Genomic DNA, 42,078 nt, shown 5'->3' on the forward strand with positions numbered 1-42,078 from the left:
AGCTTCACCCCGACCCGCTCCAGCTCGGCCGTCAGGTCCTCCAGGACGTCGCCGACCGCGTCGGCGTGGAGTTCGTCGAGGTAGTAGATGGCGTTGCGGGCCTCGTCGGCGGGCTCGGGGCGGACGACGCGGAGTTCGTCGGTCTGCCACACCAGGTCGATGTTCTCGGCGAGGCGGGTGTCGGTGCGGCGGCGGTCGGACTCGATGACCGGGGTGTCCAGGAGCGCGGCGATGCGCCGGAGCTTGTTGAGGACGGAACGGCGCGCGGCCTCGGTGGGGTGTGCCGTGAACACCGGGCGGACGTTGAGGTTCTGCACGGTCTGGCGCAGGTGCTCGGGGTCGGCGTCCTTGAGCCGGTCGGCGGTGCGGGCCAGCAGACCGCCCTCGGCGGCCCGGCGGGCGCGCAGCTCGCGGCCGCGGTGCACCTGCTCGGTGACGTTGGCGAGGTGGAAGTAGGTGGAGAAGGCGCGGACCAGCTTGGCGGCGGTCTCCAGTTCGGTGCCGCGCAGCAGGTCGGCGGCGGCCTCGCCGTCCTCGCGGGTCAGGCGGCGGACCTTCTCGACGAGGTCCAGCAGCTCGGGGCCCTCCTGGCGGACGAGGGTCTCGCCGAGGAGGTCACCCAGCCGGCGGATGTCGGCGCGCAGCTCACTGCTGGTCGTGGTGGTCTGGTCGTCGGCACTGCTCACAGGTGCGGCTCCTTGCAGTGTTGAAGCTCGTCTGGAGGGAACCCGTCCGTCAGCCGGGCGGCAGGCGGTGCCTGTCCGCATACGGGCCGGACATCCGGGAAGGAAACAGAGCGGACCGCGCTGTCCGACCGATTCCAAGGATAGGTGTCCATGAGGACGCGCAGGCTCTGGGGCTCTTGCCGCGAGACGCCTCGCTGCCATACTTACGTCGCCGTAGGTTACGGAACCGTAGGGAAGACCCTCTATCGTCCCGTCCGGTCGCCGCGGATCGGCATCTCTCTCAACCCTCGACCCCACAGGGGACGCGCATGACCTCGTCTAGTTCCGATGTGATCGAAGACGCCCAGAAGCCGGCCGACTCCGCTCTTGTGTCCGCCACTCTGGGCGGCGAGAAGAAGGGCTCGATCGAGCAGCTCACCCTGCTGCTGTTCATCGTGGTGCCCTTCCTCGCGCTGCTGGCGGCGGTGCCGCTGGCGTGGGGCTGGGGCGTGAGCTGGCTCGACCTGGGCCTGCTGGTGTTCTTCTACTACCTGGGCTGTCACGGCGTGACCATCGGTTACCACCGTTATTTCACCCACGGCTCGTTCAAGGCGAAGCGGCCCCTGCGGATCGCGCTGGCGGTCGCCGGCTCGATGGCGGTGGAGGGCCCGCTGGTGCGCTGGGTGGCCGACCACCGCAAGCACCACAAGTTCTCCGACGCGGAGGGCGACCCGCACTCGCCCTGGCGGTACGGCGAGACCGTACCGGCGCTGGTCAAGGGCCTGTGGTGGGCGCACATCGCCTGGATGTTCGACGAGGAGCAGACCTCGCAGGAGAAGTACGCGCCGGACCTGATCAAGGACCCGGCGATCCGGGCGGTCTCCCGGCAGTTCGTCTTCTGGACGATGCTGTCGCTGGCGCTGCCGCCGCTGATCGGCGGTCTGGTGACGATGTCCTGGTGGGGCGCGTTCACCGCGTTCTTCTGGGGTTCACTCGTCCGGGTGGCGCTGCTGCACCATGTGACGTGGTCGATCAACTCGATCTGCCACGCGGTGGGCAAGCGGCCGTTCAAGTCGCGGGACCGGTCGGGCAACGTGTGGTGGCTGGCGGTGCTGTCCTGCGGCGAGTCCTGGCACAACCTGCACCACGCCGACCCGACCTCGGCGCGGCACGGGGTGGAGCGCGGACAGCTGGACTCGTCGGCGCGGATCATTCGCTGGTGCGAGCAGCTGGGCTGGGCGTACGACGTGCGCTGGCCGTCACGCTCGCGTATCGATTCGCGCCGTAACACCGGGGAAGGCGGCTCTCGACAAGGGGCGGAGGCCGCGAAGGCGGCATGATTGACGCCGTGGCGACCGACTCCAGCACCCCCAGTCCCGACAAGCAGCGGCGGGCGCGTCGCACCCGTATGACCGGGGCGGAGCGCCGCCAGCAGCTGTTGGAGATCGGTCGCACCCTCTTCGCGGCTAAGGGTTTCGAGGGCACCTCGGTCGAGGAGATCGCGGCGAAGGCCGGGGTCTCCAAGCCGGTGGTGTACGAGCACTTCGGCGGCAAGGAGGGGCTGTACGCGGTCGTGGTGGACCGCGAGATGCGGCGCCTGCTGGACATGGTGACCAGCTCCCTCACCGCCGGCCACCCCCGCGAACTGTGCGAACAGGCGGCCTTCGCCCTCCTCGACTACATCGAGGAGTACACCGACGGCTTCCGGATCCTGGTCCGGGACTCCCCCATCCCGCAGTCGACGGGTTCCTTCGCCTCGCTCATCTCGGACATCGCCACCCAGGTGGAGGACATCCTGGGCCGCGAGTTCAAGAGCCGCGGCTTCGACCCCAAGCTGGCCCCGCTGTACGCGCAGGCGCTGGTGGGCATGGTCGCGCTGACCGGCCAGTGGTGGCTGGACGTGCGCCGCCCGAAGAAGGCGGAGGTCGCCGCCCACCTGGTGAACCTGGCCTGGCACGGCCTGGACGGCCTGGAGGCGAAGCCGCACCTGATAGGGCGCCGCAAGGCCTAGGCCCCCTCACGCCCCCTGAACGCCCCCCTCACGCCCCGTCGGGCTCCAGGAACTCCAGGCGGTTGCCGACGGGGTCCTCGGAGTAGCAGCGGCGGTGGCCCGGGAGGTCGTCGTCCCAGGTGACGGGGGCGCCGTGGGCGGCGAGCCGGGCGGCGAGGGCGTCGATGCCCGTGACGCGCAGGCCTGGGTGGGCCTTCTTCGCCGGGCGGAAGTCTCTGTCGATGCCCAGGTGCAGCCGGACGCTGCCGGCCTCGAACCAGCAGCCGCCGCGCGCCGCGAGTGCGGGCGGCTTGGGCACCTCCGTCATGCCGAGGACATCCCCGTAGTACGCCCGCAGCGCGTCCTCGGAGCCGGGCGGGGCGGCGAGCTGGACATGGTCGAGGCCGGCGAGCATCAGCCCTCCTTGCGGGCGACGGCGAACAGGCGGCGGAACGGCAGGACCGTGCCGTACGGGGCGCTCGGGTAGGCCTCCCGCAGCAGCTCGCGGTACTCGGCGACGAAGGCGTCCCGGGCCTCCGGGTCGTCGCCGAGGACGGTGAGGGCGGGGCGCAGTCCGGTGCCCTTGACCCAGTCCAGGACGGGGTCCTCGCCTTCCAGGACATGCAGGTAGGTGGTCTCCCAGACGTCGGTGGCGCAGCCGAGCCGGGCCAGCCGGTCGAGGTAGACGGCGGGCGGGTGGACGGAGTCCTCGTGGCGCAGGACGTCGGCGAGCCGGGCCTTCCAGCGGGGCGTGGCGGCGAGCTCGCGCATCAGGGCGTGCAGCGGGGCGTCGATGTTGTTCGGCACCTGGAAGGCGAAGCTGCCGCCGGGAACGAGCGCGTCGAGCCAGCCGGCGAAGCGGTCGAGGTGGCCGGGGACCCACTGGAACGCCGCGTTCGACACGATCAGGTCGTACGACCGTTCGGGCACCCAGGTGCGCAGGTCGGCGTGGGCGAAGTCGAGGCGGCCGCCGCCGGAGGTGGGGCCGGCGTGGTCGACCTGGGCCTTGTCGAGCATCGCGGTCGAGTTGTCGTAGCCGGTGATGTGCGCGGTGGGCCAGCGGTCGGCGAGGACCGCGGTGACGTTGCCGGGGCCGCAGCCGAGGTCGGCGACGGCCGGGGGTTCGCCGGGGAGGGCGGGGACGCGGGCCAGGAGGTCGGTGAAGGCGCGGGCGCGGTGGCCGGAGTGACGGAGGTACTGGGCGGGGTCCCAGGCAGGAGTGGTCATGTCCTCCACCTTCCCCGGGGAGATATCTTGATGTCAAGAGACTCGACATCAAGAGACTTCATGTCGACACAACCACTACACTGATCGCCATGGAGGACGAGGTCGATCGGCTGGTCGCTGCGTGGCGCCGGGAGCGCCCGGACCTCGACGTGGAACCGCTCGAGGTGCTCAGCCGGGTGAGCCGGCTGGCGCGGCACCTGGACCGGGCACGTCGGCTGGCCTTCGCCGAGCACAGCCTGGAGCCCTGGGAGTTCGACGTGCTGACCGCGCTCCGGCGCGCGGGCACGCCCTACCAGCTCTCCCCCGGGCAGTTGCTGACACAGACCCTGGTCACCTCGGGGACGATGACCAACCGGATCGACCGGCTGGCCAAGAAGGGCCTGGTGGAACGGCTGCCGGACCCCAGCGACCGGCGGGGTGTGCTGGTACGTCTGACCACCGAGGGCCAGGACCGCGCGGACCAGGCCCTGGCAGGCCTCCTCGCCCAGGAACGGGCGATCCTCGGCGAACTCTCCCACACCCAGCGAGCCGAACTCGCCGGACTGCTACGCCAGTTGACCGCCCCGTTCGACAACATCCCCGGCTAGGCGCTCCGCTGGAAGTACCGCGGTAGGCCGTCGGTCGGCTGCGGCGCCGTTGTGGCTGGTCGCGCCCACGCGGCGGAGCCGCATATTGATACAGCCCCGCGCCCCTTCGGGGCGCTGCCCGCTTAACCCCGGTCAGGCGCTGCTGCTCTCCTCCGGCATGATCCGCCCGGCGGGCCCCAGGTCCACCGGCCCGACCCCTGCTCGCCGCGCGAGTGCGACCGCGGCCAGGGTGGAGTGGACGCCCAGTTTGCCGAGGACGTTCTGCATGTGGGTGCGGACGGTGTGCGGGGACAGGAAGAGGCGCTCGGCGACTGCCTTGCGCCCCAGGCCCGCCACCATGCACCGGAGCACTTCCCGCTCCCTCGGGGTGAGGGACTCCACCAGGCGTTCACTCTCGGTGCGGTGCTTGCGCGCGGCCGTCAACTCCCGCAGGACGCCGGTCAGCAGCGCGGGCGGCAGATGCGTCTCGTCGCGCAGCACGCCCCGGATGACGCTCAGCAGCCGGGACAGCGAGCAGTCCTTGGCGACCCAGCCGGAGGCACCGGCCTGCAGGGCCAGGGCCGCACGCCGCGGGTCGTCCTTCTCGGCGAGGACGACGATCCGGACGGCGGGCTGGGCCGAGCGGACGCCGGCGACCAGCGATATGCCGTCGACCAGCCCCTCCTCGTTGGCCTCCTGCACCGGCACGGCCGCCCGGCCGCCCGGCAGTTGACCGCCCAGGTCGGCGTCGACGAGCAGCACGTCGTAACGACGGCCCTCGGCCACCGCGCGCTCCAGGCAGCGCAGTGCGGCCGGACCGCTGCCGGCCGCGGACACGTCGACGTCGGGCTCGGCGGCCAGTGCGGCCGCCAAGGACTCGGCGAAGATGCGATGGTCGTCAACGACAAGGACTCGGATGCGAACCACGAAACCCCCTTCCCCAATGCTCTTCACGAGCAGGGGATACCCCAAGGTCCGGAGAACGACGAACCATGCGGACACGACACCCACGGGAGGACGGAGCCGCACGGCCGCCGCCGTGCCTGAACTGCTACCCCCACCGCGGGCGTCGTATCCGACTTGTCTCGCCCCCTGATCAGCACCGGCCCCCACCGGTACTGCTCATCAGAGTACGGCCGGGCGCCGTGAGCGGAAGGCAATTTGCAGAACTGCCCGGCCGACGCGTTTATGGTGTGCCGCATGTTTCGTATTGAGGCGGAAGTCGACAAGGAACGACGCGATCTGCTCCGCGCGCGGCTGCTGGCCACCAACACGGCGGCCTCTCCGGTCCTCGCCGCCCTGCGCGGCACCCCGGCCGAACGCGAAGTACCGCTGCACCTCTGGGCGATGGACGGGGGTTCGGGCGACATGGCCGGCGGCCTGGTCGGGCACAGCTGGACGTCCTGGCTGCACGTCACCTACCTCTGGGTGGACGCCCCGCACCGCGGCTCGGGCCTCGGCGGCCGCCTGCTCGCGGAGGCCGAGCGCATCGCCCGCGAGGACCGCGGCTGCACCGCCGCCCGCCTGGAGACCTGGGACTTCCAGGCGCCGGGGTTCTACCAGAAGCAGGGGTACGACGTGGTGTGCGTGATCCCCGACTATCCGCCGGGGATCACGGAGTACACGCTGACGAAGCGGCTGGGCTGAGCCTCAGCTCTCCTGGCGGGCGCCGGCCGACGGCACCGCCTCGAACGTCCTCGGGGCCTTGAACCCGGCAGCCGCGAAGGCCTCCTCGACCGCCTTGGTGATGGTGTCGACGTCGGCCGCCTCGGCGAGGACGATCGCCGAGCCGCCGAAGCCGCCGCCGGTCATCCGGGCGCCCAGCGCACCGGCCGCGTTCGCCGCCTGAACGACCAGGTCCAGCTCGGGGCAGGAGACCTGGAAGTCGTCACGGAGAGAGGCATGGCCCTCGGTGAGGACGGGCCCGATGGCGCGGGTGTCGCCCGCCTCCAGGAGGGCGACGACGCGTTCGACGCGGTGGTCCTCGGTGACGACATGGCGGACCAGGCGCCGTACCTCCGCCTCGTCGCCGAGGCGTTCGAGCGACGCGTCGAGGTCGGCGTAGGCGATGTCCCGCAGCGCGTCCACGCCGAGCAGGGCCGCGCCCTTCTCGCAGCCGGCCCGGCGCTTGCCGTACTCGCCGCCGCTGTGGGCGTGCTTGACCTGGGTGTCGACGACCAGCAGGCGCATGCCCTCGGCCGCGAGGTCGAAGGGGATCTGCTTCTGCGAGAGGTCGCGGGTGTCCAGGAACAGGGCGTGGCCCTGCTCGCAGCACGCCGACGCGGTCTGGTCCATGATGCCGGTCGGCGCCCCGACGTAGACGTTCTCCGCGCGCTGGCACAGACGGGCCAGCTGCCAGCGCGCCAGGCCCAGTTCGTAGAGGTCGTTGAGCGCGAGGGCGATCACCACCTCCAGGGCCGCGGAGGAGGACAGGCCGGCGCCGGTCGGCACGGTGGAGGCGAGGTGGACGTCCGCGCCGGTGACCGGGTGGCCGGCCTCGCGCAACGCCCAGACCACGCCCGCCGGGTACGCCGTCCACTCCTGGTCGGTGCCGGGTTCCAGGGCGTCGAGGGAGAGTTCGACGATCCCGCCCTCGACGTCCGAGGAGTGCAGCCGCAGCACGCCGTCGGTGCGGCGGGCGACGGCGGCCGTCGCCACGTGCGGCAGCGCGAACGGCATCACGAAGCCGTCGTTGTAGTCGGTGTGCTCACCGATCAGGTTGACCCGGCCCGGCGCCGCCCAGACGCCGTCGGGAGCCGTGCCGTACAGCTCCTCGAAGGCATCTCTGACCTGCTGTGCTGCCCCCACTTACTGCTCCCTTGCTGCGCTGATGGTCCGCGCGAACTCCCAGGCGTCCGCGACGATCCCCGCGAGGTCCGCGCGGGTCGGGTTCCAGCCCAGCTTCTCGCGGGCGGCGGCCGCCGAGGCGACCAGGACCGCCGGGTCGCCGCCCCGGCGCGGGGCCACGACCTCGGGAATCGGGTGGCCGGTGACCTGCCGGACCGTCTCGATGACCTCGCGGACCGAGAAGCCCTCGCCGTTGCCGAGGTTGCAGATCAGGTGCTCACCGGGCTGTGCGGCCGTGAGGGCCAGCAGGTGGGCGTCGGCCAGGTCGGCGACGTGGATGTAGTCGCGGATGCAGGTGCCGTCGGGCGTCGGGTAGTCGTCGCCGAAGACGGAGATGGCCTCGCGCCTGCCCTGGGCGACCTGGAGGACCAGCGGGATCAGGTGCGACTCGGGGTCGTGGCGCTCGCCCTGTGCGCCGTACGCGCCGGCCACGTTGAAGTAGCGCAGGGAGACCGCGCCCAGGCCGTGGGCGGCGGCCTCGCCGGTGATCATGTGGTCGACGGCGAGCTTGGTGGCGCCGTACGGGTTGGTCGGCTGCGTCGGGGCGGTCTCGACGATCGGGACCTGCTCCGGCTCGCCGTAGGTGGCCGCCGTGGAGGAGAAGACCAGCTTGCGGACCCCGGCCTCGCGCATCGCGCCGAGCAGTGCCATGGTGCCGCCGACGTTGTTCTCCCAGTACTTCTCGGGCTTCACGACCGACTCGCCGACCTGGGAGGACGCGGCGAAGTGCAGCACCGCCTCGTAGGAGGAGTCCAGCCACTTGGCGGCGTCGCGGATGTCGCCCTCGACGAAGGCGGCGCCCGCGGGCACGCCCTCACGGAAGCCCGTGGAGAGGTTGTCGAGGACGGTGACCTCGTGGCCCGCCTCCAGCAGGTGCTGGGCGACCACGCTGCCGACGTAACCCGCCCCGCCCGTCACCAGGTACTTCATCAACTCGCTACCTCTCGCAGTCGCTCGGCCGCGCGCTCCGGCGGCACGTCGTTGATGAACACGCTCATGCCTGACTCGGAACCCGCGAGAAACTTCAGCTTGCCGGACGTTCGGCGAATGGTGAAAAGCTCCAGGTGCAGCGCGAAGTCGTCGCGCGTGACACCCTCGAACTCCTCCAGCGTCCCGAACGGCGCCTGGTGCCAGGCGGCGATGTAGGGCGTGGGAGGCTCACCCTCACCGAAGATACGGTCGAAGCGCCTCAAGAGTTCCAGATAAACCTGGGGGAACTCTGAGCGGGCCGCCTCGTCGAGCCCGAGCAGGTCGGGGACGCGGCGCTTCGGGTACAGGTGGACCTCGTAGGGCCAGTGTGCCGCGTACGGCACGAAGGCGACCCAGTGTTCACTCTCAAGGACGACCCGCTCGTCACCGAGTTCACGCTCCAGGACGGCGTCGAACAGGTTCTCGCCGCCGGTCGCCTCCTTGTGAGTCGCGAGTGAGCGCAACATCAGGGCGGTGCGCGGGGTGGTGAAGGGGTAGGCGTAGATCTGGCCGTGCGGGTGACCGAGCGTCACGCCGATCTCCTCGCCACGGTTCTCGAAGCAGAACACCTGCTCGACGGAGGGGAGATGCGACAGCTCCGACGTGCGGTCGGTCCACGCGTCCAGGACCAGACCCGCCTGCTCCTCGGTGAGGCTCGCGAAGGACGCGTCGTGGTCCGAGGTGAAGCAGACCACCTCACAGCGCCCGGAGTCGCCGGCCAGCGAGGGGAAACGGTTCTCGAAGACCACGACGTCGTACGACGAGTCCGGGATCTCGCTCAGCCGGTCGCCCTTGGTCGGGCACAGCGGGCACTGGTCGGCCGGCGGGTGGTAGGTGCGGCCCTGCCGGTGCGAGGCGATGGCCACCTGGTCGCCGAGGAGCGGATCCCTCCGGATCTCGGAGGTGGTGTGCGTCCGCTCCAGCGGACGGCGGTCCACCGCGTCCCGCACGGTGTCGTCGCGCAGGTCGTAGTAGATGAGTTCGCGACCGTCGGCCAGCCGGGTCGAGGTCTTCTTCACTGCGGACTCCCATTGATCGAGCCAGCCAACCATCAAACAGAACCGAACACACCAAAACACAACTCACCACGCCAGTCAACATCGCAATCAATCAAGGTGAGACAACGAAAGTGTTGAATTACTGGGTGCAGAACCCCACAGATGCCCCCGTATCCCCCACACACCTCGCGACGGGCCTCACCACGGACCTCGCGGCGGGACTGCGGCTCCCCACCAACGGCCTGGACTACACGATCCTCGCGATCTACTTCGTCGTCGTCCTGGGCATCGGCCTGGCGGCCCGCCGCTCGGTGAAGACCAGCCTCGACTTCTTCCTCTCCGGACGGTCGCTGCCCGCCTGGATCACCGGTCTCGCGTTCATCTCGGCGAACCTGGCCGCCACCGAGATCCTCGGCATGGCCGCCAACAGCGCGCAGTACGGCGCGTACACCGTGCACTGGTACTGGATCGGCGCCATTCCGGCCATGGTCTTCCTGGGCCTGGTGATGATGCCCTTCTACTACGGCAGCAAGGTGCGCTCGGTCCCCGAGATGCTGCTGCTCCGCTTCGACAGAGCCGCACACCTGCTCAGTTCGATCCTGTTCGCCTTCGCGGCCATCCTGATCGCCGGTGTGAACCTGTACGCCCTGGCGATCGTCGTGGAGGCGCTGCTCGGCTGGCCGCAGTGGGTGGCGATCGTGGTGGCCGGCGCGTTCGTGCTGGCGTACATCACGCTCGGCGGTCTCTCCTCCGCCATCTACAACGAGGTGCTCCAGTTCTTCGTGATCCTGGCCGCCCTCATCCCGCTGTCCGTGCTCGGCCTGAAGAAGGTCGGCGGCTGGGACGGCCTGGTCGACAAGCTCACCGCCACCCACGGCCACAACTTCACGACCGCGTGGGGCGGTACCGGCATCGGCTCCGCCAACCCGCTCGGCGCGAACTGGCTGACCATCGTCGTCGGCCTCGGCTTCGTGCTCTCCTTCGGCTACTGGACGACGAACTTCGCCGAGGTGCAGCGCGCCCTGTCGGCGAAGAACCTCTCGGCCGCGCAGCGCACCCCGCTGATCGCCGCCTACCCGAAGATCTTCATCGTCTTCCTGGTGATGATCCCGGGCCTGGTCGCCGCCGCACTGGTGCCGGGCATCGGCAGGCCCGGCTCGGACCTCCAGTACAACGACGCGATCCCCTACCTGATGTCACAGCTGCTGCCCAACGGCGTGCTCGGCATCGCGGTCACCGGGCTGCTGGCCGCCTTCATGGCCGGCATGGCGGCCAACGTGTCGTCCTTCAACACCGTGTTCACGACGGACATCTGGGCGAAGTACGTGGTCCGCGGCCGCGAGGACGGCTACTACGTGCGCTTCGGACGCCTCATCACGGCGATCGGCGTCTGCGCGTCCATCGGTACGGCGTTCCTGGCGTCCTCGTTCTCGAACATCATGAGCTACCTCCAGACGCTGTTCTCCTTCTTCAACGTGCCGATGTTCGTCGTCTTCATCGTCGGCATGTTCTGGAAGCGGGCCTCGGCGAAATCGGGCTTCTGGGGGCTGCTCGCGGGGACCGTGACCGCGATGGTCAACTACTTCGTCCTCTACAAGAAGGGCATCATCGGCATCCCCTCCGACCAGGGCGCCAACTTCGTCTCCGCGATCGCCGGGTTCGTCGCCGGCGCGGTCGTGATGGTGATCGTCTCCCTGTTCACCGCGCCCAAGCCGGCGGCGGAGCTCGCGGGCCTCGTCTACGGCACGCGCTCGCCCGGCATGGCGGAGGCGGCCGCCGCGGGCGACGACGCGTGGTACCGCCGGCCCGCGCTGCTGGGCTGGGGCGCGGTGATCCTGGCCGCGCTCTGCTATGTGCCGTTCTCGTTCTGACCGCCGTGGCTGGAGAATAGGAGAGACCATGACCGACGACTCCGGGCACTCCGGGTTCCACTACTCCGAGCAGGACGTCCAGCGGGAAGTCACCGAGCTGGAGGGCAAGTCCACGACCGCCGCGCGCATCTTCGATCTGCGGCGGATCATCGGTGGGCTGTTCGTGCTGTACGGGATCATCGTCACGATCACCGGGATCACGGACTCGCAGGCCGAGATCGACAAGGCGCAGGGGATCAACATCAACCTGTGGACGGGGATCGGGATGCTGTTGCTGGGGGTGTTCTTCCTGGTGTGGCTGTGGCTGCGGCCCACCCCGCCTCCGCTTCCTCCTTCGGACGAGAAAGAAGCCGAGTAGGTCGTCCGTTGTCTGCGGGTGCGTGGGGGCCGGTCGCGCCCACGCGGCGGAGCCGCACATCAATACAGCCCCGCGCCCCTAAAGGGGCGCTTCTGTGCCGCCGTTCAGAGGTCCCGCCCGGTCCAGTAGCCCGGTACGCGCGGCCAAGGCTGCCGCCTCCAGCCGCGACCCCACCCCCAGCTTCATCAGCACCCTCTGTACATGCGTACGTGCCGTGCTCGGGGCGATGCCCATGCCTGCCGCGATCAGGCGGGTGTCCTCGCCGTCGGCGACGCGGACCAGGACCTCGACCTCCCTCGGGGTGAGCATCTGGAGGAGGCGCTGGCCCTCGTCGTCGGGCTGGGCGGCCGGGTTGAGGAGTTCGCCGAAGGCGCCCTGGAGCAGGGCGGGTGCCACGGCGGCCTCCCCGGCCCGCGCCTTCATGATCGCGCGCTCGACGCCCTCTATCCGCTCGTCGTGCCGTACGTACCCGGAGGCGCCCGCGGCGAAGGCCGCCGCGATGCCCCGCGGGGACGGCACCGGGCCCAGCACCAGGACGGCGACCTGCGGCCGCTCCCGCTTGATCTTCACCACCGGGTCGAAGATCCCCGGCTCGGCCGGTGTCGCCGTACCCAGCAGGCACACCTCGGGCGCGCGCGTGATCACCAGCTCCGCCGCGCCCGCGGCCGGCGCCGCCGCCGCCAGCACCCGGTGGCCGCGCAGTTTCAGCGCCGAGGCCAGTGCCTCCGCGAGCAACCGGTGGTCGTCGACCACCATGAGCCGCACTCCCATAGAGCAACCCCCCAGTCCCCCCAATGGATGCCCCACTATGGATGCCCACTGGTCCACATGGACAGAGGGCCCCCCGGCACCCCGTCCTTCATGCCCCCGGAAGCTACACGCTTGTTCGACGTTGCGCTGCCCCTACTGATGAGAAGTGCCCCGGATCGGAGGAATCTCTGGGTTTTCTCGTATTCGCGGGTCAGGAGCGCGTATCAGCCACCCGTACCGAAAGCGGTGACCAGGTACTCCTTGGCCGACGACGAGGAACCGGCGGTGTGGGCGTACGCGGCGGACAGGTAGAGGTGCCCCTGGGAGTAGAGGACCTCGGCGTACTGCGGTGACATGGTGGTCTCCACCGCCTTGACCGCGGTGGTCGCCGGGTTCTCCAGCAGCTTGGTCTCCTTGAAGGAACCGCCGTCGATGCTGACGACCTGGGCGCCCTTGTCGTACGGCGCGTTCTTGTAGGCGATCACGTTCGGGCCGTCCATGCGCAGGGGCGTGATCGTGTAGTTGTCCCCGGCGTCGGCACGCTGGCCGGTCTGCTTGCCGGTGGCCAGGTCGAAGGCGACGATCTCGTTGGTCTTCGTGTAGTCCCCGTCGCCGTCGTGCTGCTCGGTCGCCAGGTACAGCCGGTCGTTGCCGACCACCACTCCCGTGCACTTCTCCAGCTCGTAGATGCCGTCGCAGCGAGCCGCGTAGGAACTGCCCGGCGTGGAGATCCGGGTGCGCAGTGCGCCGGTCCTGTTGTCGATGGAGAAGACGTCCGAGAAGCCGCTGCCGTCGCCGGCGCTGTCGTTGACGTCGGCGGCCACCACCAGCGGGTCGGTCGACACGACGCTCGCGTAGTCGATGCCCGAGGCCATCCTGTACTCGGAGAACACCTTGCCGGAGACCGGGTCGAGGGTCTGGATGTGCAGCTGGCCGCTGTCGCCGCTGCCGCACCTGCGGACCGCGACCAGCTTGGCGCCGCCGCCGTAGCCGGCGTCGTAGCAGCTGTCGCCCGGCTTCGGCTGCCAGCGGACCTTGCCGGAGGCGAGGTCGAAGGCGCCGCCGCCGCTGCTGCCGCCGACCGCGACCGTCTGCTGAGCGACCGTCACATTGTCCAAGTTGATCGCGACGTCACCGGACTTGATCGTCTTGGTCCACAGTTTTTTACCGGCGTTCAGGTCGATCGCGGCCACCTGGGTGCAGCCTGCGGTGGAGCCCTTCGCGGGCATCTTCGGCTGGAAGACGACCGCGGTCCGGCCGTCGGCGCTGACGTGCCCGGTGGCACGGCAGACCGGGCCGGGCAGCGGGACCGTCCACAGCTTGGCGCCCGAGTCAGGGTCGTAGCCGGTGATCCGGGCGACGCCGCTCTTCGCGTACACCTTGTCGGTCAGCCAGGAGCCGGCGGTGACGGTGGTGTCGTTCGCCGTGGGCAGCGGGACCTGGAAGAGGATCTTGGAGGTGGTGTCCGCGGGCACCTTCTCGGTGCCCTTGCCGTTCTTGCCGCCGTTCGCGTCCTGACCGCCGGTGCTGCCGCCGCTGGAGCTCGCGGTGTCGTCCTTCTTCTTGGCGTCGCCGCCGGAGGACTTGGCGTACCAGATGCCACCGCCGACGATCAGCGCGATCGCGACGACCGCGGCGACGACGATGAGCAGCGTGGCGTTGTTCCGGCCGGGGCCGGGGGCGGAGCCGGGGGCGCCAGGCTGGCCCGGCCGGCCGCCCGGGTAGCCGTAGCCCGGCTGGGGCGGCTGGTTCGGGTAGCCGTAGCCGGGCTGCTGGGCGTACGGGTTCGGGGGCTGCTGCGGATAGCCGTAGCCCGGCTGGGGGGCCGGGGGCTGCTGCGGGTAGCCGTAGCCCGGCTGGGGCTGGGGTGCGCCGAAACCGGGCTGCTGCGGGGGCTGGTTGGGCGGGGGCGGGGGCGGCTGGGTCATGACGGGGGTACCTCGGGAGACGGCGCGTGAGACGGCTGGGGACGGCGTGGACTGCTGGACGGCACGGGACGACGGACCCCGCTCAGTTGCCGAAGGCCATCATCAGCTTCTCCTTCGCGTCGTCGCTGCCGGTCAGCCGCGTGGAGGAGACGTAGAAGCGCCCGTCGGCCCAGTCGACGGCGCCGTCGTAGAAGCCGCCCTCGATGTCGGCGGTGTGCTGCGGGTTCTGCAGCAGCCTGGTGGTGGAGTGGGCGGAGCCGGTGGTCGGGATCGACACGACCTGGCCGCCCGCGTCGTACGACGGCCGTACGTACGCGACGAGTCTGCCGCCCTCGGTCCTGACCGGGTACATCGACTCGTCCGTCGGGGACTTGGTACGCCACTTCGCCGTGCCTTCGGTGAGGCTGATCGCGACGATCTCGTTGCCCCCGCCGCTCACGTCGGTCGGCAGGTAGAGGGTGTTCGCGTCGACGGCCACGCCCTGGCAGCCCTGGAGGTCACGGTCGAGGATCGCCAGGCCGCACTCGGGCGCGAACTTCTCGTCGACCTTCACCTCGGAACGGAACGTGCCCTTGCCGTCCAGGACCGAGATGTTCCAGGCCTTCTTCTCCTCGTTGGTCAGGTAGACCACGAGCGGGTCGACGGAATAGGTCCGCTCGACCGTCCAGCCCTTCTTGATCGGCCGGGTCCACTCGACCTTGCCGGTGGCCGGGTCCAGCTGCGAGATCTCGTCGTGTTCGTCGCTGCCGCCGGCACCGCAGGACGCCACCTCGATGAGCCTGTTCGTGCCGCCGGCGAACGCCGTCGGGAAGCAGGCCGCGCCGTACTTCTCCTTGTCGTACAGCTTGTGGCCGCTGTCGAGGTCGTACGCCGTGCCCGACTCGGAACGGCCCGCCATCAGCGTCTTTCCGCTGATCGTCAGCTCGATGCTGAGGGCGCTGTCGAAGAGCCCGCCGTCGGCTACGGTCGCGGTCCAGCCCTTCTTGCCCGTGTCGAGGTCGATCTCCTGCAGCTGGTTGCACTTGGCGCGGTCGCTGGTGCCGTTCATGTAGGCCACGACGACCTTGCCGTCCGCCGACTTCTGCGAGGTGACCGCGCAGATCTTCTGCGGGAACGTGATCGGGCCCCAGGCCGGGTCGCCGTTGCCCACCTGGTAGGCGAAGACCTGCTTGTACGCCGCCTTCACCGCCGTCTTCCCGGTGATCCACATGCCGGGCGCGTCGGCGCCGGAGGCGGGCGCGTCGGGTGCCGACTTGTACCAGAGCACCTTGGCCTCGCCGGACTTGCGGCCCGCGTTGAGGTTCTCCGGGTCCGCACCGCCGCCGCTGCCGTCGCCCGGGTTGACCGGGGTGCCGGTGCCGGAGACCTTGGGGTCGTCGGACTGCCGGGCGACCGGCTTCTTGCCGTCGCCACTGCCGGTCAGGGCGTACACGGTGCCGCCGACGACCAGCAGCCCCGCCACCGCCGCCGCGACGATCAGCGCGGGCTTCCCCTTGAACGGCCCGCCGCCGGAGGGCGGGACCGTCCCGGGTCCGCCCGGGCCGCCGGGGTACTGCGGCTGCTGCTGGGGGTAGCCGTACCCGGGCTGCGGCCCGTACGGACCCGGTGCGCCGTAGGGGCCGGGAGCGGGGTGCTGCGGGTAGCCGTAACCCGGCTGCGGCTGAGGTGCGCCGAAGCCTCCCTGCGCGGGCGGCTGTTGCGGGGCGCCGAAGCCACCGCCCGGTGGCGGCTGGTCCTGCGGCGCTCCGAAAGCGCCGTGCGGCGGCTGGCCGGGCGGCTGTGTCATCAGCGTTCTTCCCCCTCGTTCACTGATTTCGAGCCATGCCCGAGGCTGGTGACGGACCCTCGGTCGCACTCAGGCAGTTCTCAGACTGACCTTTCTACCACCAGGCACCGACAGCCCACGGGCCCGTATGTGCCGCCGTTCCCAAGGGAGAACCGCCCCGTGATGCCACCGTTACGCGCCTTCACGCCCCCTTCACCGGGCCCGCGCAAGGGGGTTGCGCGCGGGCCCGCGGAGGGCTGATTCACGCCGGTGGCGGCTACGCGTCCTCCGCCAACTCCAGCCAGCGCATCTCCAGTTCCTCGCGCTCCCCGGCCAGGTCGCGCAGCTGGGCGTCGAGTTCGGCGACCTTCGCGAAGTCCGTGGCGTTGGCGGCGATCTGGTCGTGCAGCTTGGTCTCCTTCTCGGAGACGCGGTCCAGCTGGCGCTCGATCTTCTGGAGCTCCTTCTTGGCGGCGCGCTGGTCGGCGGCGCTCCGCTCGGCCGTGGCGGCCTTGGGGGCCGTGGCGGTGGCGGCGACCGCCTCCTCCATGCGCTGCCTGCGCTCCAGGTACTCGTCGATGCCGCGCGGCAGCATCCGCAGGGCGGCGTCACCGAGGAGGGCGAAGACGCGGTCGGTGGTGCGCTCGACGAAGAACCGGTCGTGGGAGATGACGATCATCGAGCCGGGCCAGCCGTCGAGGACGTCCTCGAGCTGGGTGAGGGTCTCGATGTCGAGGTCGTTGGTGGGCTCGTCGAGGAAGAGGACGTTCGGCTCGTTCATGAGCAGGCGCAGCAGCTGGAGGCGGCGGCGCTCACCGCCGGACAGGTCGCCGACCGGCGTCCACTGCTTCTCCTTGCTGAAGCCGAACGTCTCGCACAGCTGCCCGGCGGTCATCTCGCGCCCCTTGCCGAGGTCGACCCGCTCCCGGACCTGCTGGACCGCCTCCAGGACCCGTGTGTTCGGGTTCAGTTCGGCGACCTCCTGGGAGAGGTAGGCGAGCTTGACGGTCCTGCCGACGACGACCCGCCCGGCCACCGGCTGCGTCTCGCCCTCGGTCCACGCGGCCTCGGCCATGGCGCGCAGGAGCGAGGTCTTGCCGGCGCCGTTGACGCCGACCAGGCCGATGCGGTCGCCGGGGCCGAGCTGCCAGGTGACGTGCTTGAGCAGCACCTTGGGGCCGGCCTGGACGGTCACGTCCTCCAGGTCGAAGACGGTCTTGCCGAGCCGGGAGGAGGCGAACTTCATCAGCTCGCTGGTGTCGCGCGGCGGCGGCACGTCGGCGATCAGCTCGTTGGCGGCCTCGACCCTGAAGCGCGGCTTGGAGGTACGGGCGGGAGCGCCGCGGCGCAGCCAGGCGAGCTCCTTGCGGACCAGGTTCTGCCGCTTGGTCTCCTCGGTGGCCGCGATCCGCTCGCGTTCCGCGCGGGCGAAGACGTAGTCGGAGTAGCCGCCCTCGTACTCGTAGACGGCACCGCGCTGCACGTCCCACATGCGGGTGCAGACCTGGTCGAGGAACCAGCGGTCGTGGGTCACGCACACCAGGGCCGAGCGGCGCTCGCGCAGGTGCTTGGCCAGCCAGGCGATGCCCTCGACGTCGAGGTGGTTGGTGGGCTCGTCGAGGACGAGCAGGTCCTGCTCCTCGATGAGCAGCTTGGCGAGCGCGATGCGCCGCCGCTCGCCGCCGGAGAGCGGCCCGATGACGGTGTCCAGGCCCTTGGGGAAGCCCGGCAGGTCGAGGCCGCCGAAGAGACCGGTGAGGACGTCCCGCACCTTGGCGTTGCCGGCCCACTCGTGGTCGGCCATGTCACCGATGACCTCGTGCCGGACGGTGGCGGCCGGGTCCAGGGAGTCGTGCTGGGTGAGGACGCCCAGGCGCAGCCCGCCGGAGTGGGTGACGCGGCCGGTGTCGGCCTCCTCCAGCTTGGCGAGCATCCGGATCAGGGTGGTCTTGCCGTCGCCGTTGCGGCCGACCACACCGATGCGGTCGCCCTCCGACACGCCGAGCGAGACGCCGTCCAGCAGGGCACGGGTGCCGTAGACCTTGCTGACGTTCTCGACATTGACCAGGTTGACGGCCATTTCACTCCTGCGCACGGGGGATGGATCGCCCATCCAGGGTAGTCGGAGGTCTGCCCTGGTCCTTCTGCTCCTCCTGGCGCCGCCGGTACCACCAGACCGCGGTCAGCGGCAACGCGTCAACGTCCACGTCGGGCCCCAGGGGTCCGATGCGGTGCTCGGCCGCCAGGCAGCGCGGGTCGTCGCGGTGGGCCAGCGCCGCGACCGCGTACGCGCGCGTGCGCTGTCGCTCGTCGTATGTGAGCTCCGCCAGCACGTCCCCTATCTCCGGCTCGGCACCCGAGTAGTGCGACAGCCAGAAGCAGGTGCGGTCGCGTACGTCGGGGTCCGGGTCGCGGGCCAGGGCGAGAACGGCGGCCAGGCCCTCCGGACGCAGCCCGTCCTCGTCACAGTCGAGCAGGTCGGGCACCAGGCCGCGGATCCGGGGATCGGGGTGCGTGGCGAGCGCCAGGCCGATGGCGTCGGTCTCGGGGCCGCTCCTCCACGTCAACGCGTTGAGCAGGACGGCGAGCACGTCCGTGTCCCGCTCCCGCTCGGCCCAGGGAACGAGGGCGAGGGCCCGGTCCTGAAGGGTGGGCTCGAGGCGCTGGGCGTCCGCGATGATCGTGCCCAGCAGCACGTCCGCGGCGAACAGCCGGAGCAGCGGATCGGGGTCGCGGCCGAGCCGGCCGGCCTCGGCCCAGGTCTCGTCGTCCAGCCGCGCGCCCAGCGCCAGCACCGATTCCGCCCACACCTCGTGGTCGCGGTCCGGGCGGGTCAGGGCGCGCGCGAGCAGTTCGGCGAAGGGCGTGCGCAGCCGCAGCCTCGCCTCCAGGGCGGTGAGGAAGGCCGCGTGCCCGTCGCACAGCGTCAGCCCACCGAGGGTGAGCCGCTCGTACCAGCAGCCGATGTCGTCCTGCTGCCGGGTCCGCCCGACGGGGCCCGGCAGACCGGTACGGCGCCGCAGTTCGGCCTCCGGGTCGATGGCCGCCAGACGGCGGGCGTGGTCCAGCAGTTCCTCGCGTACCGGTCCGGGGCGGAGTGCCACGTCGGGGAAGACGGCCCGGGCCAGCGCCGGCGATCCGTCGTCCATGGCCCGCAGCAGCGGGGTGGTGCCGTCGGGCAGCCGCCGCAGCGGGTCGGCTCCGGCCTGCACCAGGAGCTCGGCGACCGGCTGGTCGCCGGCCGAGATCGCCCGGCACAGCACCGGCAGCCCCGTGCTCCCGTCGGGGGCGTCCGGATCGGCGCCGGCGTCCAGCAGGTCCCTGACCTGTTCGGCGTCCCCGCTCCGTACGGCCGCGACGAGCCGGTCCGCGTCCCCCGTGCCCATGTGTCCGCCCCCTCCCCGCCCGCCCGCGTCCGAAGCGGCCGAGGGAGCAGAGCCTAAGCGCTCCGCTGCAAGTGCCCCGACATGCCGTCCGCCGACTGCGGCACCGTCGTGGCCGGTCGCGGCGACCAGGGCCAGGGCGGCCGCATATCGGATACGGACCCGCGCCCCTTCGGGGCGCTGCCGAACCGGCGCAGACTTCGACGGACCCGCCGAGAGCGACCTCGCCGGCGGCGCGGCCCTGTTGCTTACCGCCTTACCGCGCAGTGGCCCGACGGGTCACCGTGGCGCCCGGCACGGGGGCCGTCGCCGTGCGCACCGTACGACAGGTGCCGGAGGCCCGCAGGGCGTCGGCGATCTTCGTGGCCGCCTCCGGATCGCGCGCGAGGAAGGCAGTCGTGGGCCCCGAGCCCGAGACGAGCGCGGCGAGCGCTCCGGCCCCGCGCCCCGCGTCCAACGTGTCGGCGAGCTCCGGGAAGAGGGACAGGGCGGCCGGCTGGAGGTCGTTGGCGACGGCGGCGGCCAGCGCGTCCGCGTCCCCCTTCGCCAGCGCCTGGAGCAGCTCCGCCGAAGCCACCGGCTCCGGAACGTCCCGCCCCCGCGCCAGCCGGTCGAACTCGCGGAAGACCGCCGGCGTCGACAGCCCCCGTTCGGCCATCGCGAACACCCAGTGGAAGGTGCCGCCGGTCTCCAGCGCGGTCAGCCGCTCGCCCCGCCCGATACCGAGAGCCGCCCCGCCGACCAGGCTGAAGGGCACGTCACTGCCCAGCTCGGCGCAGATGGCGAGGAGTTCGGCGCGGGAGGCGCCCGCCCGCCAGAGTTCGTTGCAGGCGAGCAGCGCGCCCGCCCCGTCCGCGCTCCCGCCGGCCATACCGCCGGCGACCGGGATGTCCTTGGCGATGTGGATGTGCACGGCCGGTTCGATGCCCCGGCGCCCGGCGAGTGCGAGCGCGGCACGGGCGGCGAGGTTGGTGCGGTCCAGGGGGACCTCGGCGGCGTCCGGGCCCTCGCAGGTGACGGTCAGCTCGTCGGCCGGCGTCACCGTGACCTCGTCGTAGAGGCCGACGGCGAGGAAGACGTTGGCCAGGTCGTGGAAGCCGTCGGGGCGCGCGGCGCCCACCGCGAGCTGGACGTTGACCTTGGCGGGGACGCGTACCGTGACGCTCACTTGCCGGACTCCTTGTGTTCTGCGATCCGCGCGAACTCCTCGACCGTCAGCGCCTCGCCGCGGGCCTGCGGCGAGACCCCGGCCGCGACCAGTACCGTCTCGGCGGCCGCCGCGGACCCGGCCCAGCCGGCCAGCGCCGCGCGCAGGGTCTTGCGGCGCTGTGCGAACGCCGCGTCGACGACCGCGAAGACCTCGCGCCTCGATGCCGTCGTCTTCAGCGCTTCCGTGCGCCGGACGAGGGAGACGAGGCCGCTGTCGACGTTGGGCGCGGGCCAGAAGACGTTGCGCCCGATGGCACCGGCGCGCTTGACCTCGGCGTACCAGTTGGCCTTGACGGACGGCACGCCGTACACCTTGTTGCCGGGTCCGGCGGCGAGCCGGTCGGCGACCTCGGACTGCACCATCACCAGCGTCCGCTCGATGCTCGGGAAGGTGTCGAGCATGTGCAGGAGGACGGGGACGGCGACGTTGTAGGGGAGGTTCGCGACGAGTGCGGTCGGCGGCGGGCCGGGCAGCTCGGTGACGTGCATCGCGTCGGAGTGGACCAGCGCGAACCGGTCCGCGCGCGCCGGCATGCGCGCCGCGATCGTCGCGGGCAGGGCACCGGCCAGCACGTCGTCGATCTCGACCGCGGTGACCCGGTCGGCGACCTCCAGGAGCGCGAGGGTGAGGGACCCGAGTCCCGGGCCGACCTCCACGACGACGTCGTCCGGCCGGACGTCGGCGGTGCGGACGATACGGCGGACCGTGTTGGCGTCGATCACGAAGTTCTGGCCGCGCTGCTTGGTGGGGCGTACACCGAGCGCTGCCGCGAGCTCACGGATGTCGGCGGGGCCGAGGAGGGCGTCGGGGGCGGGGCTGCTCACGGGACAAGGGTACGGGCCGCCGGGGCCGCCTCCCGCCGGTCACCTGTGCCACCGCTTCTCCCGGTCACTTGTGCAGCCGTGCCCCGCAGTGCGGCCAGGGCGTGGAGCCGCGGCTCACGTAGAGCTTCTTCGCGCGGAACGTCTGCTCCTCGGCCGAGGCGTCCTGCGGGCGCCCGTTGCCGCCGAGGCTGTGCCAGGTGTGGGTGTCGAACTGGTACAGCCCGCCGTACGTCCCGGAGGAGTCCACGGCGTGCGCGCGACCGCCGGACTCGCACGCGGCGAGGCCGTGCCAGTTCAGTCCGTCGGCGCCCGTCACGGAGTCGGGGTGCGGCTTGGTCCCCACCTGCACGAGCTGGGCGCGCGGTTCCCGCACCGTCTCGGACGTCTCGCGGTGCGGCTTCTGCCGGACGCCGTTGACGGAGCGCAAGTAATACGTCACACGGCGCAACCCCGGCCGCCCGGCCCGCTCGACCACCTCGGTGCCCTTGAACAGCGTCGGGTCCGCCGTCCGCCGCACCTCGAACGGGATGGTCTCCTCGCGCACCTCCCGGCTGCCCGTGACGCGCAGCACGGTCACCGTCTGTCCGTCGCGCGGGAAGCCAGCCTGGGGCACGGAGGTGGTGTCCTGGCCGTGCAGGGTGATCCCGGCCTCCTCGACGGCCTCACCGACGGTCGCGGCGTTGGTGCGGATGGTCCGGGTCCGGCCGTCCGCCAGGATCGTGACCGTGCGCTCGGTGCGTACGTCGAGGGCGAGCCCGGCGCGTCCGATGTTCTGGGAGCGCGAGGCCGACAGGTACGCGCCCTCGGCACGCACCCCCAGCTGCCGGAGGGCGCCGTCCACCGTGCGCGCCGTCGTCCACACCTCGCGCCGTTCGCCGTCCAGCGTGAGCCGTACCGGGCGGCCGTAGCGCACCGCGACCTCGTCGCCGCTGGCCAGTGCCGTGCCGGGGGCGGGCGCCACCACGTCGTGTGCCCCGAGCGGTACGCCCTCCTCGGCCAGCAGGCCGGTCACGTCGTCCGCGAACGTGTGCAGGGTGCGCGGCCTGCCGTCCACGGTCAGCTCGATCGCCTTGTCCTTGGCGAGGAACGCGGTGGTACCGCCCGCGAGGAACGCGACGACGAGCGCCTGCGGCAGCAGACGGCGCACGGCGGACTCCGGGCGCCGGGAGTTCCGCGCCTTGCGCCGGCGCGCTGCGCGTCGTCCCGCCACGGCGCGGGCACCCGGCTCACGCACCTCGCCCTCGGCACCGCGCTCGCCCTGCCGCGGCAGCACCGGCTCACTCGGGTACGCCTGCGCCGCGTCCTCGTACGCCGGGCGGTACGTGTCACCCCCGTACGCCGTCCCGTACGCCGTCCCGTATGCCAGCGTCTCGGCGTCGTGCACGCCGTACACCTCGGGCGCACCCTGCGCGCCGTGGACGCCGGGCGCGCCATAGGGGTCGTACGCCCCAGACGTCTCGTACTGCGATGTGCTCACGCCGACACGCTCCAGAGGGCCAGAGGGGTCCGGATCGGGCCCCCAGAACCTAGCGGAGCACCCGTCACTCTCCAAAGCGGCACGACTACGCACGGTCGCGTGGGGACCAAAGGTGCGCCCCCGTGAACGTTATGCGCCAGTTATGATCGATACACGCTCAGTAGTCGAAGGCGCGGGCCGTGTTCGCGCCCAGGGCCGTCGCCAGCGCGTCCTCGTCGATGCCGCGCACGGCGGCCATCGCACGCACCGTGACCGGAACGAGATACGGGGCGTTGGGCCGTCCGCGGTACGGGGCCGGAGTCAGGAAGGGCGCGTCGGTCTCCACAAGGAGCAGCTCCAGCGGCGCCACCGCCACCGCGTCCCGCAGGTTCTGGGCGTTCTTGAAGGTGACGTTGCCGGCGAAGGACATGAAGTACCCCTCGCGGGCGCACTCCTCGGCCATCACGGCGTCCCCGGAGTAGCAGTGGAACACGGTCCGCTCGGGAGCGCCCTCCTCCTTGAGGACGCGCAGGACGTCGGCGTGGGCGTCGCGGTCGTGGATGACGAGGGCCTTGCCGTGCCGCTTGGCGATCTCGATGTGGGCGCGGAAGGAGCGCTCCTGGGCGGCCTTGCCCTCGGGCCCGGTGCGGAAGTAGTCGAGGCCGGTCTCGCCGACGCCCTTCACCTGGGGCAGCCCGGCCAGCCGGTCGATCTCGGCGAGCGCCTCGTCCAGCGCGGCGTCGCCACCCGCCGTGCGCGCCCCCTGCCGGGACCAGCCGTCGGGGTCGCCGTGCACGATCCGCGGGGCCTCGTTGGGGTGCAGGGCGACGGTCGCGTGGACGTTCGCGTGCGCGGCGGCGGTGTCGGCCGCCCACCGCGAGCCCTTGATGTCGCAGCCGACCTGGACGACGGTCGTCACGCCCACCGACGCGGCCTTCGCGAGGCCCTCCTCGACCGTGCCCGACTGCATGTCGAGGTGGGTGTGGGAGTCGGCGACGGGCACCCGGAGGGGTTCCGGGAGCGGCGGTGCCGTGTTCTTGTCGGCCGTACGGGCGGCCGTACCGGAGGCGTTCGAAGGCATGCCCCGATCCTACGAAAGGGGCATGCCCCGCCGGACCCGCGCCCGGGCCGGACCGCCTCGCGCCCGGAACCGGGTCAGCTCGCCTTGCGCTGGAAGGGGTGCAGGAGGTCCGACAGGTGCCAGTGGTGCACCTCCTTGACCTCCGCGGAGGTCTCCGGAGCCGCGGCCGGCCCGGTCTCCGCACCGCCCTGCCCGGCGGAACGGTCCTGCACCGACGGCTGATGCGACCGCTGTGCGGCGCTCCGCACCGACGAGACCTGCCCCGCGCGCATGATCCGCACCACCTGACCGTCGCAGTTCTGGCACGAGGGACTGCTCAGCGGCGACGGGACGACCCGGCCGTTCGCCACGTACTTGACGAACTCGTGGTTGTCGGCGGCGGTGTGGTGCTCTATCTCGTACGACTGCTCCCAGCCGTGCCCGCATCGCATGCAGGCGAAGGAATACGACTCGTGGACGACGGCTGTGGCCGCACTGCTGAGGCCGGTCTGCCCTGCGATCTCACTCATGCCAGCTCCTCTTGTCCGCGTGGACAAGCACGCACCCCCGGCGCGGGGATTCCCCCCGGAATCCCATGGGGGTGAGGGACGGGTGCGTCCCTGCTGACCAGTGGACGCCTTCACCGACGCGAATGCGACCGGCCTGCCGAGTGTTGGAGGCGATTTGGATTCGGCTTGCCAAATCGGCCTCGCCGCATAGGGCTGGGCTTTGCGTTTCCCGCCCCCGCTTTACCGTCCCGTGGGGCGCGCGCTCAGAGGAGGCGCACCTCGCTCAGAGGACACATCACCGCAGGTCAGGGGCGCACGCTCAAGGGAGAAGCGACCCGCTCAGAGATCAAGGAGCGCCCCCTTGGAACGCCGGGTCCCGAAGCGCCCCGCCAGGGGCGCGGGGAACTGCGCGACCAGCCGTCCACGACCCGCGGGCCGCTGTACAGGAGCAACCACAACGGCGCTCCCGGGAAACCCCGGCTCTCACTCGGCGGAGCGTTTCGCGGCAACCACGGCGTCGAACACCACCCGCTTGGGAATCCCCGCATCCACCGCCACCGCCGCGATCGCCTCCTTGCGGCGCTCACCGGCCTCCTCCCGCACCCGCACCCGCCGCACCAGCTCCGCCGCGTCGAGTTCCTCGGGCCCCCGCTCGGGGGCGCCCTCGACGACGACGGTGATCTCACCGCGCACCCCGTCGGCGGCCCACACCGCCAGCTCGGCCAGCGGACCGCGCCGTACCTCCTCGTACGTCTTGGTCAGCTCGCGGCAGACGGCGGCCCGCCGCTCGGCGCCGAAGACCTCGGCCATCGCGGCCAGGGTGTCGTCGAGGCGGTGCGGGGCCTCGAAGTAGACGAGGGTGCGGCGCTCCTCGGCCACCTCCTGGAGCCGGGAGCGGCGCTCGCCGGCCTTGCGCGGCAGGAACCCCTCGAAGCAGAACCGGTCGACGGGCAGCCCGGACAGCGCGAGCGCGGTGAGCACGGCGGACGGCCCGGGGACGGCGGTGACCCGGATCTCCTGCTCCACGGCGGCCGCGACCAGCCGGTAGCCGGGGTCGGAGACGGACGGCATCCCGGCGTCGGTGACCAGCAGCACGCGCGCGCCGCCGACGAGCTCCTCGACCAGCTCCGGGGTGCGGGCGGCCTCGTTGCCCTCGAAGTACGAGACCACGCGCCCCTTGGGCGTCACGCCCAGCGCCTGGGTGAGCCACCGCAGCCGCCGCGTGTCCTCGGCCGCGATCACGTCGGCGCCGGTCAGCTCGGCGGCGAGCCGGGGCGGCGCGTCCGCGACGTCGCCGATGGGGGTGCCTGCGAGGACAAGGGTTCCAGTCACGCCTCCATCCTCGCAGCCGCCACTGACAGCAAAGGAACCCACCGCGAAGCCCCATTGCACGGGACTCACACAGAACGGTTCCCTACGATGGCGCGGTGACCAGTACCGCGTCCTCCACGGACACCCGGCAGGGCCAGGCAGCGCTCGACGAGCGGCCGACGTGGCAGCAGCGGCTGCGCCGGTTCGGCTACACGGCGAGCCCGGCGCGCACGGCGCCGACCACCGGCGACAGCGGTGCCGCGGCCTCCGGCACGCACGCCGATGTCGTCGACCGCCTGGTGCCGCCGTACGCCGAGCCCGGCTCCCGGCTGTGGCTCGCCCTGGGGGTGCCGCCGGTGCTCGCCGAGCGGATCAGGCGCTGGTCCGGCTGGGGCGGTCCGCTCCTCGTGACGCTGCTGGCGGGCCTGCTGCGGTTCTGGAACCTGGGCAGCCCCAAGGCGGTGATATTCGACGAGACGTACTACGCGAAGGACGCGTGGGCGCTCGTCCACCGCGGTTTCGAGGTCAACTGGGACAAGAACGCCAACGACCTGATCCTGCAGAAGGCGGGCCACGTCGGCATCCCGGTGGACGCGGCGTACGTCGTGCACCCGCCGGTGGGCAAGTACGTCATCGGGCTCGGCGAGCTGATGTTCGGCTTCAACCCGTTCGGCTGGCGGTTCATGACGGCACTGCTCGGCACGCTGAGCGTGCTGCTGCTGTGCCGGATCGGGCGCCGGATGTTCCGGTCCACGTTCCTGGGCTGCCTGGCGGGCGCCCTGATGGCGGTGGACGGACTGCAGTTCGTGATGAGCCGCACCTCGCTGCTCGACGGTGTGCTGATGTTCTTCGTGCTGGCGGCGTTCGGCTGCCTGGTCATCGACCGGGACAGGTCACGGGAGAAGCTGGCGGCCGCGCTGCCGGCCGAGGCCGACGGCCGGGTCCGCCCGGACGCGCGCGTGGCCGACGACTTCCGCTTCGGGTGGCGTCCCTGGCGCTGGGCCGCGGGCCTGCTGCTGGGCCTCGCGCTCGGCACCAAGTGGAACGCCCTCTACATCCTGGCCGCGTTCTGCGCGATGGCGCTGCTGTGGGACGTTGGCGCCCGCAAGGTGGCCGGCGCCCGGCACCCGTACCGGGCGGTCCTGGCGCACGACACGGGGATCACGTTCCTGGCGACGGTCCCGGTCGCGATCGCCGTCTACCTGACCTCCTGGATCGGCTGGATCCTCTCGCCCACCGACGGCACCGGCGGCTACTTCCGCAACTGGGCGGCCACCGACGGCAAGGGCGGCAGCTGGACGTTCCTGCCGGACTGGCTGCGCAGCCTGTGGCACTACGAGCACGAGGTGTACCTGTTCCACATCGGCCTGTCGTCGCCGCACACGTACATGTCGAACCCCTGGTCGTGGCTGGTGCTGGGCCGCCCGGTGTCGTACTACTACGAGTCGCCGTCCCCGGGTGTGGACGGCTGCCCGTCGGACGCGGGCGAGAAGTGCGCCCGTGAGGTGCTCGCGATCGGCACCCCGCTGCTGTGGTGGGCGGCCTGCTTCGCGATCGCCTACGTCCTGTGGCGGTGGGCGTTCCGCCGCGACTGGCGGGCCGGCGCCATCGCCTGCGGCATCGCGGCCGGTTACCTGCCCTGGTTCATGTACCAGGAGCGCACGATCTTCCTCTTCTATGCCGTCGTCTTCGTGCCGTTCCTGTGTCTCGCGGTGGCCATGATGATCGGCGCGATCATCGGCCCGCCGGGCTCCAGCGACACCCGCCGGCTGGTCGGCGCGTCGAGTGCGGGTGTCCTGGTGCTGCTGATCGCCTGGAACTTCATCTACTTCTGGCCGCTGTACACGGGCACGGCGATTCCCATCGACTCCTGGCGTTCACGGATGTGGCTCGATACCTGGGTGTGAGCCACATCCCTGATCTCTGTCCGGCCAACAGTTCGGCCAACAATCGGTCAACCCCTGTCACAGGGACCCCACAACGACCTACAGTGCGAGTCACAACCAGCTTTTGAACGCGTTCATAAAATGCGGAAAAGGCTCACGGGGAGGGATTTCGCACCATGCGCAAGGGGGTCAAGGGCGCCCTGATCGGCGGCGTCTGCGCAGCTGTGCTGGGTGGGGGCGGGTACGGCGCCTACAACGTTCTGTCGGCGCTCCACCGCGACGACACACCGGCCGTACGGACCGGGCCGCCCACCAAGGACGAGATCAGGGACACCACGCAGAAGTTCTTCACGGCCTGGGAGAAGGGCCAGTCGGTGACCGCGGCGTCGTACACGAACGACTCCGCCGACGCCGAACCCGTGCTCACGTCCTTCAGCGACGTGGCGCACATCAAGGACGTGCACATCACGCCCGGCAAGGCGACCGGCGCCACCGTGCCGTACAGCGTCAAGGCGACCGTGTCGTACGGCGGGAAGTCGAAACCGCTCGCCTACCGGAGCCGGCTGACCGTCGTGCGCGGCGAGACCACGCACCGCGCGCTCGTCGACTGGGATCCGTCCGTGGTCCACCCGGAGCTGAAGCGCGGCGACACCCTGTCCACCGGCGAGGCGGCGAGCCCGCCCATCGAGGCCGTGGACCGAAACGGCAAGGTCCTCACCAAGGCCACGTACCCGTCCCTGGGCCCGATCCTGGACGAGTTGCGCAGCCGGTACGGCGACAAGGCCGGCGGCACCCCCGGCGTGGAGCTGGTCATCCAGCACGCGTCCGAGGAGTCGGCCGACACCACGCTGCTGACCCTCGCGGAGGGGAAGGCCGGCAAGCTGCGGACGACGCTCGACGCGCGCGTGCAGGCCGCCGCCGAGACCGCGGTGACGAAGTACGCCGAGTCGTCGGTGGTGGCCGTCAAGCCCAGCACCGGCGAGGTGCTGGCGGTCGCCAACCACCGCGACGACGGCTTCAACGCGGCCTTCCTCGGCGAGCTGGCGCCCGGCTCCACCATGAAGATCATCAGCGCGGCCACCCTCATCGACACCGGGCTGACGACGGCCACCGGTCCGGCCCCCTGCCCGCCGACCGCGACCTGGCAGAGCCAGACCTTCAGCAATCTCAAGGGACTTCAGCCGGACGAGAAGGCCACTCTGTCGGACAGCTTCGCGCGCTCCTGCAACACGGCGTTCGTGAAGTACGCGGACTCGGTCCAGGTCGACTCGCTCACCAAGGAGGCCGAGGACCGCTTCGGGCTCGGGCGCAACAACTGGAAGGTGGGCATCCCGAGTTTCGACGGCCGGGTCCCCGCCTCCGGCGGCCCGGACACCGCGGCCAACCTGATCGGCCAGGGCCAGGTGCAGATGTCCCCGCTGAACATGGCGTCGGTGGCGGCGACCGCGATGACGGGAACCTTCCGGCAGCCGGTGCTCGTCCCGCAGAAGCTGGACGGCCGTGAACTGGCCACCGCCAAGGGCCTGTCGCCCGCCACGGTCGGCCAGCTGCGCGCCATGATGAACCGCACCGCCACCAGCGGCACCGCGGCCGGCGTGATGCGCGGGCTGAGCGGCAGCATCGGCGCCAAGACGGGTTCGGCGGAGGTCGACGGCCAGTCCAAGTCGAACAGCTGGTTCGCCGGCTACCGCGACGACGTGGCGGCCGCGGCGATGACCCAGGACGGCGGCCACGGCATCGACGCGGCCGGTCCGATTGTCGCGAGTGTGCTACGGATCGGTGGCTGACGTCACTCCTACAGGCCGGGACTCTACGCTGGGCGCAGTCGTTGGGGAGCGTGAGGGCTACGGGGCGGCGGGGACCCCGGGGGAAGTGCGCGGAGGAACTGGACTGTGGGCAAGAGAAGGCGCGTCGTCGAGCGACGGCAGAAGAGACCCGCCGTCATCGGCGGGGTGATCGCCGTGGTCGTCGGCGGCGCGGGCTTCGGCCTGTACGCGCTGTACGGCGGCGGGGCGGCCGACGCGGCGTCGACGGCGAAGACGGCCGACCACAAGCCCGTCAAGACCGGCCCGCTGTCCGCCACCGAGGTGCAGACGACGGCGCGCACCTTCCTGTCGTCCTGGCAGCAGGGCAAGGTCACGCAGGCCGCCGCCGTCACGGACGACAGCAAGGCCTGCATCAGGCTCCTCACCGGCTACGCCAAGGACGCCCACGTCAAGGGCGTGACCCTCACCGAAGGCACCCGCACCGGCGACAAGGTCCCGTTCTCCGTGAAGGCGACGGTGTCGTACAAGGGCGTCAGCAAGCCGCTGTCGTACGACTCCGCGTTCACCGTGATCCGCCGGACCAGCGACGGCAAGCCGGTGGTGAACTGGCACGCAGCGGTCGTCCACCCGGACCTCGCGGACGGCGACACCCTGGTCACCGGCGCGTCCGGCACCCCGCCCATCAAGGCCCTGGACCGCGACGGCGGGGAGATCACCACCGCCAAGTACCCGTCGCTGGGCACGGTCCTGGACGGGCTGCGCGAGAAGTTCGGCAAGAAGGCCGGCGGCAAGGCGGGCGTCGAACTGCGCGTGGTGCGCGGCACGGCGTCCGAGAAGGCGAAGCTCTCCGACAAGACGCTCCTGGAGCTCAGCAAGGGCACGCCGGGCACGGTGAAGACGACGCTCAGCCCGACCCTCCAGGCGGCCGCCGAGAAGCAGGTCACCACGCAGAAGAACGCCTCGGTCGTGATGATGCGCCCGTCGACCGGCGAGGTCCTCGCCGTCGCCAACTCCAGCCACGGCTTCAACGTGGCCTTCCAGGGCTCCCTGGCGCCCGGCTCCACGATGAAGATCATCACGTCGACGATGCTGTTCGAGAAGGGGCTCATCACCCCGGACGCGTCGCACCCCTGCCCGAAGACGTACAAGCTCGCCGGGTGGACGTTCCACAACGACGACGACTCGGAGATCAAGCAGGGCACGTTCAAGCTGAGCTTCGGCGCCTCCTGCAACAACGCCTTCATCAACTTCGCGCCCAAGCTCTCCGACAGCGACCTGACCACCGAGGCCCAGCAGGTCTACGGCCTCGGCATGAACAACTGGGCCATCGGCGTCCCGACCTTCGACGGCTCGGTGCCGGTGCAGAGCGGCGCGCAGATGGGCGCCTCGCTGATCGGGCAGGGCGGGGTGCGCATGAACCCGCTGAACATGGCGTCGGTGTCGGCCACGGTGGACACCGGTACCTTCCACCAGCCGTACCTGGTCGCGCCGAGCGTCGACAACCGCACGATCGCGAAGGCCTCGCGCACGATGTCGTCGAAGACGCAGGCGCAGCTGAAGGAGGTCATGCAGTACACGGCGGGGTACGGCACGGCGGCCCAGGCGATGTCGGGGCTGAGTTCGAGCTGCGGTGCCAAGACGGGCTCGGCCGAGGTCGACGGCCAGAAGAAGCCGAACGGCTGGTTCACCGCGTACTGCGGCGACTTCGCGGCAGCGGGTGTGGTCCAGGCGGGCGGGCACGGCGGCGACACGGCCGGACCGATCGTGGCGGCACTGCTGAAGCTGGGCGCGTCCCTCTGAGCGGGTTCGGCAGCGCCCCGAAGGGGCGCGGGGAACTGCGCGGCCGGCCACGACGGCGCCGCGGTCGGCGGACGGCGCAGCGCGGCACATCCAGCGCAACGCCCAGCACCGAAGGCGTGCGTCAGCCGGCCACCGGAGTGGCCATGTAGGTCCGCCGGAGGAAGCGCAGCAGGGCCTTCGACTCGAACTGCACCACCGATGTGCCGTGGTCGGAGTGGAACTCCACCACGGCCTGGACCCGTCCCAGCGGCCACACCCGTACGTCACCGCTCTCCGCGGGCGCCCTGAGACCCTGCTCCAGCAGCGAGCGCGAGAACGTCCACTCGTCCGTGCCGGGGAGGCCGACCCGTACCGTCCTCGGGTCGGTGTCGGGGTCGTAACGCAGGACGACGGGCACTGCGGGCGGCTCGTCCCGGGCGTCCTCGTCCGTGACGATGTGGGCTCGCGCGTACTGCTCGACTACAGACATCGGACTGCCCTTTACGCTCCGTGTTCTGTGCGAAAGCTGTAAATCCGCTTTCCTATCCAATGTCGCACATTTTCCGGAATGCGCTTACGGAAGCCCCCGTGCCCCGCACCTGATTCCGGATGTGACGACCTTCTCGCTCTTGCAAAGTCTTCGCAATAGACCCCTAAAATCGAACCGTGCATGTACCTGACGGATTCATCGACACCCCCACCTCCGCGGCCACCGCCGTGGTCGCGGCCGGCGCCCTCGCGGTCAGCCTGCGCGGCGCCCGCCGCGAACTCGACGAGCGCACGGCACCGCTGGCCGGCCTGGTGGCGGCGTTCATCTTCGCCGTACAGATGCTCAACTTCCCCGTCGCGGCCGGAACAAGCGGCCATCTGCTGGGCGGGGCGCTCGCCGCGATACTCGTCGGCCCCTGCACCGGGGTGCTGTGCGTGTCCGTGGTGCTGCTGATGCAGGGCATCCTGTTCGCGGACGGCGGGCTGACCGCGCTCGGCGTCAACATCACCGACATGGCGATCGTGACGACCCTGGTCGCGTACGCCGTCTTCCGCGGCCTGCTGAAGGTGCTGCCTCGCGGCAGGCGCTCGGTGACCGCCGCCGCCTTCGTCGCCGCGCTGCTCTCCGTGCCCGCCGCCGCGGTCGCCTTCACCCTCCTCTACGCGGTCGGCGGCACCACCGACGTCGCCATCGGCAAGGTGGCCGGCGCGATGATCGGCGTGCACGTCCTCATCGGCCTCGGCGAGGCCGCGATCACCGCGCTCACGGTCGGCGCGGTCGTCGCCGTACGCCCCGACCTGGTGTACGGGGCGCGCGGCCTGCGCCAGGGGCTGCGGCTGCGCGTGCACGGCGTCCTGGTGGACGCGCCGGAGCCGGCCGCGCCGGTGGCGGCGCGCACCTCCCGTCGCGCACTGTGGATCAGCGGTCTGGTGACCTCTTTGGTGCTCGCCGGGTTCGTCAGCTACTACGCCTCCGCCAGCCCCGACGGCCTGGAGAAGGTCGCCCACGACCACGGCATCGACACGAAGACCGAGGAGCACGCCTCGGCCGGCTCCCCGCTCGCCGACTACGGCGTCGAGGACGTCTCCGACGCCCGGCTCTCCGGCGGCCTGGCGGGCGTGATCGGGGTCGGCACGACCGTCGTCGCGGGCAGCGCGGTGTTCTGGGCGGTACGCAGGCGTCGTACGAGCGCCCCTGCCGAGGTGCGCTGACATGGGCGCCGGGCACGCCCACCGGCTCTACCGGCACGCGCACTCCCCCGTGCACGCGCTCCCGCCGCACACCAAGCTCGCCGCCGCCTTCGCCTTCGTGCTCGTCGTGGTCTCGACCCCGCGCACGGCGATGTGGGCGTTCGCGCTGTACGCCGTGCTGCTCGCGGGCGTCGCGCACCACGCGCGCGTGCCCGCCGGCTTCCTCCTGAAACGGCTGCTGATCGAGGTGCCGTTCGTGGCCTTCGCGGTGCTGATGCCGTTCGTCGCGGAGGGCGAGCGGGTCGACGTGCTGAGCCTCTCGCTCAGCGTGAACGGCCTCTGGGGTGCCTGGAACGTTCTGGTCAAAGGCACGCTGGGGGTCGCCACCTCGGTGCTCCTCGCGGCCACCACGGAGCTGCGCGCGCTGCTCCTCGGCCTGGAGCGGCTGAAGCTGCCGCCGCTGCTCGTCCAGATCGCCTCCTTCATGATCCGCTACGGCGATGTCGTCACCGACGAGATGCGCCGGATGCGGATCGCCCGCCAGTCGCGCGGCTTCGAGGCGCGGGGCGTGCGCCACTGGGGGGTGCTCGCCAAGTCCGCGGGCGCCCTGTTCATCCGCTCCTACGAGCGCGGGGAGCGCGTCCACCTGGCCATGGTGAGCCGGGGATACTCCCCCACTACTAAACGTGTGGGAGGTGCCCCCAGTTCGATGCCGGTCGTCGACGAGGTGACCGCGTCCCGGGCCGAGTGGTCGTACGCCTTCGCACTGCCGTTGTCCGCCCTTGTCGTCTGCCTGTCGGGATGGGCCCTGTGACCGCTGCCTCCGCCTCCGCTCCCGCGTCGCTGGAGGTCTCCGGCCTCGCCTTCGCCTATCCCGACGGGCACCAGGCCCTGTTCGGCGTGGACTTCACCGTCGCGCGCGGCGAACGCGTCGCGCTGCTGGGGCCGAACGGCGCCGGCAAGACCACCCTCGTGCTGCACCTCAACGGCATCCTGAGCGGCGGCACGGGCACGGTGACGGTGGCCGGACTGCCCGTCGGCAGGCGGCACATGGCGGAGATCCGGCGCCGGGTCGGCATCGTCTTCCAGGACCCGGACGACCAGCTCTTCATGCCGACGGTCCGCGAGGACGTGGCGTTCGGACCGGCCGCGGCCGGCCTGAAGGGCGCCGAACTGGAGGCACGCGTGCGTGCCGCGCTGGACCGGGTCGGCATGGCCGGCTTCGCCGAGCGCCCGCCCCACCACCTGTCCTTCGGGCAGCGCCGCCGGGTGGCGGTGGCGACCGTCCTGGCCATGGAGCCGGAGATCCTCGTCCTGGACGAGCCCTCCTCCAACCTCGACCCGGCCTCCCGGCGCGAACTCGCCGACATCCTGCGCTCCCTGGACGTGACGGTCCTGATGGTCACCCACGACCTGCCCTACGCCCTGGAGCTGTGCCCGCGCTCCCTGATCCTGAGCGACGGCACGATCGCCGCCGACGGGCCGACCGCCGCACTCCTCGGCGACGACGCCCTGATGCGCGCCCACCGGCTGGAACTGCCCTTCGGTTTCGACCCGCGCGCGGCGGCGGCAGGGTGACGGCGGGGTGCGGAAGCGCCTGGCGCGTTTCCGTGACGGCCGTCCCGCGCGTCCGTGCGTCCGTGACAATGGGCGCGTGACGCATCAAGAGGACGCCGGTCCGGTCGCCGGTCCGCCGGCCGGACCGCCCGCCGGGCCGCCGCGGCTGGACGACCAGCTGTGCTTCGCGCTGTACGCCGCGCAGCGCGCCGTGACCGCCGCCTACCGCCCGCTCCTCGACGAACTCGGGCTGACCTACCCGCAGTACCTCGTGCTGCTCGTCCTGTGGGAGCGCGGCGAGACCACGGTGAAGGAACTGGCGGAGGCGCTCCGGCTGGACTACGGAACGGTGTCGCCGCTGCTGAAGCGGCTGGAGGGGGCGGGTCTGGTACGCAGGGAGCGCTCGGAGCAGGACGAGCGCTCGGTGCTCGTCGCGTGCACCGGGCGCGCGGATGAACTGCGGGAGCGCGCGGCACGCATACCCGGCGCGCTGCTCACGACGACCGGGCTCGACGGCGCCGGTGTGGCGCGGCTGCGCGAGGAGTTGCGGGAGCTCGCGGAACGGGCGGGCAGGGCGGCCTCCCGGCCGGGGTAGCCGTCTCCTGTCACCCGCTGTTACCCGCGGTTTCCACCCCCCTGGTAGCCCAAGGGCTTCCTACCGGTCGGTACCTTGTGCACGATGTGCTTGCACACATCTGTGTTGCCCACCACTGTTTCCGCCCTGGGGGAGGTCCCGCCGTGATCGAAGGTGCCGCCGTCGACACCCGTCCGACGAAGATCATGTATGTCGCCGAGGCGACCGCGCACGGCGGCCGGAACGGGTATGTCACCAGCCAGGACGGCCAGATCGAGCTCAAGGTGGCGATGCCTCCGGCGCTGGGCGGCGACGGCAACGGCACCAACCCGGAGCAGCTGTTCGCGGCGGGCTACAGCGCGTGCTTCCACAACGCGCTGATCCTCGTCGGCAACCGCACGGGCTACGACCTGACCGGCTCCACGGTCGCCGCGAAGGTCGGCATCGGCCCCAACAAGCAGCGCGGCTACGGCCTCGCGGTCGCCCTCAGCGTCTCGCTCCCGGTGCTGGACGCGGACATCGCGGCGAAGCTGGTGGACGCCGCCCACGAGGTGTGCCCGTACTCGAACGCGACGCGCGGGAACATCGAGGTGACGATCGTCCTCGGCTGACCCCGGGAACGTGCCGCAGACCACGTCGTACCGAGGAATCCGGGCCCCCACGGCCACGTTCCACTCACTGTCGCGAGCAAGCGGGCAGCGGGTGGAGGGATCCGGACGTGGACGTCGACGTGCACGGCACTGTGGCCGAGGGCTTCGAGCCGGTCAGGGACGCGTTCGCGAGCAACTTCGAGCTGCTCGGGGACCGGGGCGCGGGGGTGGCCGTCTACCGGGACGGGCACCGCGTCGTCGACCTGTGGGGCGGCGCCCGGGACTTCGACGGGGACGCCGACGACGAGCCGTGGGAGCACGGCACCGCCCAGATCGTGCGCTCGGCGACCAAGGGCGTCGCCGCCGCCGTACTGCTGCTTCTGCACCAGCGCGGGGAGCTGGACCTGGACGCGCCGGTGGGTGATCACTGGCCGGAGTACAAGGCGGCCGGCAAGGAGCGGACGCTGGTGCGGCAGCTGCTCGCGCACCGCGCGGGCGTGCCGGTCCTTGACCGGCCGCTCACGCCCGCGGAGGCCGCCGACCCCGACCTCGGCGCGGCCGCGGTGGCGGCCCAGGCGCCGGTGTGGGAGCCGGGCACCGACCACGGCTACCACGCACAGACGTACAGCTGGCTGACCGGTGAGCTGGTGCGGCGGGTGACCGGGCGGACCGTCGGCGAGTGGATCGCGGACGAGATCGCCGGGCCGGCCGGCGCCGAGCTGTGGCTCGGGCTCCCGGCGGCCGAGCAGGCGCGCGTGGGGCGCGTCGGGCCGCTGGCGGCGCCCGAGACCGCGGGCGCGCTCCGGACCCGGCCCAAGCGCGCCGTCTCCGAGGCGTACGCCGACGCCGGGTCGCTGACCCGACGGGCGTTCGGCGCGATCAGCCCGCTCCCGGACGAGAACGACCCCCGCTACCGCGCGGCGGCCCTCCCCGCCTCCAACGGCATCGCCACCGCCGACGGCCTGGCCCGCTTCTACGCCGCCCTGATCGGCGAGGTCGACGGCGGCAGGCGGCTGTTCACGCCGGAGACCGTGGAACTGGCCCGCACCGAGCAGTCGGCCGGGCCGGACCGGGTGCTGGTCGTCTCCACCCGCTTCGGGCTCGGCTACATGCTGCACGGCAGCGCGTCCCCGCTGCTCTCCCCCGCCTCCTTCGGCCACCCGGGCCGCGGCGGCGCGCTCGCCTTCGCGGACCCGGAGTCGGGCATCGCCTTCGGGTATGTCACCAACGGCTTCCGCAAGAGCGTGACGGCGGACCCGCGGGCGCAGGCGCTGGTACGCGCGGTGCGCACGGCGCTGTCGTAACCGCCGTCCGCGCCCCTGCGGAGAAGCGTGTGCTTCTCACACGTTGATCGGGTGCGAGTGCCGCCCCGACTGCGCGTCGATCTCGCCGTGCGCCTTGGACAGCAACTGCATGGCCAGTTCGTTCAGGGCGCGGGCGCCGGCGATCTCCTCGCCGACTCTGGGCTGGTTGCTGTCGGACTCGTGACGGCTCGCGTGGCCGTGCGCGCGTACCTCGGTGCCGTCGGGCAGGCGTACCAGGGCCACCGCGCGGGTGTGCGTGTCGTCCTCCAGGAACTCCATCTCGACGTGCCATCCCACAGCGGTCTTCATCATGTTCATCATGGGATCCACCTCCGGAATCGCTGCTTCCAGGGTGCTCCTCGGGGCCCGTACCGTCACGTCGGCACAGGCCCCGGTCCGCTGCCGTCGGCCGCTATTCGTCCTCGAAGCTGGCGAAGTACGCGGCGGCCATGTCCTCGTCGGCGTGCCCCTGGGCGGCGGCGCGGGCGAAGCGTTCGGCGGCCGCCTGGGCGACGTCCAGGCGCACGCCGTGGCTCGCGCCGGCGGCGACGATCAGCCGGGCGTCCTTCCCGGCGGTGTCCACCGCGAACGACGGCGGGGTCAGCCCGCCGTCGAGGATCAGCCCGGCCTTGGCCCGCAGGTAGCCCATGTCGAGGGGGCCGCCCGCGATCAGGTCGAAGAAGCGCTGCGGCTCCACGCCGAGCCCCTGCGCCAGCGCGACCACCTCGCCGGTCGCCGCGGTGGCCGCGAGGACCCAGCTGTTGGCGACCAGCTTGAGCCGGGTCGCGGCGGCCGAGGACCCGTCGTCGCCGGTCCACACCGTGCGGGCGCCGACGGCGTCGAAGACGGATGTGGCCGTTTCCCGGCCCTGCTCGGGTCCCGCGGCCAGGACGGTGAGCTGTCCGGCCTCGGCGGGCTGACGGGTGCCGAGGACCGGGGCGTCGTAGAAGACCAGGCCGTGCTCGCGGGCGAACGCGGCGAGTTCGGGGATCTGGTCCAGGCCCGCGGTGGTCGACTGCACCCAGACGGCCCCGGGACGCAGCGAGCCGGCCGCCTCGCGCATCGTCTCCAGCGCGGTCGCGCCGTCGTACAGCATGGTCAGGACGACGTCGGCGCCCTCGACGGCCTCGGCCGGTGTGTCGGTGACCTGGGCGCCGTCGGCCGCGAGGGGTTCGGCCTTGGCGCGGGTGCGGTTCCACGCGCGGACGGTGTGCCCGGCCCTGAGGAGGTTGCGGGCCATCGCGGCGCCCATGATGCCGGTGCCCAGCATGCCCACGGTCGGCTTGTCGGTCATGACGTCTCCCTGTCCTCGTACGTTCCACAGCCAGCTTGGCCCACCCGCGGGCCGCCCGGGGTGCGGCGGCACGGCAGAACGCTCAGGGGACCCCGGTCCGCCGACCGGGGTCCCCTGACAGGAGCGGGCCGGATCAGCCGTCGTTCTCCGCGGACGGGAGGTAGGCGCCCGGTACGTCGTCCGGCGTGAAGATCTTCTTGTCGCCGGGGTAGGGCTTGGTCCAGTTGTGGGTCTGGTACCAGGTGTACCGGTTCATCTGGGTGGGGTTCGCGTAGTCCGGTACGGCGTTCTTGCCGGTCAGCCGCTGGTGCGAGGCCCACGTCCGCCACTGCGCCGCGACCGACTTCTCGGCCGCCGGGACGGAGACCGACGTCGGGGCGGCCACCGCCTTGGTGTCCTGGGCGGCCGGGGTGTCGGAGCCGCAGGCCGGCTGCGGGTTCACGCCGAGGGTCAGGGAGGTCCGGTTCGGGACCGCCGTGAACGGCGTGTCGTTCGCCTTGTTGGTGAACGCCCCGTACATCGGGGTGGCCGCGCTGTCGAGCTGGTTCATCGGGTGGATCCCGAGGATCTGCTCGATGGTGCGGATCATGGTGATCTGCGAGTAGTAGTGGTCGTCGACCGTGCCGTGCTGGGCGTACGGGCTGATGACCTGGACCGGGGCGCGGTGGCCGTCGACGTGGTCGAGGCCGGCCTGGGAGTCGTCCTCGACGACGAAGATCGCCGAGTCCTTCCAGTACTTGCTGTGGGTGATCTCGTCGACCGTCCGGCCGACCGCGAGGTCGTTGTCGGCGACCTCGGCGGCGGCGTTCGCGGGACCGCCGGTGTGGTCGTTGGAGAACCAGAACATGTTCAGGTTCGCCGGGCCGTTCTTCTCGAAGTCCTGCTGCCAGATCTGCTCTTTGTAGATGTCCGGGACGTCGAGGTCGAACTTCGGGAAGCCCTGCACCGACACGTCGTTGAGGGAGGGGATCGCCGAGCCCGTCTGGATGGGATAGGCGGTCCCGGCCCCGGTCGCGGCCATGTTCTTGCTGTCGCAGTACAGGTTCTGCCAGGTCGCGCCGGACGGCTTGGTCTCCAGCGACTGGAACTCGCCGAAGTCCTTCACGGACTTCCCGGCCGCCTGCGCGCCGGTCCAGATGAACCCGGTCTTCTGGTGGCCGAGGACGTCGTCCTCGGTGTCGTAGCTGCGCGTGTACTCGCCGGCCGACGACTCGGTGTACTCCGGGTTGTCCGACTGCATCAGCCAGTTGTGGCCCTCGGCGGAGTTGGTGCCGATGTCGTAGAAGTTGTCGTACAGGCCGAACTGCTGGGCCAGCGCGTGCTGGTTCGGCGTGATGTTCTCACCGAACTGGGTGAGCGAGGAGTTCCCGTTGCCCTGCGGGAGGTCGCCGAAGACCTGGTCGTAGGTGCGGTTCTCCTTGACGAGCAGGAAGACGTGCTTGATCGTCGACGGGTCGCCGATCCGCTTCGGGACCGGGACGGCCTTCTTGTGGCTGTCGCCCTTGGCCGTCCTGACCGAGTTGGACGTCCAGCCGTTCTGCTTGAACACCTTGGCCGTCTCGGACCTGACGACCTGGTCGCTCGGCAGCGTGAACTGGGTGAGGCTCGACGTGGTGTCGTGCGTGTTGTGGCCGGCGGCGTCGGGGCGCAGCGCGTCGATGCCACGGGTGTTGGAGACGACGACCTTCTTGCCGACGGTGGTGATCTCCGAGGGGAAGTAGTCGGTGGGGAGCAGGCCGACGTAGCGGGCGGGCTGCTGCGGGGAGGTGTAGCGGTAGACGGCGACGGCGTTGGCCCGGCCGAGGGTCACAAGAAGGCGGCCGTCGTCGGTGAGGGTGACCGCGTTGGGCTCGTAGCCGACGGACGCCTCGGGCCACGGCTGGGTGGAGATGGTCTGGACGACCTTGTCCTTGCGGGTGTCGATGACCGACACGTTGTTGTCGGCGGTGTTGGTGACGAACACCGCGCCCCTGCTCGCGTACACGGCGGTCGGGTGCAGGCCGACGTCGATGGTGCCGACGGCGGCGGACGGGTCCGCGGTGTCGATGACGCTGACCGTGCCGGTGGTGCTGGCGCCGGTCTTCGGGTTGGCGACCACGTCGGTGCCGTAGGAGTTGATGGTGGTGTCGCCGGCCCTGGCCGGACGCCCGCCCTCGTTGCTGACGTAGAGCTTGCCGCCGACCAGCGCGAGACCGCGCGGGGCGTTGCCGACCGCCCAGGTCTGCTTGATCGTGCCGGTCGCCGCGTCGATGGCGACCACCTTGTTCTGGCCGTTGACCGCGGAGTACACGGTGGCGCCGTCGGCGGAGAACACGGCCGCGCCCACCAGTGCCTGCTTGGCGCCGTCCGCCGCGATGTTGACGGCCGTCGGGTTCGCGAGGGTGCCGTCGGCGTTGACGGTGAACTTGGTGTAGCCGTTGGCCTGGCCCAGCCACAGCTGCTTGCCGTCGGGCGAGTAGGTGGGGCCCTCCTGGCCGACCGCGCCGCTGCTGATGCGCAGGTTGTCGGCCGCGTTGGTGCCGATCTTCTGCGTGACCTGGCCGGTCGCCAGGTCCAGGACGACCAGGGAGGCGTCGCCGTCGGTGACCGAGGCGGCGAGGTGGGTGCCGTCCGGGCTGACCGTCGACGACATGATCTTGCCGTCGTTGATGACGCTGCGGATGCCGTAGGGGTTGATGTACTGATCGGCGGAGACGACCTGGCCGTTGGCGGTGGTCTGGCCGACCTGCTGGGTGCCGAACTGGTAGGTCGAGGCGACCGCGGTCCCCGTGACGCCGAGGGCGACGGCGATACCCGACGTCACCAGCAGGGCCCGGCGGCCGACATGTCTGCCGAAGAGGTTGAACTGCTTCTTCTCGCTGATCCGACGCTGGCGTGTTACCTGCACGGAGCTGTTCCCTTCAGTGGGTGTCGAGCAGGTCGACGTTGCCGTCGAACTGCCACAGCGGATTCGGGGCGTCGCCGGTCGGGGTCCGCACCAGGAAGTAGCCGTTGACTTCCTTGGGACCGTCGCCGTCGGCCACGAACCGCCCGTCCGAGGTGATGTCGAGCTGGTAGATCGCGGTGCCCGTGACCGCGACGCCGGGCAGGTGCCAGCTCACGACGCAGCGCCAGTCGTTGCCGGCGCCCTCCTGGGCGGCCTGGCCGTCGCTCTTGGTGCAGGCCGCCGTGGCCCGCAGCTGCGCCTCGGTGACGGCCGGCCGGTGCAGCTGCCCGGTCTGGAGTCGGTAGAGGTGGGCGAAGACCGTGGCGAGGGACTTCTGCACCTTGTCCTGCCGGATCCCGGAGCCGGTCGACGGGGTGGCCACGGCGACCGCCCCGACGGTGACGGCGGTCAGCGCGGCCAGCGGCAGCACGCCGAGGGTGAACGCGCGGCGCCCGGAGCCGTCGTAGGCCGGGTTGGTGAAGTCCCGCCGTACGAACAGCAGATACGCGAGGGCGGTGGCGAGCACCGTCCACGCCAGGCCGACCGCGACGCCGATCAGGAGCGGGGTGAGCTGGGCGGGGCTGGTGAACAGGCCGTTCCAGGAGATGAAGGCGTAGCCGGGCAGGGCCAGGCGCACGGCGACGGGCAGCGGCAGCATCTGGGCGACCGACATGGCGAGCGCCACGACCGGGGGCAGCAGCAGGCCCGTCGGGGAGCGGCCGAGGGCGACCGAGCCGAGCAGTCCGATCGCAGCGAGGGCCAGGGTCGGGGCGAGGGCCGCGAGCCAGGCGAGCAGGACCCGGGCGGCCGCGTCGCCGGGCGACAGCAGGTGGCCGTCGAGGCCGACCAGCGGCTGGTTGCCGACCGACGCCAGCCCGCCGGCCGTGCTGGACGCGACCAGTCCGGCCACCAGCAGCAGGATGACGGTGAGACTGGCGAGCGACTTCGCCGCGAAGATCCGCGCGGGCGAGCGGACCGCCACCAGCAGGTGGCGCCAGGTGCCGAGGCGGTCCTCGGCGGGGAACACGTCACCGG

Annotated in this window: 38 protein-coding genes; 15 read left to right on the forward strand and 23 right to left on the reverse strand. The window is 71.4% G+C overall.

The window, feature by feature from the left end:
• A partial coding sequence (locus tag ACWGKQ_RS42920) for a phosphoenolpyruvate carboxylase (RefSeq protein ID WP_453297481.1) occupies positions 1-686 on the reverse strand: 686 nt, incomplete at its 3' end.
• A gap of 308 nt (positions 687-994) precedes the next feature.
• Here ACWGKQ_RS42920 and ACWGKQ_RS42925 point away from each other — a divergent pair.
• Both ACWGKQ_RS42925 and ACWGKQ_RS42930 read left to right on the forward strand, forming a co-directional pair.
• Positions 995-2,005 (forward strand): acyl-CoA desaturase, encoded by a 1,011-nt coding sequence (locus ACWGKQ_RS42925; RefSeq protein ID WP_453297482.1) that lies wholly within the window; start codon positions 995-997, stop codon positions 2,003-2,005.
• A complete protein-coding gene (locus tag ACWGKQ_RS42930; RefSeq protein ID WP_453297483.1) occupies positions 2,002-2,676 on the forward strand; it encodes a TetR family transcriptional regulator in 675 nt (224 codons plus the stop codon). Before ACWGKQ_RS42925 ends, ACWGKQ_RS42930 begins: the two co-directional genes overlap by 4 nt.
• 28 nt (positions 2,677-2,704) lie before the next feature.
• Here ACWGKQ_RS42930 and ACWGKQ_RS42935 read toward each other — a convergent pair whose 3' ends face one another.
• Together ACWGKQ_RS42935 and ACWGKQ_RS42940 are read right to left on the reverse strand one after the other, a co-directional pair.
• Positions 2,705-3,070 carry a VOC family protein gene (locus ACWGKQ_RS42935; RefSeq protein WP_453297484.1) on the reverse strand — a complete coding sequence of 122 codons (366 nt, stop codon included), beginning with the start codon at positions 3,068-3,070 and terminating at the stop codon, positions 2,705-2,707.
• A complete protein-coding gene (locus ACWGKQ_RS42940; protein WP_453297485.1) occupies positions 3,070-3,882 on the reverse strand; it encodes a trans-aconitate 2-methyltransferase in 813 nt (270 codons plus the stop codon). Before ACWGKQ_RS42940 ends, ACWGKQ_RS42935 begins: the two co-directional genes overlap by 1 nt.
• A gap of 89 nt (positions 3,883-3,971) precedes the next feature.
• On the opposite strand from ACWGKQ_RS42940, the gene tamR reads away from it, so the two are divergent.
• Positions 3,972-4,469, forward strand: a complete 498-nt coding sequence (tamR, locus tag ACWGKQ_RS42945; protein ID WP_453297486.1) for a MarR family transcriptional regulator TamR — start codon at positions 3,972-3,974, stop codon at positions 4,467-4,469.
• Between the two features lie 132 nt (positions 4,470-4,601).
• Here tamR and ACWGKQ_RS42950 read toward each other — a convergent pair whose 3' ends face one another.
• Positions 4,602-5,375 (reverse strand): LuxR C-terminal-related transcriptional regulator, encoded by a 774-nt coding sequence (locus ACWGKQ_RS42950; protein WP_453297487.1) that lies wholly within the window; start codon positions 5,373-5,375, stop codon positions 4,602-4,604.
• Positions 5,376-5,636: 261 nt separating this feature from the next.
• On the opposite strand from ACWGKQ_RS42950, the gene ACWGKQ_RS42955 reads away from it, so the two are divergent.
• Entirely contained in the window at positions 5,637-6,095 is a 459-nt protein-coding gene (locus ACWGKQ_RS42955; protein WP_453297516.1) for a GNAT family N-acetyltransferase, read from the forward strand.
• A gap of 3 nt (positions 6,096-6,098) precedes the next feature.
• On the opposite strand, the gene galK is transcribed toward ACWGKQ_RS42955, so the two are convergent.
• From galK to galT, 3 genes are read right to left on the reverse strand one after another with little or no spacing between them, the layout of a single operon-like run.
• The gene (gene galK, locus ACWGKQ_RS42960) at positions 6,099-7,256 is read right to left on the reverse strand and encodes a galactokinase (RefSeq protein WP_453297488.1); all 1,158 of its coding nucleotides are present in this window, start codon (positions 7,254-7,256) and stop codon (positions 6,099-6,101) included.
• On the reverse strand, positions 7,257-8,225 hold the full coding sequence (gene galE / locus ACWGKQ_RS42965) for a UDP-glucose 4-epimerase GalE (RefSeq protein ID WP_453297489.1): 969 nt from the start codon (positions 8,223-8,225) through the stop codon (positions 7,257-7,259).
• Positions 8,225-9,283: a galactose-1-phosphate uridylyltransferase gene (gene galT / locus ACWGKQ_RS42970; protein WP_453297490.1), complete on the reverse strand. Its 1,059-nt coding sequence runs from the start codon at positions 9,281-9,283 to the stop codon at positions 8,225-8,227. The genes galE and galT overlap by 1 nt, the downstream gene beginning before the upstream one ends.
• A gap of 125 nt (positions 9,284-9,408) precedes the next feature.
• On the opposite strand from galT, the gene ACWGKQ_RS42975 reads away from it, so the two are divergent.
• The gene (locus ACWGKQ_RS42975) at positions 9,409-11,133 is read left to right on the forward strand and encodes a sodium:solute symporter family protein (RefSeq protein ID WP_453297491.1); all 1,725 of its coding nucleotides are present in this window, start codon (positions 9,409-9,411) and stop codon (positions 11,131-11,133) included.
• Positions 11,134-11,161: 28 nt separating this feature from the next.
• The gene (locus ACWGKQ_RS42980) at positions 11,162-11,491 is read left to right on the forward strand and encodes a hypothetical protein (protein WP_453297492.1); all 330 of its coding nucleotides are present in this window, start codon (positions 11,162-11,164) and stop codon (positions 11,489-11,491) included.
• 78 nt (positions 11,492-11,569) lie between these two features.
• Here the strand turns inward: ACWGKQ_RS42980 and ACWGKQ_RS42985 are convergent, their stop codons facing one another.
• From ACWGKQ_RS42985 to rsmI, 11 genes are all read right to left on the reverse strand, one after another.
• Complete coding sequence (locus tag ACWGKQ_RS42985; RefSeq protein ID WP_351488141.1) at positions 11,570-12,262, reverse strand: helix-turn-helix transcriptional regulator; 693 nt, start codon at positions 12,260-12,262, stop codon at positions 11,570-11,572.
• 203 nt (positions 12,263-12,465) lie between these two features.
• The gene (locus tag ACWGKQ_RS42990; RefSeq protein ID WP_453297493.1) at positions 12,466-14,169 is read right to left on the reverse strand and encodes an outer membrane protein assembly factor BamB family protein; all 1,704 of its coding nucleotides are present in this window, start codon (positions 14,167-14,169) and stop codon (positions 12,466-12,468) included.
• An 82-nt stretch (positions 14,170-14,251) separates the two neighbouring features.
• The gene (locus ACWGKQ_RS42995; protein ID WP_453297494.1) at positions 14,252-15,955 is read right to left on the reverse strand and encodes an outer membrane protein assembly factor BamB family protein; all 1,704 of its coding nucleotides are present in this window, start codon (positions 15,953-15,955) and stop codon (positions 14,252-14,254) included.
• Positions 15,956-16,211: 256 nt separating this feature from the next.
• On the reverse strand, positions 16,212-18,014 hold the full coding sequence (locus ACWGKQ_RS43000; RefSeq protein ID WP_453297495.1) for an ABC-F family ATP-binding cassette domain-containing protein: 1,803 nt from the start codon (positions 18,012-18,014) through the stop codon (positions 16,212-16,214).
• 1 nt (position 18,015) lies between these two features.
• Positions 18,016-19,320, reverse strand: coding sequence for an ankyrin repeat domain-containing protein (locus ACWGKQ_RS43005; RefSeq protein WP_453297496.1), 1,305 nt, complete (start codon positions 19,318-19,320; stop codon positions 18,016-18,018).
• A gap of 253 nt (positions 19,321-19,573) precedes the next feature.
• Entirely contained in the window at positions 19,574-20,485 is a 912-nt protein-coding gene (locus ACWGKQ_RS43010) for a 4-(cytidine 5'-diphospho)-2-C-methyl-D-erythritol kinase (protein ID WP_453297497.1), read from the reverse strand.
• Entirely contained in the window at positions 20,482-21,351 is an 870-nt protein-coding gene (rsmA, locus tag ACWGKQ_RS43015) for a 16S rRNA (adenine(1518)-N(6)/adenine(1519)-N(6))-dimethyltransferase RsmA (RefSeq protein WP_453297498.1), read from the reverse strand. The genes ACWGKQ_RS43010 and rsmA overlap by 4 nt, the downstream gene beginning before the upstream one ends.
• A gap of 64 nt (positions 21,352-21,415) precedes the next feature.
• A complete protein-coding gene (locus ACWGKQ_RS43020) occupies positions 21,416-22,828 on the reverse strand; it encodes a ubiquitin-like domain-containing protein (RefSeq protein ID WP_453297499.1) in 1,413 nt (470 codons plus the stop codon).
• Between the two features lie 157 nt (positions 22,829-22,985).
• On the reverse strand, positions 22,986-23,888 hold the full coding sequence (locus ACWGKQ_RS43025; RefSeq protein WP_453297500.1) for a TatD family hydrolase: 903 nt from the start codon (positions 23,886-23,888) through the stop codon (positions 22,986-22,988).
• 74 nt (positions 23,889-23,962) lie between these two features.
• Positions 23,963-24,397, reverse strand: coding sequence for a hypothetical protein (locus ACWGKQ_RS43030; protein WP_453297501.1), 435 nt, complete (start codon positions 24,395-24,397; stop codon positions 23,963-23,965).
• A gap of 462 nt (positions 24,398-24,859) precedes the next feature.
• Complete coding sequence (gene rsmI, locus ACWGKQ_RS43035) at positions 24,860-25,708, reverse strand: 16S rRNA (cytidine(1402)-2'-O)-methyltransferase (RefSeq protein ID WP_453297502.1); 849 nt, start codon at positions 25,706-25,708, stop codon at positions 24,860-24,862.
• A gap of 95 nt (positions 25,709-25,803) precedes the next feature.
• Here rsmI and ACWGKQ_RS43040 point away from each other — a divergent pair, with 95 nt between their 5' ends.
• The 3 genes from ACWGKQ_RS43040 to ACWGKQ_RS43050 all read left to right on the forward strand — a co-directional run bounded on the left by ACWGKQ_RS43040 (position 25,804) and on the right by ACWGKQ_RS43050 (position 31,139).
• Positions 25,804-27,594, forward strand: a complete 1,791-nt coding sequence (locus tag ACWGKQ_RS43040; protein ID WP_453297503.1) for a dolichyl-phosphate-mannose--protein mannosyltransferase — start codon at positions 25,804-25,806, stop codon at positions 27,592-27,594.
• A 155-nt stretch (positions 27,595-27,749) separates the two neighbouring features.
• Positions 27,750-29,360: a penicillin-binding transpeptidase domain-containing protein gene (locus ACWGKQ_RS43045; RefSeq protein ID WP_453297504.1), complete on the forward strand. Its 1,611-nt coding sequence runs from the start codon at positions 27,750-27,752 to the stop codon at positions 29,358-29,360.
• 105 nt (positions 29,361-29,465) lie between these two features.
• On the forward strand, positions 29,466-31,139 hold the full coding sequence (locus tag ACWGKQ_RS43050) for a penicillin-binding transpeptidase domain-containing protein (protein WP_453297505.1): 1,674 nt from the start codon (positions 29,466-29,468) through the stop codon (positions 31,137-31,139).
• Between the two features lie 121 nt (positions 31,140-31,260).
• Here ACWGKQ_RS43050 and ACWGKQ_RS43055 read toward each other — a convergent pair whose 3' ends face one another.
• A complete protein-coding gene (locus ACWGKQ_RS43055; RefSeq protein ID WP_453297506.1) occupies positions 31,261-31,608 on the reverse strand; it encodes an SsgA family sporulation/cell division regulator in 348 nt (115 codons plus the stop codon).
• 176 nt (positions 31,609-31,784) lie between these two features.
• On the opposite strand from ACWGKQ_RS43055, the gene ACWGKQ_RS43060 reads away from it, so the two are divergent.
• The 6 genes from ACWGKQ_RS43060 to ACWGKQ_RS43085 all read left to right on the forward strand — a co-directional run bounded on the left by ACWGKQ_RS43060 (position 31,785) and on the right by ACWGKQ_RS43085 (position 36,823).
• A complete protein-coding gene (locus ACWGKQ_RS43060) occupies positions 31,785-32,819 on the forward strand; it encodes an energy-coupling factor ABC transporter permease (RefSeq protein ID WP_453297507.1) in 1,035 nt (344 codons plus the stop codon).
• A gap of 1 nt (position 32,820) precedes the next feature.
• On the forward strand, positions 32,821-33,612 hold the full coding sequence (cbiQ, locus tag ACWGKQ_RS43065) for a cobalt ECF transporter T component CbiQ (protein WP_453297508.1): 792 nt from the start codon (positions 32,821-32,823) through the stop codon (positions 33,610-33,612).
• Entirely contained in the window at positions 33,600-34,376 is a 777-nt protein-coding gene (locus ACWGKQ_RS43070; RefSeq protein WP_453297509.1) for an energy-coupling factor ABC transporter ATP-binding protein, read from the forward strand. The genes cbiQ and ACWGKQ_RS43070 overlap by 13 nt, the downstream gene beginning before the upstream one ends.
• Before the next feature lie 76 nt (positions 34,377-34,452).
• Positions 34,453-34,950 carry a MarR family winged helix-turn-helix transcriptional regulator gene (locus tag ACWGKQ_RS43075; RefSeq protein ID WP_453297510.1) on the forward strand — a complete coding sequence of 166 codons (498 nt, stop codon included), beginning with the start codon at positions 34,453-34,455 and terminating at the stop codon, positions 34,948-34,950.
• 185 nt (positions 34,951-35,135) lie between these two features.
• Positions 35,136-35,540 carry an organic hydroperoxide resistance protein gene (locus tag ACWGKQ_RS43080; RefSeq protein ID WP_453297517.1) on the forward strand — a complete coding sequence of 135 codons (405 nt, stop codon included), beginning with the start codon at positions 35,136-35,138 and terminating at the stop codon, positions 35,538-35,540.
• Between the two features lie 107 nt (positions 35,541-35,647).
• On the forward strand, positions 35,648-36,823 hold the full coding sequence (locus tag ACWGKQ_RS43085) for a serine hydrolase domain-containing protein (protein ID WP_453297511.1): 1,176 nt from the start codon (positions 35,648-35,650) through the stop codon (positions 36,821-36,823).
• A 36-nt stretch (positions 36,824-36,859) separates the two neighbouring features.
• On the opposite strand, the gene ACWGKQ_RS43090 is transcribed toward ACWGKQ_RS43085, so the two are convergent.
• From ACWGKQ_RS43090 to ACWGKQ_RS43105, 4 genes are all read right to left on the reverse strand, one after another.
• The gene (locus ACWGKQ_RS43090; protein ID WP_453297512.1) at positions 36,860-37,135 is read right to left on the reverse strand and encodes a DUF1876 domain-containing protein; all 276 of its coding nucleotides are present in this window, start codon (positions 37,133-37,135) and stop codon (positions 36,860-36,862) included.
• Positions 37,136-37,235: 100 nt separating this feature from the next.
• Positions 37,236-38,117 (reverse strand): NAD(P)-dependent oxidoreductase, encoded by an 882-nt coding sequence (locus tag ACWGKQ_RS43095; RefSeq protein ID WP_453297513.1) that lies wholly within the window; start codon positions 38,115-38,117, stop codon positions 37,236-37,238.
• 133 nt (positions 38,118-38,250) lie between these two features.
• Positions 38,251-41,004 carry an alkaline phosphatase family protein gene (locus ACWGKQ_RS43100; RefSeq protein ID WP_453297514.1) on the reverse strand — a complete coding sequence of 918 codons (2,754 nt, stop codon included), beginning with the start codon at positions 41,002-41,004 and terminating at the stop codon, positions 38,251-38,253.
• A gap of 13 nt (positions 41,005-41,017) precedes the next feature.
• A partial coding sequence (locus tag ACWGKQ_RS43105; protein ID WP_453297515.1) for an ABC transporter permease occupies positions 41,018-42,078 on the reverse strand: 1,061 nt, incomplete at its 5' end.

This window comes from Streptomyces sp. NPDC054770 (assembly GCF_053611985.1).

Bases quoted from the DNA above. Each gene is read 5' to 3' on its own strand.
- ACWGKQ_RS42925 (WP_453297482.1), top strand. From the start codon at position 995: ATGACCTCGTCTAGTTCCGATGTGATCGAAGACGCCCAGAAGCCGGCC.
- ACWGKQ_RS42930 (WP_453297483.1), top strand. From the start codon at position 2,002: ATGATTGACGCCGTGGCGACCGACTCCAGCACCCCCAGTCCCGACAAG.
- ACWGKQ_RS42935 (WP_453297484.1), bottom strand. From the start codon at position 3,070: ATGCTCGCCGGCCTCGACCATGTCCAGCTCGCCGCCCCGCCCGGCTCC.
- ACWGKQ_RS42940 (WP_453297485.1), bottom strand. From the start codon at position 3,882: ATGACCACTCCTGCCTGGGACCCCGCCCAGTACCTCCGTCACTCCGGC.
- tamR (WP_453297486.1), top strand. From the start codon at position 3,972: ATGGAGGACGAGGTCGATCGGCTGGTCGCTGCGTGGCGCCGGGAGCGC.
- ACWGKQ_RS42955 (WP_453297516.1), top strand. From the start codon at position 5,637: ATGGTGTGCCGCATGTTTCGTATTGAGGCGGAAGTCGACAAGGAACGA.
- galE (WP_453297489.1), bottom strand. From the start codon at position 8,225: ATGAAGTACCTGGTGACGGGCGGGGCGGGTTACGTCGGCAGCGTGGTC.
- ACWGKQ_RS42980 (WP_453297492.1), top strand. From the start codon at position 11,162: ATGACCGACGACTCCGGGCACTCCGGGTTCCACTACTCCGAGCAGGAC.
- ACWGKQ_RS42985 (WP_351488141.1), bottom strand. From the start codon at position 12,262: ATGGGAGTGCGGCTCATGGTGGTCGACGACCACCGGTTGCTCGCGGAG.
- ACWGKQ_RS42990 (WP_453297493.1), bottom strand. From the start codon at position 14,169: ATGACCCAGCCGCCCCCGCCCCCGCCCAACCAGCCCCCGCAGCAGCCC.
- ACWGKQ_RS42995 (WP_453297494.1), bottom strand. From the start codon at position 15,955: ATGACACAGCCGCCCGGCCAGCCGCCGCACGGCGCTTTCGGAGCGCCG.
- ACWGKQ_RS43000 (WP_453297495.1), bottom strand. From the start codon at position 18,014: ATGGCCGTCAACCTGGTCAATGTCGAGAACGTCAGCAAGGTCTACGGC.
- ACWGKQ_RS43005 (WP_453297496.1), bottom strand. From the start codon at position 19,320: ATGGGCACGGGGGACGCGGACCGGCTCGTCGCGGCCGTACGGAGCGGG.
- ACWGKQ_RS43025 (WP_453297500.1), bottom strand. From the start codon at position 23,888: ATGCCTTCGAACGCCTCCGGTACGGCCGCCCGTACGGCCGACAAGAAC.
- ACWGKQ_RS43030 (WP_453297501.1), bottom strand. From the start codon at position 24,397: ATGAGTGAGATCGCAGGGCAGACCGGCCTCAGCAGTGCGGCCACAGCC.
- ACWGKQ_RS43045 (WP_453297504.1), top strand. From the start codon at position 27,750: ATGCGCAAGGGGGTCAAGGGCGCCCTGATCGGCGGCGTCTGCGCAGCT.
- ACWGKQ_RS43055 (WP_453297506.1), bottom strand. From the start codon at position 31,608: ATGTCTGTAGTCGAGCAGTACGCGCGAGCCCACATCGTCACGGACGAG.
- cbiQ (WP_453297508.1), top strand. From the start codon at position 32,821: ATGGGCGCCGGGCACGCCCACCGGCTCTACCGGCACGCGCACTCCCCC.
- ACWGKQ_RS43070 (WP_453297509.1), top strand. From the start codon at position 33,600: ATGGGCCCTGTGACCGCTGCCTCCGCCTCCGCTCCCGCGTCGCTGGAG.
- ACWGKQ_RS43080 (WP_453297517.1), top strand. From the start codon at position 35,136: ATGTATGTCGCCGAGGCGACCGCGCACGGCGGCCGGAACGGGTATGTC.
- ACWGKQ_RS43090 (WP_453297512.1), bottom strand. From the start codon at position 37,135: ATGATGAAGACCGCTGTGGGATGGCACGTCGAGATGGAGTTCCTGGAG.
- ACWGKQ_RS43095 (WP_453297513.1), bottom strand. From the start codon at position 38,117: ATGACCGACAAGCCGACCGTGGGCATGCTGGGCACCGGCATCATGGGC.